This window comes from Photorhabdus kayaii (assembly GCF_025384895.1).
Taxonomy (GTDB): Bacteria; Pseudomonadota; Gammaproteobacteria; order Enterobacterales; family Enterobacteriaceae; genus Photorhabdus; species Photorhabdus kayaii.
In genome coordinates this window covers 57,672-114,078 of sequence record NZ_JAJAFZ010000002.1, presented here as the reverse complement: position 1 = coordinate 114,078, position 56,407 = coordinate 57,672, and the positions used below count along the sequence as shown (strand labels likewise).

The following is a 56,407-nucleotide window of genomic DNA, read 5'->3' as shown; positions in this document are numbered from 1 at the left end:
ACAACAGTACATTGACACTGGGTAGTGACTATCAACTCACGGATAATATTCTGTTAGGCGGGATGATCTCGCGTTATCAGGATAAGCGCTCAGTTAATCATTTCCGCGCTGATGGCCGTGGTTATCTATTCACCACTTATGGCTTATGGCGTTACTACGATAAAGGTTGGATTAGCGGCGATCTTCACTATTTGGACATGAAATATGAGGATATTACGCGCGGTATCGTGCTCAATGAGTGGCTGCGCAAGGAGCATGCTTCGACAACCGGTCATCAGTGGGGAGGACGCATTACCGCGGGTTGGGATATTCCGCTGACATCTACGGTGATGACCAGCCCGATTATCCAGTACGCTTGGGATAAGAGTTATGTTAAAGGTTATCGTGAATCAGGTAATAGCAGTACGGCTATGCATTTCGGTGATCAACGTTACGATTCTCAGGTCGGAACATTAGGCTGGCGTCTGGACACTAATTTTAGTCGTTTTAACCCTTATGCCGAAGTTCGGTTTAACCATCAGTTCGGCGATAGGCATTATCAGATTAGTAGTGCCATTAACTCAACTGAGACATCTTTCGTTAGTAAAAGCCAAAAGCAAGACACTAACTGGCGTGAATACGTTATCGGTATGAATGCTGCTATTACAAAAGATTGGGGCGCTTTTGCGTCAATATCGCGCAATGATGGTGATGTTCAGAATCACACTTATGCTTTCAGCTTAGGTGTTAACGCCAGTTTCTAATTTCTGGTTAAAAGATACACGTTGATAAAACAGTAGCTCTCTGCTTGTCGTAATAGTGTGGCTATTATCGTAGTAATGCCCGACAACGTGATCGGGCATTTTTCGTGATGATTGCCTCATATCTTGGGTTGTTTATATACCCGTCATCTTTCAAGTTGCCTCTTTGTTGGCTGCACTCACTCACCCCGGTCACATAGTTCGCTATGCTCCCGGGGATTCGCTCCCTTGCCGTCGCGATGCATCTTGAAATCCATAGGGTATAAATATCCGGCCGGACAATTTGCCAAACAAAGTTTTCCTCGTTCACTGGGGAATAACCCATTTTTTCATACAGCCACGGTGCCATCGAAGTGACGAGCATAATATGACGAAGCTGTGCTATTTGGGGATGTTCCAGGCAACATGTCATTAGCCAGCGCCCTAATCCCAATCCTCGATAGTCGTCTAAAATAAAAACATCACTAAGATAACCAAAGGTTGTGAAGTCAGTCACGATACGAGCAAATCCTATTTGCTGAGTATTTTTATATAGACCAAAGTTCAAGCTATTTTCGATCGACAACTTAACTGTTTCCTTGTCAATTCCTTCTGCCCAAATGGATTTCGTTAAAAACTGCTGTATGATCATAATATCTAATTTATTTTTATCTGTAGTGACAACATATCCATCCTTTTCCCAACGATGCAATTTTTCCATGCCAGGCTTCCTCTTAAGATAAAATGATAATAATGGGTTATGATATCTCTGTGCTTAAATGTTTTGCCGAGACTTTTATCATGGAAAGAATATAGCGATTTGAATGAATAATGCTATAGGGCCGTATGTTGCTTCTTCAAATTTTCGACTATATAGACAGGCCATTCTGTACAGAACAGACATCCATTTATTCAGAATTGTTTGACATTAGATAGACTTAATTTTGTCTTCCGGTATATACCATCGGAGAGAATTCTTAATGGGGGACGGAGTTACCATAACTAATCCTTTGTTAGCCAGTTTCAATAACAGATAACGTGCTTTGTAGATGGTGAAATCGCATTGTTCCGCTACATCACGCGTACTAGGCCATGATTCTGGTGGGGGAGCCGCTTGCATTTTACGAATAGTACATAATTCGGATATGACATTGAGTATTTGATCCGTCTGGGAAGGTTGAGTCGAATCTTTCCGGTTTTCCATATTAACTCCAGGCTTTATTGAACCCAGTTGGATATCTTGAGTAATTAGGATAATCCAACGGTTAATTTCAACACATGAGGGCAATCTGAATGCTTTATACCCTATGGATTTCAAGATGTATCGCGACGGCAAGGGAGTGAATCCCCGGGAGCATAGATAACTATGTGACCGGGGTGAGTGAGTGCAGCCAACAAAGAGGCAACTTGAAAGATGACGGGTATATTCAGTCATAAAGAATTGCCGGGTATATCCTGTTTTGTCAAGGTTGGTTTTTATACGATGCAGAATGATTATATCGAAAAATTGAAATTTTAGATCTTTTAATTTGAAAAACAAATTGCATAAAGTATTTTATTCTTATATAGATATAATTTGCGACACTATAGATCGCAAATGATCGTATTGAAATGTTATCTAAGTATTTTGTTGTGAAATTATTTGAATTTGTATTTTTTGTTTTTATTAATTGAATTATTCTGTAATACTTGAAAGGTTGATAGGGTCATGGTTCATATATAAATATTTTTTATGATTTATTACTGGCACAAATTTTTCTAATCTTCATAAGATTAAAATAGGATTGATAATAAAATTATTTATTTAAAATATATTGTTGTTCTATGCCGGTATTGATCGTTATTAGATAATCGTAATAATTTGAAATGAAAATGAATAAAATTATAATATCGGCCATGTTAATATTGGGTGTTGTGTCTATTGCATTTATAGCACATAAAGCTGATCAAAGTTATATCACAGTGACCTTTAATGGCGCTATTATTGCTATACCTTATTCTACCGGACAGGCTCTTTTGGGTAAGACTGTAAATCCTGGGAAAATTTCCAACATAATATTGAAAAAGGCGAGAGCTTCAACCCATAAGAGTCTTGAGAACCATTTGGTAAATTGCAGATTACAACCAGTAGTTCATCAGTTATTATCCCGGGCAACATTGAAAATATTGCTGGCTTTACCTTGGGTGGCTAATAAGACGGATAAATCTCCGAAGTTGTGCCAGCGAAAGAAGCTTCATATATTCAGATTAATGATAAATTTTACTTTTTAATAGTTATTTCTTGATTATGAGACAGTTGAGGTTTGATTATTTTCAATAAAATTTTGGTGTTTAAGTTATCCTCACTATATAATTTATTTATTCATGATATCTCTCAATATTAAATTATTTTCATATCAATCTATAATTAATCTTATAAGTTTGCAATTGAATCATTTATTTATAAAAGTAATTAATTTATTGGATATTAGTTGTATATTGCTTGAGTAACAATATTGATATTTTTAATGAATTAATTCTATTGTATAAATAAGTAATATGTTTGTTAGATAAATATCAGTAAATATTAATTGAGAAATATTCTTGCAATAGATCATTTGTAAACAAAATTAAACATTAATAACGTGATTTTATTGTTGATTTATGTTAACAATGATAAATATAAAGCATCTATTTTAATGTTAATTTTTCCTTGTTAATTGTTATCGAAGAATGAATATATACCCAATGGATTTCAAGATGCATCGCGACGGCAAGGGAGTGAATCCCCGGGAGCATAGAGAACTATGTGACCGGGGTGAGCGAGTGCAGCCAACAAAGAGGCAACTTGAAAGATGACGGGTATAGGCTTTTAATCGTTTAATAACGTTGTAAATACCTGCTTTCCTTTAGTATTGATTGTTATCTGTTCTGTTAAAATAGTGATTTTGGTTTTGTATTTTCTAACGAAAAAAGCATGAAAAATAACAAAAACGTGAACAAACATGGCAAAACATCGTTTTTCGGACAACATTTTTTTGAGCTGTATATGGATCATGTGGAGCATTGCTCTGGGATTCTATCTGGCTGGTAATTTTTTTGGCTGTGCAGTGACAGCGATTCTCTCTTTTTTGGCGCTAATATTTTTCTTTATTCACATGAGGTCGAGATTAAAAACTATGTTTGGAAAAAAAGCAGAGGCAGCGGCTGTCGAGCCGCTATCTCAATTTGTTGATGATAAAAAGAACGCCGGTGCAGAAGCTCGTCGTTGCACGATTGTTGCCAAAAGCTCGGTATTTAAGGGCGATATTGATGTAGAAGGTGATATACAAATCTGGGGCAAAGTGATTGGCAATATCCGGGTGAAAGAGGGGGCGATCAGCATCATGCATGCTGGACGGGTCGAAGGTGAACTTAGCGCGCCAGAAATCATTATTGATGGTGACGTTGTGGGGACGTGCTGTGCAGCAACGTTGGATATTCTTGAACATGGCGAGCTGCGTGGAATCAGTCGTTGCAGCAGTATGTCTATCAAGCGCGGAGGCCTGTTTTTTGGGCAATCGGAACAGGTTGAAAACAAAACAGCATCTGAACGTGTTGTACCAATAAAAGATACCAATAATGATAAATCTAAAGATAAGGCCGCGGTAAAAACAAGTGCCTGATAAACCAGGCCCGTGTGACATCTGATTCAGAGACTTTTGGCACGGGCCACTTCCTTTTTAGTTTGAATCATGTTGTTCTATTTCCTCTGATTAAAGTATATGGTTAGGTATCCTATTTGTTAATTAATATTGGGAGGAGAAGAATATGGTTGTGGTGTTGGAAACAGACAGGTTAATTATGCGTTCATGGAGAGAAGAGGACAGATTACCATTTTATCATTTGAATAGTAACGCAGAAGTTATGGAATATTTTCCTGCCACTTTTGCTTTCACCCAATTAAAACTTGAGGAAATAGTTGCATTTACGACAATTTCCAATTTGCGATCTCAAAAAGTTATGAAGCGGCTTGACATGGTGAAAGATGAAAATACTTTCTTGCATCCTTCATTACCGAATGGGCATCCGCTTCATGAACATGTGCTTTACCGGATTCGTCAATAATAGCGCTATTCTCTTTTCTGGTTTTCGTTACTTTGATGTTTTATACTATTGTTGCATAGATTGTATCTTGGAAATTCAAATGAAATATGAATTAGCTGTTATGGCGGCCTTGACTAAACTAGATCATCCTAATACCCGTTCAATTGTAGAAGCGACAGGGATATCTGAACGTAAGGTGCAACAGGTTTTGCAAATATTGCAACAAGACTTAGAGGTAAAGATTAACCGTATTAGAAATGGGAAGATCAGTTATTTTGAAGTTATTTCTTGGGGAATATTTGAAAGTGGTCAGGCGATTAACTGTAAATTGATCGATTTGGATCTGGCTAAATTTAAATATTCCCGTCAGCAAGAAAAAGATATTAGAAACCAAAAGAACAGAAAAACAATAATGACAACTTATAGTGAAAAAAAACATTATTTTGACCGTGTAAAATTAAAAAACTATAGAGATAGTATGCGTCTTGAAGGGATGAATATTGTTATGAATAGTTTGCCTGAAACATCGAAAGAGCAAAAAAATCTTAAAGATAAACTAATTAGAAAATATAGTTTACAATGAGGTAGTTATGGTAGATAAATATGGAACAGGGCAAGATCCCTATACATATCCGGGTATCGATACACTTATTAATAAATTAGCTATTCGTGATCCCGTTATTCTTGAGCAGGCAGAAAGGGAACTTACTGAACTTGCTATATTGAATATTTCATTCCAGGAACCACCTTACGATTTAGTCTTTTGGCGTAAACTCCATAAACAGATATTTTCTGATTTATATGATTGGGCTGGTCAGCTAAGGATAATTGATATATCTAAAGGGGATACCCGTTTCTGTCATGCTAAATGTATTGAGATAGAAGGGAATAGGATATTTGATATGCTAGAGAATGAAAATTATCTTGTAGGATTAAACTATCAGGAACTTATTAAAAAACTTGCTGAATATTATGCGGAATTAAATGTAATTCATCCTTTTAGAGAAGGAAATGGGCGAACACAGCGACTATTATTTGAATATATTGTTATAAACTGTGGATATAAAATCTCTTTTGAGTCTATAAATGCTAAGCAGTGGATTGAAGCTAATATTTCTGCTTATCAATGTCACTATCAGCCATTAATAAGGATTTTTGAAAATTGTGTCTCTTAAATTATATAATTTTGAGATGATATAATGAATTATTTACTGGTATTTTTTATCTAAGATTTCTGGTGATTTCAACTTATGAGCTTGCCGATTAAGCATTCCACTTAATTTTGATTGAATTTATTTAAAGTGATTGACGGTTTAAAAAATATAAAATAAATAAAACCGCACAATGAAAGCGACAAGAACGAAACTATCCTTGTCACTTTGTTATTAAATATATTATTATCAATTGATTTAAAGGCAAATTGTCCAAAAGAAAAGGCTAATAATCATTACTGGCGTACATGTCTTAGCGCATTTACTCAGAGATTTCTCATTGTAATAACATAAATTTGCCGACGCGAAGTTAGGCGAGAAAGCGGTAATGCTCAATACTAAAAAACAAATTGATAGCTTTTTCATGGTTGGCACCTCATCAGGGGATTATGTAGAGTAAAATAATTTATCCTAGCTACTAATTATTGTTCAAGAATAGGTAATAAGTTCTCTTTTCGTATAATTTTTTGTTGTATTGTTGAAAATCTGTTGAAGTTAAGTATGGACTTTAATGATTTTTTAGCTGCTGGTATTTTGAGTAGAAATAATATACGCTTTAGTGTTTGTTTTAACTGACTTATTTAATTTAATTAAGATCATACTATAAAATTATTTTTCTTTACCAATAAGTAGGCTAGGGTTGTTATGCTTGAATATGCGATACTAAAAAAATCAAAGGCGCTAAATTTTTAATTAATGAAAACTTTATAAAGTTTCCAGACATTAAAATACCTATTGATATTACGTATGAAAATAAAAAATATGGTTTTGATATGGGGTTGTTCAACGGAGATAAATATGTCAGATTTGACTCATTGATGATAAAAGAGCATGACGATTTTCTAATATTAGAATGTGTCAATAAAACTGGTGTTATATGGTTTGTTTTTTTATTTAAAAATTATATTCCTGAAGAAATAAAAAACTGTAATTTTAGTGTTATCATTAATAATATGTTTGGTGATAAATGTGAACACCCCTTATGAGCTCAAAGCTCTTGGAGAGAAAATCTCTTAGGAGTCATTATGTCAAAGCAGAAAGCAGCCATTAAAGATATCAAAAAATTTGATACGCAGCAGGTGTATACTGCTGTGGGTGGGGCTATTGACTTGTTGATAAAAGCTGCCCCAAAAATGTTTGAGCATAAGCCAAAAGTTGAGCTTCAGGGAAAGCGTAAGAATCATCACCAAGCTGCTTAAAATTTTTTGAGTAGTCATCAATAAACCTGCCTACAGTGCGGGTTTTTTCATATCTACACCGCTTAATTGCGGTTTTTTTATTTCCATAGGAATCGAAAATGCAAACTCGTTCATTTCTTCTTGATACCGAGTCATGGGATTTAACGTTAGATGATTCTGGAAATATCGCCATTACTGATAATCCCTATTCTGTAGCGCAGGATGTCGCTTGTGCCTGTAGTACATATCTGGGTGAGTGCTGGTATGACACAGCATTGGGTATTCCTTATTACCAGCGAATTTTGGGACATTGGCCGGGAACTCAGCTAATCAACAGCAAAATGCAACAAGAAGCAATGAAGTTACCTTATGTTCAGTCTGCCACTTGTAAAGTTATAAATGGGAAGGAGAGAACTATTGCGGGCATGATGACAATAACGGACACGAACAATCAATCAACGGTGGTAAATTTCGGATGACTAACTCTGTAGTGCTGACAACAAGTGTTCCAGGTGTAACCTTTACAAAGACGGGTCTAATTGTGCCCGACGAGGTTGATATTTTAAATGGGCGGCTAAATGATTTGGCCACAGCAATGGGTGGTGCAATGAGTACGAGCTTAACAACACCGCAAGGTCAAATAGCCATGAGTGATGCGGCTATCATTGCTGACAAGAACGATCAGTTACTTGCTATTGTCAATCAAATTAACCCGGATTATGCAACCGGACGTTTTCAAGATGCTATCGGACGAATTTATTTTTTAGATCGAATTCCAGCATCGGGAACAACGGTAACAGCAACATGCACTGGGTTAGTTAATACAGTTATTCCAATTGGTAGTATTGCTCAAGATAAAAAAGGGTATCTTTATCATTCAATAACAGAGGCTAAGATCCCTGACAGTGGCTCTGTTGATGTTGTTTTCCAAAACTCAACAACAGGGCCGTTAGCATGCCAAATTGATGACTTGAACACGATTTATAGCTCGGCGCCCGGCTGGTCTGGTATCAGTAATGCGAATGCTGGCGTACCTGGCGCAGATGAGGAAACCCGCGCTAATTTTGAGTATCGTCGTAAACAATCTGTTGCTAAAAATGCGACAAACTCATTACATGCCATTTATGCCGCAGTATTAGAAGTAAATGGCGTGGCAGACGCATACGTTATTTCAAATGATACTTCGGTAGTAAAAACGGTCGGGGTATCAAAATACAGAATAGCGCCGAACTCTATTTATAGTGCTGTGTATGGGGGAAAAACTGAGGATGTCGCTAGAGCAATCTGGAAGAAAAAGCCTCCAGGTATTCCTACGAACGGAAATACAACTCACACAATTGTGGATGATGAAAACTATGTTCAGCCTTACCCCGAATATGAAATTAAATATGTGATACCCGCGCCCATTCGTGTCTATGTTGACGTCTCACTTGCGAATAGCGATTACCTTCCTGCTGATATTGAAACACAGGTTAAGTCAGCTATAGCGCAAGCATTTAACGGAGAAGACGGTGGAACGCGAGCAAGAATAGCATCTACATTATTTGCTGGTAGATATTATTCAGGCGTTTATAACATAGATACATCGAGTGTTGATATTTACAATATTACGCTTAGCCGTGACGGTATTACTTATTCAACATCAATTAGTTTTGGTATTGATGAAATCCCAACGCTTGACGTTGATAATATATCTGTGAAATTAGTAGGTTCATAAATGGAAAATGTGGGAGCAACTATTCTTGCTCAGTATGCCGCTAGTCCAAAACTCAACTCACTTATTCGAAGCTTCAATGCCGCTGTTTCCTCTGCTGAATTTATTAATACATTTTACGATCTGATTTGGAACATTGACACAGCAAATACTTACGGACTGGATGTGTGGGGAAAAATAGTGAATGTCAGCAGGCGGCTTACTGTTAATGAAAATGTAAAATATATAGGTTTTGGTGAAGCTTTACTGAATGTTCCGACAACGACAGATCCAAATCCATTTGACCAAGCACCATTTTATTCCGGGGAGTCAAAAACAAAAACTATTGAGCTATCAGATCAGATGTACCGAAAGCTAATTATGATGAAAGCCATGTCAAATATATCTGACTGTACTATACCAAACATCAACAGAATGCTTGTTTATATGTTTAGCGATAGTGGACGTGCATATATCACTGATGATGGAAATATGAAGATGAGTTATGTATTTGAATTTCAGCTATCAACAGCAGAATTAGCAATTGTTCAAACATCGGGAGCACTGCCTTACCCGGTTGGTGTCAGTGTCGCAATCGTTCAAAGGATACCAACAAATGAAATCAACTGAAAAACCTAATCTTATTGCTGTTCCGTTTGCGAGCGCCGGAGACTATAACGAGATTGCAATAAAATCAACTGAAAGCAGCTTGGCAAAAGGCGTAGCTACGTATCTGAGCGGTTTTCCCCCGTTAACGATGACAGCAATATCTGCTGGTGGAATTCCTCCATCTGGCAAGGATATGAACGGGATATTGAATGATATTACTACCGCAATACGTTATTCAATGTCTGGTGGCTTGTATTCGTATAATGCTGACTTTAGTGCTGCCATTGATGGTTATCCTAAAGGAGCCATTGTTGCCAGTTTTGATGGAAGTAAAATTTGGTGGAATGGGGTAGAAGATAACAATACAGATCCGGATAGTACATCAGTTTCCGGTTGGAAAAATCTACTAGCAGATCCTAATGGGTTATTTCTACAGAAAGCTAATAACTTATCTGATATTAATAACAAAGCGACAGCGCGTAATAATTTGGGACTGGGAGAGATTGCAACTCAAGATTTTATTCCTGACGCCACACTCACAGAAAAAGGCATCACCCAACTTACAGACAAGACAGGTAACAGTAATACCCTTGCAGCAACTCAGAAACTTGTTTCTGATGTGAATGATAATGCCAATAATAAGCTCGCTAAAAATCAAAATGGCGCTGACATCTTCAATAAAACTGAATTTGTAAAAAATATCGGTTTATCGGAAACGATGGAGTTGGCTAAAGGGGCGGTGCCGAATAGCCGGAAAATTAACGGGAAGCTGTTGGCCGGGGATATTAGTTTGAATGCTGGGGATGTGGGAAGTTATGCTAAATCTGAGAGCGATAATACTTTCTTGCGCATTTCTAGCGATAAAACCGCAACAATTGGCAGTTTACTGATTGATAGTAAAACGCCATTTCCTGAATTGCGTTTCAAATCGAAAGATGGGTATGTATTGGGGATTAACGGTTCAGAAGGGAAATTGTTGCATATCTATTCTAACGATACCAGGAATCAGCGGCGTTACAATATATTAATACCTGAGAGAAGTGGTACTCTTGCATTACAAAATGCAGCCATAAAATCCGAAAATGGCTGGTGGCAATGTGGAGATACGGGGATTATTATTCAATGGGTTAAGGTTGCATCAGGTCAGCAATCATGGATAAAAGTAAATTATCCAATTTCTTTTAAAAATAAGTTTTTTGGTTATACTGCAAGCATGTCGAGTATAAATACATCAACTGGTCACACATTAGTACGTAATGCAACATTATCGACATTTGAATATCAAGTAGGTACTCCCAACAATAATGAGAACCCAGGCAAAGTTGTACATATATTATTTTGGGGGGTATAAATGGTCTATTTTTCCAGAAAAGAATGTGCTTTTTATAATGAAGCTCATGAAGAGTGTGTTGAAATAACAGTAGAAAAACACAATGAATTGCTTGACGGTCAATCACGCGGCTTTGCTATCGTCAGAGGTAAAGAGGGTTATCCAATTCTTACAAAGCAAGCACCGTCTGTTTATCACAAATGGGATAGTGAAAAGTGGATAATATCAGAAAGTGATAAAATAAAGCTTAGACGGGAACAGCAGCAACAAGCAGAACATAAGAAACAGCAACTTATGTTCACTGTAAGTAAACAGATCGCTCCGTTACAAGATGCTGTAGATTTGGGGATGTCGAGTGATGAGGAAAAATCGCTGTTAGCAGAGTTAAAAAAATATAGAGTATTATTGAACCGTGTTGATGTTAATTCAGCGTCAGATATTAACTGGCCCGAAAAACCCTTAGAATAATGGAATCAGGGCCAATTGAACCGACCCCCAATAGTTAGATAAGTCTAATCAAAAATGGCTTTTTTGCACTACTCTGACTGAATCGCCCTTTAAATGTTGGATAACCATCCAACATTTAAAGGTGTAGTCCATTTATGCTTTAATCTATTAGATAATCATCAACCCACCAGGATAATACTTAATCCAGTCAATAGCAGCATTGGGGTTAAATGGCTCAATACTCAGTCCTTCCAGGCATTGCCAGAGTTCCTGGGTGTTCTGGGTGGTAATAACAATACAGTCCGGCATCACCCGGATTTTTAGTGGCATTCCGAAGGTAAATCCCGCCTCCTGTAACCATTTTCCTTTTAAAGAAATGCCGTTTTTAGCTACCTTGCCAAAACGTTCAGCTTGGGAAATTCGCTGAATTGTTTTATTATCGCGTTTAGCCATAATTAACTACCTCGTATAGTTAGTTGTGGTAAGCAGGGTTATCGGGTGCCAGCCCGGTAGCTCTGCGTCAGTGAAAATAGTCTCTCAATGTCGAATTATGAACTATAGGTCACTTTTATGCAATAAAAATGTGACCTATAGTTTATCTGGGCTTTTCGTTTTCAGGCAGTCCATTGAGGGCGTCATTCCAGTGTTGATCCCGTTCTATATTATTCACTATTTTGCTGATCCATGTTTCTGATTTGCCCCACCGTATAGCCAGTTCGCGGCGCGTCCAGCCTTTTCGTTTCATTTCAGACTTAAACAATTCTGGCGGTATACGTTTCAAAATTACTCCACAAATATAAACTATTTATTGACACATCATAGTATAGCCATTTCGCCGGTAGGGTGACATTAGTAAATAAAATGACCGCAAAAACTGACGGTATCAAGTGCTGGATTTATGAATAATGCCCTATGAGGCAGAGATCTGGTGAGGCATTTTATTTTGCACTATGCATTATAAAATAGAGGTAGTTACTATGCTATAGACATAAAAAAACCAACCTAATTGTGGTTGGTTTTTCCAAAAGCTCCGCGGCTCCTTTGCGTATCCTTTTGTGTCCCTTCGTTGTCCGGTCAGTGTCCAATCAACTTTGCTAACTTACTGTTTTTAAAGCTGTTGTCCTGTCACTGTCCTTACTAAATTGGTGGAGCTGGCGGGAGTTGAACCCGCGTCCGAAATTCCTACAGTTTCCTATAGATATATATAAAACATATAATTATGTTATTTTTCAATATATTACTGTGCAATAAGAAACAATTCAGAACACTGATTTTTGAGCTGAGTGGACACAATGTGGATCTTATTGGTTCTCTAACTCCAATTGTGTAAGAGGATTCTTTGTTATTGCATCTTCTAAATGATCAGGGGAGAAGTGCGCATAAATCATAGTCATTTTGATGTCTGTATGGCCTAGAATTCGTTGCAATACCAATATGTTGCCTCCGTTCATCATAAAATGACTGGCGAATGTGTGCCGTAAGACGTGAGTACATTGACCTTCTGGTAAGTCAATTCCCGCTCGTTTTACCGCCCGTTCAAAAGATTTGCGGCATGGGGTAAATAATTTACCTCGTTTCTTGGGAATCTGATTATATAGTGATTCGGAAATAGGTACGGTTCTGTTACGTTTGCCTTTAGTTTTGATAAATGTAATTCGATGCGGGGTTACTTGATTACCTTCTAATTCTTCCGCTTCGCTCCAGCGTGCACCTGTAGCTAAACAGATTTTGGTAATTAAAAGTAAGTCTTTGCTTTTGGATTCCTTGCAGGCATCCAGTAAATAGATAATTTCATCAGGATATAAAAAGGCCAGTTCATTTTCTTGAATCTTGAATGTTGGCAAACCTGATAATGGGTTAGGATAGCTAATATGCCCAAGTTTTCTTAGAGTACCAAAGACAGACGATAAATTACGGTGTTCAAGGTTTACTGTGATTGGTTTCACTGCCATGATTCTACCTTTTGAATCAGGTAATAAACCCATTAACCGCTGTTCTCTGTATTTACTAAAGTCAGCGGCAGTAAGCTGATTAGCCGTAGGATCACCTAGCCCATTACAGATGGCTGTCAGTTTTGACAGTAATCTGGCGGGGTCTGCTAATGTTCGGCCATAGAGTGAATGCCAGAGTGAAATTAACTCAGATAGTTTTCTGTTATCTTCTTTCTCTGCTATCCAGGGTTTATCTTCCATTTCACCCAAGATATAACGCTCATAAGCAACAGCTTCGCCTTTAGTTGCAAATTTCTTACGAATACGTTTACCCTTCACGCCATTGGGCCGTAGATCACAGAGCCATTCACCAGAATCAATTTTTTTGATAGACATTATAAGGCCGTATAAATAGAAATAACTTTACCTAGGACAGTAATATCATCTATATCGCAGTCGATAGGATATTTACCGCCATCCATACGTATTTTATTGCCGGGGATCAATTCCAATTCCTTGAATTGATATTTTCCTGAGAATTCGATTAACCATTTTCCATCATTGGTATTTTTTTGTTTTCTATCAATGAAATAAATATTTTCGCCATACTTGATTGCTTCAATATCACCATAGTTTTTAGGAAGGATGTCTTTATCAAAGGTGAGGGAACTAGATTGTTGGAGTTTTTCATCAACGAGCTCGAATGTGGTTAATTTCACTGTTTCAGCTATGGTGCTGTTCATGTTTCCTATACCAAATGAAAGCCACTCAATGGAAGCTCCAGTTTCTAAGGCACACCGTAAGACGATATCGTAAGGAAAATTATCTCTTGTTATACGATTCCCTAAAGATCCCTTGCTGATCGACAAATAATTAGCCAATTGGCTATATGATTTAAACTTATATGCCAAACAGATTCTATCTATCGTTTCTCTTGCATTTGCGTACTGTTGCATTTTTTCACCAAAGGCGGACTTTTTTAGTTTACGTACTTATATGGCGATCGTAATATCTCAGCTGTAAGGTACTTCAATGTAGTACTTTGAAGTGCAAGGTAATACAATCACAAAAAGTTTAGAACATGGAACACAAAAGGAGAATATGTACTATGCAGATTGTTAATTCAATACAAGCTCAATCACGTTGGGTTACGTATGATAGATTTTGTGAATTATCAGGCGTTTGCAAGAGAACGGCTAAATATTATGTTGCTACTGGTAGGCTAAAAATTAAGCCTAAGAAAAAATCAAATGAGCGTGTTTTCATTGATTGGTGGGATTGGTGTAAGGATTAGGTTTCCCAATAATCGTTCTCGTTTGGTCTTAACGTTCACATTATGTGAATAAAAAGGTAAATAACAATGTTTGATTATCAAGTTTTCAAACAAGTACACTTTGATCATGCTTGCTGGGTATTCGCCAACGCTCATAGGGGCAACTTAGCTCAAATTTCGGGAGTTATCGGAATGAATCCGCAAATGCTGCGCAACAAGCTGAACCCTGAGCAGCCCCATATGCTGACTTGTGTTGACTTGATGAAGTTAACCGATGCAACGCAAGATGCATCTATTTTGGATGGATTACTGGAGCAATTGCAGTGTCAACCATCGGTGCCGGTGAATGAGATTTGTGATTCCAACATGTCGAGTTATTTGTTAGGTGCAACGGCAGAAGTGGGAAAATTGGCAAGCACTGTTGTTTCAGGAGGTCATTTCAACCATACCCGTGTGGCTGAGTTTAAGAAGGCAGTTAATAATGCGATCAGACTATTAACTTTAGTGGGTATTACCATTTCATCAAGATTGCATTCTAATGCCTGCGTCTAGTTCGGTGGTTGATGTTGTTGTAGGTATTGGAGCATTGTTAGTGTGAGGTCAGCATGAACGCATTAAAGCAACAAGAACACCAATATAAATTGACTGGTGAATCATTTAAACCTCAAAAAGATAGGTTTATCTATCCAATCGTTCTATGTGCTTTTGCTTATTTTATTCTGTTCCTGATTCGATGAGGCTTATATGAACACGGAATATCAATTTGAATCAAGCGAACAACGTGCATTCTCAATATCTTTTGAAACGCGGGTTAATGGATTAAATAAAGTTGCTCAAGTCAGGGCACAATATTTCAAATCTGATAATAAAGAGTTAAGTGTCTTTATTAATGAGATGAGAGATAAACGTAGCGAAAACTATGTGGATAATAAACGCGTGTTAGCTGCCATTTTCTACATAGCACGTATACCAACCGATAAGCATGAGCTGGCATTGAGTGAATTAACTAGTGAAGAAATGACTAATTTGATACGAGCAATAAATCTTATCAAGGCCGCGAGTGCATTATTGCCAAATAACTTATCATTACCGAATTAAATAATAAAAATTACCGATTTAATTTTATTGGCGTCAACACGTCAGGGATTCTTTTTATCTTAAAACAGGAAATAAAGAATGGAATATACAAATATTGAAAAGTTAATCAAGCAGGTTCGGGAGGATGAGCGTAAACATTATGCTGATTGGTATTCATCCCGTTTAGAAAAGTTGTCCGCACATGTTTTGAAAAACAAAATGGAATATGCCGTCAGTGCTGCGCTTTTGAAAAGTGAATCTGAGAACATCGACCGCCAGGCGCAGGAATGGAATTACATTTGAAACTGGTTTTGAATTGCAACAGAAACATTATCGGAATGTGTGATATGGAAAAACTTTATACCATTAGGATAGGAACTTCATTTTTTGATGTCGCTGTCTCATTTAATATCGTCGGTGGCTGGCTGAATGTGAAATATACCGTTGGCGATGTTTTAATTATTCGTGAATATGATTATGACAATAATCGGTTCACGGGTAGAAATCTTCTGTCAAAAATAATCCTAATCCACGATGACCCCGAAAAAACATCCCATGCCTTATTGCGATTTGAAAGAATTAATCCCGTTGATTTTTTTCAGTATGGGAATAATAGCCATGAGTAAAACCATTAAAAATCTCAATGCAGTTCATAATTTAATATGACGTATTACAACGAAATTGATCCCTATGCAGCTCAATGGCTGAGAAATTTAATTGCTGCTGGTCATATAGCGCCAGGTGATGTTGATGAGCGTTCAATAGAGGATATTAAACCTGATGAACTCTGTAATTACACACAATGCCATTTTTTCGCTGGAATTGGAGTCTGGAGTTATGCCCTCCGGCGTGTGGGATGGTCGGACGATAAACCAGTCTGGACAGGTTCCTGCCCGTGTCAGCCTTTCAGTACGGCAGGCAAAGGAACTGGGTTTACTGACGAGCGGCACTTATGGCCTGCATTCTTCCATCTCATTGAGCAATGCAGACCTGACATTGTGTTTGGTGAACAAGTTGCGAGCAAAGACGGCCTCGGTTGGCTCGAACTTGTACAAACTGACCTGGCGGGAGCGAATTACGCCTCAGCAGCGGTTGATATTTGCGCTGCGGGCGTCGGTGCTCCGCACATCAGACAGCGACTTTATTGGGTGGCCAACGCCAACAAGCAAGCGATCATCGGGGGAGTGGTTCAACGGTCATCCGAAAAGATGGCAGAAATCGGATGTTCAACAAACTGACTTATGCAACAGAGCAGGGAATAGCTGGCGAAATGCTGACTGGATCTCTTGTCGGGATGGAAAGCAAAGGCCAGTTGAATCCGGCACATTCCCGCTGGCTAATGGGATTGCCAATCGAGTGGGACGACTCCGCGCCTATGGAAATGCCATCGTTGCGCCGGTCGCAGAAACATTCATTAGTGCATATATAGAATCCGAGAAAGAATGCAAGCTAATACGGTAGAACATAACAACGGCGCACAATCACCAATGCGCCGCCAATACAGCAAATTCCAGCCAGAGATGCCACACAGCGCAGTTCTGGCTGCGTGCGTTTCTTTGCCTTGGGATAAACCTATCCAGTCGATAGTCAGACCGTTCCCGACTTATGCTGAACAGTACCAGAAAGAAGAAGAGCACCGGACGATTGCAAAGGTGATCAAAGAACGTGCTTACGTTCAGCAGTTATTAAAAAAGCAACCTTTTGTTGTCCGTTTGGATGTTCAGTACCGGGTTAATGTTTTAGAAAAAGAGCAAGGGACGCAACGCGCCGAGGCTTTTTTGTCTAAGACATTCGTCGACCACATCTTACCTAGGGTCAATTTGGTGACCGAGCGTTACCAGATTCAGGAAATCGAGGCGGATAATGCGCTTTATATGGCGCGGTTTAACCGCATTCCTGATATGTCACGGGAAGATATCGAGTTACTGGCAAATGATATTTCTCAGTTTGTTTTTCAGAAGCTGGAGACAGCCGCCGAAGAGAGGCCAGAAGAAGGAGCGCTGAAACGGGCGCATGTCTTGTATATGAGGGCGGCAGCGATCACGAAAGCCTATCGTCAAGATGCGCCTTACTGGGCTAAGCTGACTGGTCGCTTCTTTGGTGAGACGGAGGCTATTGCCGCCATTTCTCGCATGACCTCAGATAAATGGTGGTTGGGACGGTTGCGCCGTCTGGCGGCGGAATGGCGTGAGCATTTGCAGATTTCAATCAATCGCGTCAGCAAAAAGACCAGTATCTACGCCAGCAAAACGGCTATTTCTGAGTGGAAAGAGCAGAAGCACCGCACGAAAGAATTTATCAAGTCGATGGAACTGGAAGATGAAGAGGGCAACCGCGTCAGCCTGATTGATAAATATTATGGCAGTGTGGCGAACCCGGCGATCCGTCGTACCGAAATGATGGTGCGTATCCGGGGATTTGAAAATATCTGTAATGAACTGGGCTATGTGGCTGAGTTTTACACACTGACCGCGCCCTCTAAATACCACGCCACAACCCGACACGGACACCGTAACCGTAAGTGGAACGGATGCAGTCCGGCAGATACACAACAATATTTAAGCGGTCTTTGGGCAAAAATCAGAGCCAAACTCCATCGTAATAATTTGCGTATCTTTGGTATCCGGGTGGCTGAACCCCATCACGATGGTACACCTCATTGGCATATGCTGTTTTTTATGCAGCCAGACCAAGCGGATCAGGTGTGCGATATTATCCGTGAGTATGCCTTGCAGGAGGATCGCCACGAACTGCGGACTGAAAAAGCCCTGAAAGCCCGGTTTCATGCCGAGAAGATTGATCCCGAAAAAGGATCAGCAACGGGTTATGTGGCGAAGTACATTTCTAAAAACATTGATGGCTACGCTATGGACGATGAGCTGGATGATGAAAGCGATCGCCCCATGAAAGAAGCTGCTGTGGCTGCGAGCACGTGGGCGGCGCGTTGGCATATCCGTCAGTTTCAGTTTGTGGGTGGTGCACCCGTGACGGTTTACCGTGAATTACGCCGCATGGCAGACCATGATACTGCGATGGGATTAAGCGTTGAATTTGCTATTGTGCATGATGCGGCGGATAACGGCGACTGGGCAAACTATATCAATGCACAGGGTGGCCCGTTTGTGCGTCGTGACGATTTGGTAGCGCGTCTGTGGTATGAAACACAACCGGAAACTAACACCCACGGTGAGGATGTGATCCGCATCAAGGGTGTCTTTTCGCCCTTGGTGGGGATGGATACCCCTATCTTAACCCGGTTCAAGAGCTGGAAGATTGTGCCGAAGTTAGCCGAAGCGTCAGCGGAGGCTGGTTTTAGCGGTGCGCCCGCACCGCCTAGGAGTTCTGTCAATAACTGTACGGAGGCACGAAATACGGTTAGTCAAGGAAGTGATCTGTATTTAGATGAATTCTATTACGGTTGGCATCAAATGAGTGAGAAGGAAAAAATACAGCGAGTTCATGAATCGGCAAAATTACAGAGTTTGGCGATGAGTGATGTGCTGGCACGTTCGTTACTGGAGGGGGGGAGTATGACCATAGATGGACAGCGTTATTGTTTATCTATGTTCGGTCATCTACATAAAGTTAAAAAAACGCATACTGAAACAACAAAAATGATAATGAGTAGGTTAAGTGAAAAATTGGGTATCCAGATTGATACTAATGAAATTATTCGTGACCCAAAAGGCCATTATCTGAACATGTTGAAGAAAATGGAATCAGAAACGATAGAAGTCACATAACACACTATTTCATAACATAATTACTTCACTTGTTAATTATATTTATATATACTGTATAAAAATACAGTATTGTGGGATTAAGAGGATGGTAGATTTTTTTGCTGAGTCAATTTCATTGGAACGAGTTGATTTGCTGTTACGCTTGGCTACTAATAGAGGTTGCAGTAATGATGAGCGTTATCAAGCTCTTATTTGGTGTTCAGAATTGACTACTCAATTAATTAAGCAATTTGATGAAAATGGGGTGAGAGTTAAAAAAGCCACTAGCTAGATAGTGGCTTGGCTCAAAGCTTGAATTAGGCAGCGCTAGTTTGCAATAAATCCAATGCCATTTGACGCTGTTGCGGGTTGAGGTTGTTAATCACGGTCTGCAACAGTTGATCACCTGTTTTTGCACTGGGACTTAGCGTGTGCGAAAACGTCAAATTCATAACAAATGTATAACCACATTCAACACTGGAACACGCGCAGTACAGATCAGCAATTTCACGGTGCTTCCGATTCGTCTTGCGAATAACCGCCTTAGCGCCGCACTCAGGGCAGATAATTTTTAATACGCGCATATTCCTCATTCCCAAAGTATCCATTTTCGGTAATTTTACCTGTTTTTTGCGCATTTTGCACCCAAACTTACGCGATCTTGTTTAAAACGGATATGTAATATTTCGGGGATATCATGGGTATTTATCGCATTCGTGAACATATTTTGAACGGGGATAACTTCATCCTGACGATAGACCTCACGGGCTTTTTCCGGATCACCTAACCCGCCGATATTGGTCGGGATAATGCCAGCCAATCCCGCCGGGAATCGGTGAGCGGTCAGCACATCTTGTGAACTGATACTTTTCACATTGGCAAATTCATCATTGGCTGAGATATCACCCACCGGAATAAATTTGATCCCGTCAGAGTCGCCGTTGGGAATGTTGACAAACAGAGTTTCGAAATTCCCGATCCCTTTACTGAGTTGTAATTTTTGGATAATTTCCTCTTCGGTTTCATCAGAGATATTCGGGTCATTGGTGTAAATGATACCGCCAGTGTGGGCGCCATTGTGGTAATAACGACGGCGGAAAATGGTGGCCTCAGAGTTGAGCAGTGCGGCATGAATACCGCCAATATAATCCGGCAATCCGTAAACTTGCTGTTGCGGGTCATACTGCTTAATGAAAATGACCTCTTCCGGTGAGAAAACCAATGGTTCACCCTCTTGCAAGACCACAAAATATTTATCCTTACGGCGACGTAGGTATAGGGAAGGCAAGACCGCCAGTGCGACCACATCACCCCAGAAGTTACGGACTTTCAGAATGGCGACATCACCGAAAATCAGGAAATTAATCACGGCTGACTTGAATTGTTCATGGGACAGTCCGCCACCGACATAATCCGAGGCAATCATATTGTGACGGGCATAGAGTACACCGCCGTGTTGACCGTTCATGTTGGTCAGTTGTGCCAGGGCTAAACGGTCAATCGGTAGTGTGTAATGGTCATAGTCATTGTCATACCAGATATTTTGATAATCCGTTCTGGTGGTGAGTATCGGTTCAGGTTTGCCCAACGTGATTAAGCTCATTTGCCGTTGACGGCCGTTTGTACGTGGGGAATGTGCGCGGGTTTTCCTTAACTTTTTCTTCATTATGCAGCCTTTGCAAATGTGTATTTAGAGGTGCGTTTCTTGTCGTAATTTAACGGCTCATTCATCAGGGCATGAGCGATTGCCCAGAAGACGTCAGCGTGTCCGGTTTCCCGCGAACGGTCAGCGACAAAGGTCATGCTGCCGCCTTTTTTCGTCGTGGTGTGTCGAATAGCCAGAAATGAGGCCAGAATTTCTTTTTGTTCCACATCCCATTCGATACGCTCCTCACTGACCACATCAATCATTTTCATGACCAGTTGGTTTTTGCTTTGCGGGTTGTAGTGGATAGCGTGGGCTTGCCGGGGGGCGAAGTCCTGCACCATTTCATAGACACCGTGACCAATCCCCGTGGTATCAATACCGATATGGGTAAATTTGTAGCGCTTGAAGAGATCTTCAATCAGTTTCGCCTGATGTTTCCAGTTCATGCCTTGCCAATAGAACGTTGCCAATACCCGAAAAACTTCGGGCGCCATCATGGGCGGGGCAATAATCACAAAGGTTGAAGTATCGCCAGAACGGGCCGGGTCAAAACCGCCCCAGACTTCGCGATCCCCAAAAGGACGCGGTGCATTGGGATCATGGTCTTCCCAGAGATGGATATCCGCGCCGCATTTTTCTAGTTGGTGATATTTGAAAACAGATGCGCCACTATCAACAAACATACACAGATACAACATGTTAAATGTGTCTGGGTTATAACGGTTCCGCAGTTTTTCAATGGATGCCAGGTTGAATCCGCCCTTAATGGCATCTTCCAGCGTAATGACGTAACGCCATTGACCATCCGGGCAATCGCGACCGCCATCACGTAATTCATCAAATGAGGGAAATTCAATGTTCTTACGTTTGGGATCATTGCCGCGCCATTCGTCACCCATCCAAAATGGATAGGCGGGATGGGTTTTGGCGCTGGGGGTTGAAAAATAGGTGGTACGCCATTTGTCATGGGTTGCCATTGCGGAGGCAACTTCATTGAGGCGTTTAAAATCAGGTACCCAAAAATATTCGTCACAATACAAATGACCGGAATAGGATTGTGCCGTGTTTTTATTGGTTGATAAAAAACGCAGTTCGGCACCGTTGCTGAGCCGAATAGGGTTGCCTGTCAGCGTTACACCGAAGAAGTGTTCAGCGATATTAACGATATACGAGCGGAAAACTTCTGCCTGTGGTTTTGAGGCGGATAAGAATATTTGAGGATTGCCCGTTAATACGGCATTTTCGAATGCCTCAAAGGCGAAATACCAGGTTGCACCGATTTGCCGACTTTTGAGAATATTTCTGATCTGTTTTGCCAGATTATTGCGTAAATGTTTTTGATAGCCGAAAAGCGTCTCATCGACAAACTGCTGAAAATCTTCTTTAGTCAGTGTCGAAATATCATTTTTACGATAGCGTTTCTTTTTCTTGGGTTCATCCTCACTGAATGGGATATAATCACCGCCTGATTTTTCTTGCGCCTTAATTTCGGCCAGCTTTTCTTTATGCTTATTTTCCTGTGCCATCAGTTTTATATGATGTGCAATTAATCGGTCGAGTTCGTCTAATTCCAGCGAGGTTTTATTGTTGCGTTCACTGAGCACGGCAATTCGGCGGTTAATGGCCTCGATAACACTTTCATGGTTGAGCATATCTGCCCAATGCCATTTTTCCGCCCAATAGTAAATGATCCGCCGATTCGGCAGATTTAATTCACGGGCAATTTCTGCCGGAGTATATCGCCGTAGGTATAAAGAACGGGCGACATTGATTAGTTCATCGGAGTATTTAGCCATAGCAATCATATTATGCCGGGCTAAATGTATCCTGACGCGCATTCAATTTCGGCCTGAATGGGTTATGGCGTTATATCCGAATTCATCAGAATTAAACCATTCGCAGCATTTTATTGAATCCGCAATACTGTATTTGATTCAAATGGAAGGAATTAAATATGTCTCAGTTAATGACTAACTGGATATGTATTGCCACGGAGGGCGACACGGTTGATGGCCGAGTAATGGAACCTCAATGGATTTTAGAGGCTGCCGAACTCTATAACCCAGAGTTGTACACTGCCCGCATTTGGCCGGAACATGAACGTGGGTTCGGTGCAATGGGCGAAGTGTTAGCCGTCAAAGCAGCGCGAGATGATGGCGGGGTTTTACGCTTATATGCGCAACTGCGACCCAATCATCATTTGTTACAGGCCAATCGAGAGGGACAATTACTGTTTACCTCTGTTGAACTTACGTCTGATGGCAATTTTCGCGGAACCGGCAAAACATATCTGGAAGGACTGGCAGTGACTGACTCACCCGCCAGCGTGGGCACAACGCGTCTGCAATTTAAAAAAAGGAACAAACATCGTCGATTCGGTGCGTATAAGCCACTGGTTATTGATGAGGTTAAACACGTTAAGGATAACGGCATGACAAAGGCCAAAAAAGGATGGAAAAGCTTTTTTAACATTGAAGAGCCAGAAGAAATCGAATCAAAACCATCAAGCGATGATGCGTTGCAGGCGCTGGCCCAGGCTGTAGCAGATTTAGAAGCGCGAATGACCACGCTTGAGGGTAAGCAGGAATCGACCGAGCAGGAAGTTGCAGACGTTCAGGAAGATGTCGAGACAATGAAAGCGGTTGTCGATACCGAAGCATTTGCGCGTTTACGTGACAGTTTGCCCGATATTCTAAAAAAGTTTAACAAATTGGACGGTATTGCTACCCGCTTACCATCGCGTAACCCAAAAGGCGACAAAAACGAGCCTTTTAAATTTCTGTAATTCCATGATGGAAAAAGGCAAAGGGAAGAGCTATGCAATTGAATCATCAGGCACGGACATTTTTGCAGAAATATGCGGCGGGGTTAGCCGAATCCTACGGGGTTGAAGACACATCACGTTACTTTTCGCTGACTGACCCAAAAGAAACCGCCTTGCGCAGCGCATTGTTGGAATCCGTGGAATTTCTCAGCATGATCACCTGTGCGGATGTGGATCACCTTTCCGGCCAGGTGGTGTCAGTCGGCAACCCAGGGTTATTCACCGGGCGTAAAAAAGATGGCCGCTTTATGCGTAAAACGGGGGTTGACGGCAATAAATACAGCTTAGTTGAAACCGATTCCGGTACCGCCTTGCCCTGGGATTTGTTATCTGTCTGGGCGAACTCGGGTTCAGAAAATGAGTTTTTCCAACGTATGCAGGAATTCACTCATGAATCTTTTGCACTGGATATGATCCGGGTTGGTTTTAACGGCCAGCGAGTGGCGGAGACCACCGACCCAGAAGCCAATCCGAATGGTGAAGATGTGAACAGGGGTTGGCATCAAATCGCCAAAGAATGGAATGACGGCAAGCAGGTGATTACTGCACCGGTGAAACTGGATGAGCGCGGTGATTTTACCTCACTGGATGCGATGGCGTCAGATCTGATTAACGCCTGTATTCCGCAGCAATTCAGGCATGATCCACGTTTGGTGGTACTGGTCGGTGCTGATTTAGTGGCGGCTGAACAATATCGATTATATCAGGCAGCAAATAAACCGACTGAAAAAATCGCGGCGCAAATGTTAGGGAGTTCCATTGCTGGACGTCCGGCCATTATCCCGCCATTTATGCCGGGTAAACGTATGTCAGTCACCATGCTGCCTAACTTGCAAATTCTGACACAGCGTAATACACGCCAGCGTAAGGCGGAATTTGTGGATGACCGTAAACAATTTGAAAATAAATACCTGCGCAATGAGGGCTACGCGATTGAAACACCGGAATTGTACGCCGCCTATGATGAAAGTGCCGTCACTATCGGTACCGTGGCTGAACCTGCTGAAAAACTGGATACAGAATAGTGCTGTCGCCTGCTCAACGACACCGGGCCGCGGTTGAACTTCGCCAGAAACTGGCGCGGCAACAAGCGGTTGCGATTGCAGAGGGGGCGAGTATGCACCTGCAAGCCCGCGCCATTGAGCAGGATATTAAGCGGTTACGCCAGTTGGCGTTAACGGCGGAACGGGTAGAGATGAAAAAGCGGGAATTGTTGCCCAACTATCTGCCTACGGCGGAGCGCTACTTAGCCGAGGGGGAAATTTACCGTAACCCAATTTTTGCTTACTGCGTGATCTGGTTATTTGATATTGGGGATTTTGCCAAAGGATTGGATTGGGCCGATATCGCCATTGAGCAAGGGCAGCTCACCCCCGACAATTTTCGCAGTAGCTTTCCGGCCTTTGTTGCCGACACGGTTTTACTCTGGGCACAGGTGGAAGCCGACACCGGGAATAGTGTTGAGCCCTATTTTTCAAGGACATTTCAGAATGTCACGGGTAAATGGAAAGTACACGAAAAAATTAAGGCCAAATACTACAAATTTGCTGCCTTGAACCTACTGAAAGGGGATAACGCCGACATTAAGGTGAGTTCGGTTGATAGGTGGGATGTGCTGGAGCAGGCGGATATCTGGTTATCAAAAGCGCATCAGTGCAACCCGAAAGCAGGCGTAAAAACTTATCGGCAACGGATTGCCGCCCGTTTACGGGCATTGACAACCTAATAGCGATACCACGATAAACAATGACTACCGCAAGCCGGAGCGGGCGCGGTGGAGGCATGGCAAGGATTGCTCATGGCCGTGGAAACCGGGCTGCCCGCTTTTTTATGGATGAGAGAGGCGAGATGTTTAGTGGTAACACCCTCGATTATCGGGATGAACCGTTGATCAATGATGGTTTTTGGCCGGATTTGAATCTGCGCGAATTTCAGGTGAACCGCAATATTCCGGCTGACTTAGATAATGATCTGTTAGCCCATGCACTGCTGGCAAGTGCCGCTGAAATCAATCTTGACTTACAGCGTCTGAAAGTCCGATTGCAGGCAAAAGGCTATCAGAAAGCGGCCAATGTGCCAGGCATTGCTATCAATGGCGTTAATGCGTTAGTGGGTCAGTATAAAAAGGCTGTTTATGCCAGGGCAAAAGCGGATCTGTTGGGAGAATACACAGCTATTGTCAGTCGTGCCCCTCATCCGCCACAAGAAAGTTCTGAACTACGTCCCCGTTTATTAGCGGAAGCGGCTTTTGTTATCCGCAATATGAAGGGATACGGTCGCACAACGGTACGCATGATATGAGCAAATTACATCATTTAACGGCATTTTTGCGGGAAAACCTGCCAGAGCGTCTCTGTAAGATAGAATTTACCAGTGAAATGGATGAAATTCGTTTTATTCCTGCGCAACGGGATTTAGGTCTGGGGCAATACCAGATGTTTATCCAGCAGTATGAGGCGGTGATTGCCTGGGGGCGTTTCCCATACCGAGAGTTTGATCCGCGATATGTCCCATTGTTAATAGATGTGTGGCTGACTGAGCAGGGCAATGAGTTAGGGGATGTCAATCTGGAGCCGGAACGGCCAGCGATGACCGTTGAAGTGGATGAGGAAACCGCTGTAGTTGTAGTGTCGTTGTCACTGTCAGAGCCTGTTGTCATGCGTGAAGATAAAAACGGCATCGTCCCCTTTGAGAGTAAGCGCTGGAGGCTGGCTGATACTGAAATCTGGTTTGCTGAAAAGGGGGTTGTGCATGGTGTGAATGAGTCAGGCGCACCCGTTGGACAAAGCCAATAATGATGCATGGGCAGTTAAACCGAAATCAGCTTAAGGCACTGCAAAACGCACTGAGTGGCCTTGAGCTACCTCCAAAAAAGCGCCAGCGCCTGTTATGGCGGATTGCGAAATATGGGGTGATCCAGGCGGCAAAACGCAATGTGCGCAATCAGCAATCACCGGATGGCGGGAGATGGACGGCCAGAAAAAGCCCGTGGCGCAAGAAGATGCTCAGGAACATGCCGAAGCTCTTGCATATTCGGGAAATGCCGGAAAATAACGCCGTGCGCATTTACCTGCAAGGCGGGCATTACCGGAATGGAAAACGACAGGTTCCTGCGGGTGTTGTGGGGTATGCACAGCAAAACGGGATGCGTATTCAGGTCAGTCGGCGGCAAGTGCAAAAGCGCGTTGATCGTGAGCGCATAGCAACCATTAAGCAGGCGAAAAAACTGCGGGATTTGGGTTATCAAGTTAAGAAGGGTAAACGCTGGCGTAAGCCCTCGATAAAGGACATTACCGCCAATATAAAATTTATTCAGGCAGGGGTATTGATCCGCGAACTGAGCGGTGGGACGGTTAAACGTTCATGGACGATTGAAGTTCCTGCCCGTAAGTTCTTAGGTATCAATGATGAAGAATTCAGTCAAGCGCTGGCTCGCCAGTTGCAAGGCATTGGATACGGTGTGGGTTAAGCGCATTGATAAGGGATTAAATTATGTGGCCACATGTTCAGGTTAACCAAGTTAATCAACTGCAAGGCGAAACAAGGGAAATTGAGCGAGTCTTGCTTTTCGTTGGAACGGGAAAAACCAACGTAGGTAAAACCATTGCGGTTAATACCCAGACGGACTTTGATTCTGTACTGGGAACGGCACAAGCCGCCCTGAAACGTCACGTACTGGCCGCAATGGCAAATGCGGGGCAAAACTGGTCTGGCTATGTTCATGTGTTGCCGGAATCGGCGGATGAATTGGCGTTTGTTGAGGCGGTGACGTCGGCGCAGCGTATAGCCAGTATTGAGGGCTATGCGCTGACGGTCGGTGCAACCAAAGCCATCATTAAAGCTGCGCAAACCTTGCGAGCCAACACGATGGCTAAATTTGGTCGCTGGCAGTGGGCCATTCTGACGGTTGATGGCACACAGGTAAAAGAGACTTGGGCGGATTATGTCACCCGCCTGGCAGAGCTACAAAAGGGCGAAGCTGTGGCATCGGTGCAACTGGTGCCGTGTCTGTGGGGCAATGAGGCGGGTGTATTGGCAGGGCGTTTATGTAACCACACTGTCACCGTGGCGGACAGTCCCGCACGGGTACAAACCGGGGCGTTGATGGAGTTGGGTTCAACCGATTTTCCAAAAGATGGCACAGGTCAGCCGATTGATCTGGCAACCTTGCAGGCATTGGAAAAACTGCGTTTCAGTGTGCCGATGTGGTATCCCGATTATGATGGCATGTATTGGTCAGAGGGTCGCACATTGGACGTAGAAGGCGGAGACTACCAGAGTATCGAAAACTTGCGGGTTGTCGATAAAGTAGCGCGTCGAGTGCGCTTGCAGGCTATTGCTAAAATTGCCGACCGTAGCTTAAACAGCACGCCGGGCAGTGTCGCAACGCATCAGGCATACTTCGCCCGTACCTTGCGTGAAATGTCGCGCAGTACTGAAATTAACGGCGTGACTTTTCCGGGGGAAGTGAAATCCCCGAAAGATGAAGACGTGGTGATTACATGGCGTAATAAAAACACGGTGGAAATTTATATCACTGTTCGTACTTACGAATGTCCGAAAGGGATCTCGGTGAGTCTGTTGCTGGATAGTAGTCTGGAGAAAACCGCATGAGCAAACGTATTTCAGGCCAGTCGGTTGATTTTAATATGGACGGGGATCTGGTTCATGCGGAAAAGGTCAATTTGTCCATTACGGACAACACCGCCGCCGCCCAAACACAGGGCGTACCGGATGGTTATATCTCCGGTGATGTGGCGGCAGAGGGGGAGATTGAACTCAGTACCAAATATCTGGAGATGGTGACCGCTAAAGCGCGCGCGGTGGGTTCATGGCGGGGTATTCAGCCCGTCGATTTGATGTGGTATGCCAAGGCCGGTAACGAAGAAATCAAAGTTGAGGCTTACGGCTGCAAGCTGATTGTCAGCGACATTTTGGACGTTGATCCGAAAGGCGGCAGTGTCATGACGCATAAAGTGAAATTTGTGGTGACCAGTCCCGATTTTGTGCGCATTAATGGCATTCCCTATCTGGAAGCGGAATTGACACAAAGCCTGATAGGGTAAAGAGGCGTGTTCATGGAAGAGCATGAGAAAACCTTTGTGACGCTGGTGCTATTGGGGGCACTGATTGCGTTAGGAAAGATGCTAACAGGCGATGAGCCGATCACCCTGCGGCTTTTCATTGGCCGGATTATCTTAGGGTCGGCTGTGTCAGTGATGGCGGGGGTATTGCTGATTTGGTGGCCGGGCATCAGCCCGATAGCGGTGACTGGGATAGGCAGCGCATTAGGGATTGCCGGCTATCAGTTAATTGAAGTTTGGCTACGCAAGCGCGGCAGCGCTTTGTTAACAGGGAAGTTAAAGAAATGACACTGAGTGAAAAACAGCAATTATTTGCGGTACTGGTCGCACAATTGATCTTATGGGCGGACGAACACGGTTATCGCCTGACTTTAGGCGAGGCTTATCGTACACCAGAACAAGCGAAGTTAAACGCTCAGATAGGGAAAGGCATTGCCAATAGCCTGCATATTCAGCGGCTGGCGATAGATCTGAATTTATTTATCGGGGGCGAGTACCAGACAAACAGTCATGCTTATTTACCGTTAGGAGAATATTGGGAATCTCTTGGCGGCACGTGGGGCGGGCGATTTTCTCGGCCGGACGGCAATCATTTCTCACTGGCGCATAATGGGGCGAAATGATGTTCAATGCCCGGATGCTGTATTTGACTTTCCTGGCATTGGCATTCTGTGCAGGCTGGCGAGTAAACCATTATTACCGTGACAGTCTGGAGTTGAATATCACACGGGCAGCGGATGCCGCAGGGGGAAAAATCAGGCAGGAACTGCAACACATTTCCAGTGTATCCGCCCGACAATTGGAAAATAAGTTAGAAGGGATAGCCCATGCCGCCCCACGAGAGATTCATACTGAAATGGTTCGGCCTGTTTTTACTCATGTGTGCGTTAGCCCTGAATTTGTCAGGATGTACAACGATACAGCCGAAAGTATTGAACGAACACTATCAGGAAAACTTACTGACAAAATGTCAGGACAGATTACCGAAACTGACGGGAACAACCGGAAATAATCTGGCAAATGTTATAATGGATTATTCCAAATTATATGGTCATTGCGCCGCACGGCATAATCAATTAGTGGATGAAATTAATAAAAGAAAGGAATTAACCTATGAGCAAAGAAAATAAAGTCATTACTTTAATTGTCGGTGAAAATGAAATTACATTCGAGCCAAATATTGTTGCTTATAATAGCATGATTAACGATATGGCAATGGATAATAAGGTTGTCCCCATTGTTACCTATTTGCGTCGTATTGTTCAGCCTGCGTCTAAATCAATTTTAGATGAATGGTTAAAAATACCCGGTGCTGCGATGCAAATCGTTGAAAAGGTCAATGCCGAATATGCGCCAAAACTGGAAATTGAAATAAAAAACTAAATACGCGGGTTAAATCCATTGATAACAGCCTATTTGAACAAGCATTAATATTGCGCCGTCATTATTTACCGAATGAGAATGATAATACGGACAATTTAGCCCGTGCAATTTGGCTGGATAATCGTTATTGGGAAAATATGCGGATCGCAACCGCGAATGGTATTGCATTGGCATTAAAGGGTGAACCATGAGGCAATTAGATTTTACATTAAGCCTAATTGATAAACTGACACAACCGCTTGCCAGTGCGAAAGCGGCCGTTTCTGGGTTTGCCAAAGTATCACAAACGGCGTTTGAAAAAATTGCAGTCGGCGGCGCAGGGTTAGCGGGGACATTCTGGTCAATTAAGGGGGGGCTTGATCCGGCTATTCAATGGGATGATGCGATGACAGAGGCATCACTCCAAGGGGTTGATAGTGGCGTGATGGCGAAAGTGGCGGCGGATGCCATGAAATTCAGTTCATTGTATGGCAAGTCATCGATTGAATTTGTGCAATCAACGGCGGAAATCAGTAAGAAGATTAGCGAACTGTCACAAAATGACTTACCGCAGATGACTAACATCACCCATATCACCGCCGCTGCCTTGAAATCCAGCGCGGCAGATACGACTAAATATATGGGGCAGATGTTTTCGAATTTTTCCAGCCATGCTAAAGCCGTGGGGAATATTCAGTTTGCTGAGGAACTGGCGGGAAAAGCCATCATCATGTCGAAAACATTTGGCGCCAGTATGGAGGAAATCGCGGATTTGATGGAAGGGGCCCGCGCAGCAGGAACGCATTTCGGGGTAGGTATTGATGAACAATTGGCGGTATTAGGGGAATTGCACCGTTCATTGGGTACAGAGTCCAGTAGTGTTTATGAATCGTTTTTGACTGATGCCGCTGAGGGTGCGAAAAAACTCGGTATCAGCTTTGTTAATGCGTCTGGTCATATGCTAACCCTGCCGGAAATGTTGGAAAAGCTACAGACCAAATATGGCAGGAACATTGAGGGCAATCTCAAGGCACAAAAGGAAATTGAGGAGGCGTTTGGCGATTCTGCCATTGTCGTAAAACAATTGTATGGCAATGTGGATATGCTGCGTAAGAATATTTCGGCGTTAGGGGCCAATGATGGCCTGAAACGTGCTCGTGAAATAGCCGAGCGGATGGCGAACCCGTGGGCGCGGTTACATGCTATTTGGCAGAATATCCGTATTGCCGTAGGTTCAACAGTGCTCCCGGTTATCTCTTCACGGGTCAATAGGCTTGCTAATGCCGGTCAATTACTGGTGCGCTGGCTGAAACTGTTTTCGAATATCGCCCGCTGGGTCGGTTATATCACTCTCAGTATTCTGAGTTTTGCCGCTGCGGGGGCTGCCGCCAATCTCGTCATGGGCGTATCTAAATTTATCTGGATTGGCCTTAAGGGGATTTGGGCGGCTTGTACGCTCGTTATGAAACTAGGTACGGCGGCGGTGTGGCTCTATAACGCGGCCATTATTGCATGGAACACCACATTGCGCGTGTTACATGGGGTATTGTTGGCTGTCAGGATGGCGGCCTTTTTAGCGGGTATTTCATTCAGCTTTATGACCTGGCCGATCTTACTGATTATTGCCGCTATCGCGTTGCTGGCTGTTGGCATTTATCTGCTTATCAGGCATTGGGATGCCATCAAAGCGGCCATGATGAACACAGCCGTCTTTAAGATGGTGGCGGCGTATGTGAAATGGGTTGGCGGGATATTCAGTGCGGTTTGGGATGGGATCGCCGAGGGTTGGAATAACCTGTGTAACGGGTTTAGCCGTTTTTCACTGGCGGATACCTTTTCGGGCATTGTGGAGAGTATCGGCAATATTTTCGGCGGCTTATGGGATTGGCTGATGAAATCCTTTTCCGACAGCTACCATTGGATTATCGATAAATTAAATGCTATTCCCGGTATCAATATTGAAACCCAGGCCATTGAAAAAATAGTCGCTGAACCAATGGGAAAAGCGACGGCTCCCAATATGGGCATAGGGGAAAATCCCCCAAAATTGATGACGCAATCCAAGGGTATTTTTCAGGGGCAACCTAAAGCCATGATCCAGCCTGTGCAAGCGATTAAACCGCCAGAAAACGAGCGTGCATTAACGGGCGGGAAAAAGCAGGGTATCGGTAAGAATGGCATGATAAAAGGGATAACAACCCATTCACAGACCATCAATGATAACAGTCGCCGAATTGAAAATGTGACGTTGAATATTTCCAACGGGATGACACCGGAGCAATTAACGGAATGGGAACAAGTGGCACATGGATGAGCCGAAATATATTGATTTATTCATTAACGAGCGCAATTTTACACTTAATTCAGGGAATGAACCGCATTTCTGTCATAACCGTGTTTCTATCGGTCAGGATTGTGTACACGCTATTATTGAAAGTGGTCTGGCAACTGAACTTATCGCCGAACGCAGCCCAACATTACGGGCAGACATTCACACACAGATAGGCATACTGGTCGAAGACGATGAGCGGATTATTCCGGGAACCGTCATCATTAATGAAGAATCACCCATTAAGTTATGGATAACCGCCGAAACTTATGATTTTGGCCGTATTAACGTGAGTGTGAGCAGTGGAAACGAAACCGACGATTGATTATGAAAAGGTCTTACGTGATAGCGGGATGCCAACCACGGAAGCCGACATCAGCACGGCATTCGCTAAAGTGGTCGATGAAGCCGGGTTGGTGACCAACACCTCGCGGATGTCCCCGTTTTGGCGGTTGATTAACACCCTAGTGACACGCCCTGTGTTATGGCTGAAAGCGGTGTTAATCCATGTCACCCTAAAAAATATGTATTTGGCGACCGCATCGGGCACATGGCTGGATATGTTTGCGTGGGGCGTCAACCTGAAACGTAAACCCGCATCCGCTGCGCAGGGTGTGCTCCGCTTCTATAAAACCGCAGGTGCATCGATGGTGACCGTGCCCGCCGGAACGGTGATCCAGACTGAACGCATTAATGGCGAAATCTATCGCGTCAGCACCACGGAAAGCGTAGTGATGGCCGACAATGTGTCCAGTGCCTTATTGCCTGTCAGAGCAGAAGCCGCAGGCGGTGCTTTCAACCTTGCCCCCGGTTATTTTCGTATCCTGCCCGTGGCAGTGTCCGGCATTGAGCGAGTACAGAATGAAGAGGGTTGGCTATTGATGCCCGGTTCAGATGCCGAATCCGATGATGATTTGCGTGACCGCTGCCGCAACCAATATAACTGGGTGGGCAACTATCATACTGATGCGGTTTACCGTGGCATGATTGCCGCTGTGGCAGGCTTAAGCATTGACCGCATTTTTTTCCTGCATGATGCGCCTCGTGGCGCCGGAACGGCAAACGCCTATTTGTTGCTGGATTCTGGGGTCATCAGCCAGCCCTTTATTGAGGCAGTGAACGATTACATCACCCATCAGGGTCATCATGGGCATGGGGATGATATGCAGTGTCTGCCGATGCCCGAAACGCACCATGAATTATCGGTCATGCTGTTTGTGGCAAATCTGGCGAACTACAGCCAGGAACAGGTAACAACATTAAAAACGGATGTTGAAAACCTGATCCGCTGCGCCTTTCGGGAAAACAGGGAATATCACGTGAAAAAAACCTGGCCGTATGCCCGATTTTCCTTTTCCAACTTGGGACGAGAAATACACCGTGAATTTGCCGAGATTGAATCGCTGACCTTTTCATTGGGTGACATTCTGAGTGATTTAAGTGTGCCCAGGCTGCAATCACTGATAATTGAGGTGAAGAATGTCTGAATTCAAGGAACGACTCAAGCGGCTGGCCTTGCCGTCATGGATGGATAAGGGAGAACCCGCCAAACTGCTTTGGGCCGCGCGTGAGTTCTGGTCAATGATTTACCGCTGGTTGACATGGCCGTTAGCCCAATTGGATGCGGAAACTTGTTCGGCGGAATTACTGCCGATGTTGGCCTATCAGCGGGACATCCAGCGCTTTAACGGTGAACCGCTGACATTATTTCGTAAACGGGTGAAATACGCGTTTATTAATGCCAGAGAGGCGGGCAGTGTCGCGGGATTTATCGCTATCTTTGAACGTTTAGGTGTCGGCCATGTTGAATTACTGGAACGACAACCGGCGATAGATTGGGATGTGATTATTTTGCGCGTCAGTGACGGACAAGTCGCTGAAAACCCTGATTTGCTGATGAGCATCATTCATCAGTATGGCCGCACTTGCCGCCGCTACCGTTTTGAAGTGATGACGAATAAAAAACTGTTTATGCATGTGGGCAGTTTAGGCGCGGAATATTGCTGTTATTACGCGGCTATGTCCTCGCCGTCCTTGCTATTAAAAGTGGGTTACATGTCGGGTGAGTCCGTTTTTGATAGCGCCAGTTTAAAGGAGATTACTGCACCTAATATGACCTACGGTGCATCATTATAAGGAAATAATATGGCATCAGTGATTACAGTAGACTTTGAGAAATGGAAAGCGCAGCAGGCCGCGGCGGGAAAACCCGTGGTTTTGGATGAGTTTGTTTTTGCTTATGTGCCGGATTTAGATCCCACTCTTGCCATTAATCGCGATGAGAAATTACCCGCAGAAAGTCATATTGTGCATCGTCAGGCTGTTAATAAAACAGGGTTAGCTAGCGAAAATGCGGTAGCCTACAGTGTCACATTGGGAACGGAAGCCGGTCATTTTGATTTTAACTGGATTGGTCTGATAAATAAGGCTTCTGGCATTATTGGCATGATTACCCATGCCCCAACTCAGAAAAAAATTAAGACCGCTAACGGATTACAGGGAAATGTATTCACCCGCTCTTTCTTGCTAGAGTTTGAAGGGGCAGCCAAAGAGACGGCTATTACGACTACGGCGGAAACCTGGCAGATTGATTTTACCGCCCGTTTATCTGGCATCGATGAAATGCAGCGTCTGATGAATACCGACAGTTACGGTGAGGCGGCGTTTTTCGGTGATGGATTTTCCGTGGTTCGTCGTGGTGACCAGTACACGGTCAAAAAGGGGCTGGCTTATATCGGCGGGTTGCGGGGTGAGTTGGCGTTTGACCAAACACTTAACCGCCTGCGCGATACCCGCGTTTATGCGGATTTTAGCTATCAAGGCAATTTGGTCAGCCAGTGGAAAACCGCCGTTCATATCACCGCCGCCAATGATCTTAAAAACTACATCGATGCGGCAGGGTATCTGCATTATGTCTTTGCGGTTGCGGGTGTTGATGGTCACGGAGATGTGATGGATTTGCGCATTAAAGGGTCATTGAATGACCGTGATATTTCCGCTATTCATCAAGAGATTGATAGCGTGAAACGGAAATATGTGACTCAGCAGGCATTGGAAAGCGGTCTACATGGGAAACAGTCGAAAGGGGACTATGCCACTAATTCCGCATTAACCGTTGTCAGCGAAAACGCCAATAGTCGCCTGGCTAAAAACCAGAACGGCGCAGATATTCCCAATAAGAATGAATTTGTCAAAAACATAGGTTTAGTGGAAACCGTCGAACAGGCAATGAATGCTGTACCGAATGACAGGAGAATTAACGGGAAATCGCTATCGTCTGATATCAGTTTGATGGCGGGTGATGTTGGCGCCTATCACCAGACTACCTATATGACTGAGCTACCCGGCAGGCATTATTCAGGGCCATTTTCTTGTGGTCGGGAAAATGGATGGGCCAAAGGGGTGAGTATCGGTGTAGGGGGTGACACGGGGCAAATTTGGATTGATGCCGATGCACAGTTGCACACCAGATTTCTCAACGCTAACGGTGCCGTAGAGCAAAAGATTACGATGGGTATCCCGATTGGCGCCACTATCGAATGGCATGCGGCTGCGCCGATACCCGCCGGATATGAACCCAATGAGGGACGCGCATTCCGTGCGGCAGATTACCCTGAGCTTGCCAAAATTTTTCCCGACCTGAAATTACCCGATGACAGAGGCTTATTTAAGCGTGGTCTGGATAGAGGACGTGGTTTAGATTCGGGTCGTTCGTTAGGGAGTGTTCAAGGGGACGCGATCAGAAATATCACAGGATCATTAGGTAGTCCCACTATTGAGAGCGGGAGCAACGCCTCTGGTGCATTCAGCTACCAGTATAAGGCAGGCGGTCGCGCCGCCGGTGCCGGTGGTGGGGTGATTTCATGGACATTTGACGCGTCGAGAGTGGTCCCGACCGCAAATGAAAACCGACCTGTCAACAAATCAGTGATTTATATTACGAGGGTAAAGTAATGACTAAATATAGTGCAGATATTCAAATGGCCCGGTTTGATGAGGATGGGTTAGCCATTGTTAGCGGATGGGTTGCGGTTTATCGTTGTCATCCTGAAACACGGGAATATATTGGGGCCGATATGGATCACGTGCCACGCGGTTTTTCTGTTGCGGCTAATGCGTATCTGGATGAGCCTGAATTACCTGACACGCATGACGTTGCGATTTGTCGTTGTGTAGATGAAAAATCCTGGCGACATGTGCCTGACTATCGGGGTAAAACGGCGTATGCAACCGATACAGGCCAGCCGATCAATATTACCGCCATCGGTGCGTTGCCAGATAATCTTACCCTGCAATCACCCCAAACCCCCTTTGATAAGTGGGAGAATAAGCAATGGGTCACAGATAAATCAGCCCTAAAATCTCATCAAATTGAACAGGCTGAACAGCAGAAAATCGCTCTACAGCAGCAGGCAGATGCGGCAATTAAACCCTTACAGGATGCCATTGATCTGGATATCGCCACGGATGCCGAAAAATCAGCGCTCGTGGAATGGAAAAAATATCGTGTGCGGGTGAACAGAGTAGACCTTTCAACTGTCCCCGATATCAACTGGCCTGAGCAACCCGCGTGATGAATTGGCAACGGAAAATAATGCGCATATCCCCGAATATGACGGGAATGCATTGCTCGATGCTATCCGTCCATCCGTTCGTATACGGTATCGGGCAGAAAGCGGACAGCGGTCACTACCTGAGTCCGGCAAACGCCATCAATTATCTGGCAAATAAAATCCGGGGAACGGGAAACATCAGCGCCGTGGTACTCATGATCTGCGCGAAGACGCATAATGAATTTATCCAGCATTTAACCCAATTTTCAGCGGTGTTGCCGTTGCCTGTATTTTCTCAGGTCACCCGAATGGCAAAGACAGCGGAACGTCTGGCGATCACCAAAATGCAATTGCCTGGGAAATCGGGCAGCGGTTTGCCTCCGTTGCAACCATTTTCAACATCAACCAGCCGCATGGCCGTGAATGCGCAATTGATTGAGCAGGCTAAAACACAGGTTAGCGCCGGCAGCAGCATTGCGGGATTGAAATCACAATTAACAAACTTCACGACGGTAAGACAGAACGCCTTACAACAAGTGACTGCCGCTCTGAATGGCGTCAGGAACAAATCGACCCGTGTCTGGGTATGCTCAGGGAAAGGGAACGGCGTACTACTTGCCGAAAAACTGTGTCAGGATACCCCCGAACAGGACGCTGTTTACACGTTGGCGACATTATTTGTTGGGGACGATATTCGCGCATTAGAAAGGATGCTACATAATGAGCCAAATTATCACACTGGCCCTTGATGGCGAGGCCATCCCATTAAAAAGTCTGACCGTAACCCCATCGGTGATGTTTCAGGACACAGACCAAAGCGGCCAGTCATCCAGTACCGCCGTAGCGGAGCAAGGCATTAAGCCCAAGGAATTACGTGTTACGGGGATCATCCCCTTTACTGAGCAAAAAACGTTGTCACGCCTGTTTACATTGGCGGAGGCCAAAGATAAGGGAAATCTGAAACGCTACCGTGTCGCTAACCTGACCGCAGGTGCTATCAACTTTCGCATCGGGACATTCACCCATACTATTGATGCCAGTAAGATCGACGGTAAACAGGCATGGCAGGTCACATTTACTTTACGTGAACATTTATCCGTTGCTGAAAAACGTGATGCCCGTGTTGCCGATAATATTCAGGCCAAAAAGCAAACAGGCCAGGGGGCCGCCGCCGCAAAAGAAGCGCCGGAAAAATTAAGCTGGTTTGAAAGCAAAGTATTGAAACCCATCAATGACAAAATAGGACCCGCTAAATAATGACACCGATTAACCGGCTCTATCTTTCCGGTGATGAAATTCATCTGGTTGACGCCAATATTATGCTGGAACTGTCATCCTGTGGCCGTGGTTTTATCACGGCGGAAACGACATCCGATTACACCGGAAAACTGGTACGGCTGGACGTGGGTTACACGGATTTGGTATTACGCTGGTTTACGGGTTATGTGGAACGTTCACAGCCAGCCCAAAACGGTTATCAGCGTCTTTTTGTGCGTGAATTGGTTGGTGTGTTTGACCGATTATGGTCGTGTTCATTTCAGCATCCAACACTGAGCCAGATTGCGGATTGGTTGCAGGAGTACAGCGGACTCACTTTCACATTACCGGATGCTCCTTATACGGAGACACCCATCCCGCATTTTACCCATCATGGTACCGGCTATCAGTTACTGGCTAATCTTGGGCAGGTTTTTTCGATTGAGGATTATCTCTGGCATCAGTTGCCGGATGGTTCGGTTTATGTGGGCAGTGGGGCGCATTCGATGTTTGCGGGAAAACCGGTAGAGATCCCCAATGAATTTAGCCAGCGCCAGTCCGCAGGCAATACGATGACCATTCCTATGATCCCATCGTTGCGCCCAGGCGTGGAGATCAACCAGCACCGGCTGAACAAGGTCAATCTGAACAATGCAAATATGGTCATTACATGGGAAGCCGTCAACAAACTGACCGGTCAGTCGCAGACCAAAACGCCAATGCAGCGCCAGATTGATGCCGCCTACCCCGAATTATCGGCAGGGCTGCATTTACCCAAATTTGCCCGCATTGAGGCACATACTGAAAACACGGTCAGCGGCGATATCTCTAACCCATTCCGGCCACGCTATGCGGTTGATGTGCAATTATTGGCTGATGATGGTCAGGATGCCGCTGTCTCTGTTTACCACGCTGTTCCGCTGCCTTTGCCGATGGCGGGCAGTGAATCCGGTATGTTCCAATATCCGCCTGTCGGAACGATGGTTGAAATCGCCTTTGAGGCAGGCAGGCCGGACAAGCCCTTTATCCGGCAGACATTAAGCCAGGGCAATACCTTGCCCGATATCAAGCCAGGCGAGCAATTGCAGCAGCAGCGGGCGGAAGTCTCGCAGAGAGTGACTCAGGAAGGGCACTGGATTCGTCAGACTGACCAAACTATTCATGAATTGTCTATGCACCGTGAAGTCAGGGCAGACACGGAAACGCGTACCGTAGTCGCACGGGAAACCACGATACAGGCCACGGATAAAACCACGGTTTTGGGCACGTCTACGCTATTGGCGGGCGCTGTCCAGCAAATCGCAGACGGTGACTATAGTATGGCGACCTCATCAAATTTCGTTGCCAGTGTAGGGAAAGAGGCCAATATTGAAGTCGGGCAAAAGCTGATAGAGAAGATTGGTCTGCTTAAGCAGAGCATCGCCGGTGCCAGGCAAGAAATCATCGCGCCCGTGGTTTGGGTGGGCAGCCAGCAAATCAATGTCATGACCTTGATGTTAGAGACGTTGGATGTGGTTAAAGCACTGGCGGAACAGACTGCCGCCCATACGCACCACAACACAGGTACGCCGGAGAACGCCAACGCGATAAGGAACACGGCCTATAAATCGGATAGGCTGAAACAGAAATATTCGCCTGTGATTGGTTGACTTTCAGTCTGGCAGTGTTGTTTGTTTTATAGTCATGTTATAGGTTGATATTTCTGATTCTAAGCATTAGACTTCTTATGTTAGTTGAAGTGGATCGCGCTAAGGCCGAGGCTACCAACCCGGTTAAGAGCACAAAAACAGAGGTCCTGCTTAAAGGTAAAAACAAAAAACCAACCTCACCAGTTGGTTTTTTTGTTTTTACCTATCTATTAATCCATTGAATCATATCCAAATAAACTTATAATCAACGGCTGTTAGTTGAGGCGCGTTTTGGCCTGTGTATCTCTTACGCAAGTTTTCGTAAGTCCTGGCTGAATACAGGTGGTGCTGATTCAGAGCCTTGGTCGGAGCGCGATCCACTTCAACTAACATTGATGAGAACCAGACGGACAGGCAATGTAAAGGCAATGGCTGGGTAAATCGTGCTCCTCAACTGGAGCAAACGGGTGAAAGCATTTATTGACTCTGCTATCATCGTTCTCAAAGCGTTAATCGCGCTTTTAGAGCTGATCCGTGCATTTCTGAAATAGATAACGGAAACGTAGCTAAGGCCATCGGGGTAACCTCCCGGTGGCCTTTAACATTTACCGCTTTTGCTCAAGCAAGCCACTCTTGTTTAAGTGGCCCAATATACTGATCTAACAGCTTAAATTTGGTAATCCCGACCGGACTTGAACCCGTGTTCAAGCGGTTATTGCTCCGGTAGTATGGGAGGATAGCCAACAGATTAGTGTAGTTTACCGCGAGTCATACACATAATAACATTGGGATGTCTTTTTAAATGCGGTATCAATCAACGCTACGGGTTATGATGGTCTGAAATACAATTATCTCGCCCGCAACATGCGGGCTTTTTTATACTTTCATAGAGCTTGAATACAATTCTGATATTAAATGAATGGGCAGTAAGTGTAATAAAAAACTGATAATTCAGCGTGTTATATTAGCTTAGTGATTTAAAAGTTGTCGTTACTTTTTTGGATATAGAAATAACTTATGTGATATCAGAATTGTTTGGTAAATCATTTCGGACGGTTCGTTTGATAGGCTGCTTATTTTCATCAAAATACCGACTGGGCCATATCTCAGCAGGTGTGACACCAATTTCCTGAGCAATCAGTAATTCCCCTTTAGGCCAAGGGCGCGTTAAAGCATTTGCTAATGTTGAAGAACTTAAACCGTGCTCCCTGGACAATGATGCCAGCGTTTTATTCTTCTTGCGTATCGCAGCGATAATATCGGCGGTATGCCAGTCTTTTTTCATATTCCTGCTTACCTCTTTGGTGGTGGCGATTCAAACAGGGTTCGCAGTACCGGAGAACATCCAATCCGGCGAGGCATAGCCTCCCCTGCCTGAACCGCCATAGAAAGAGCGATAACAGGCACACTGGTAAGAAAACAACCTTACCAGTGGGATGTTCGTTCAAGGCTGCGACCCCCTGACCATCGGATTTTGCCGATAGCAGTGCTACTTTAACTGATTGTATTATCTGACTCAAGAATCAAATAAATACCTTAGTGACGGTTTGCCTCGCTGCGCTTATGACGAAATAAATGAATTTATGGCGAAAACGGCACTACACCGCACCCGCCTGCACGTTTTGGATCAAAAAATTTTTTCAGTTTTAAAATCCTACGAATCGAACAGCCAAACCGTGCCAGCACTGGCATTGTGAGAGAAGCAGCAAACTGAAATGATTGAAAAGATTTTCAGGGAATTTCAGTTTTTGGATCAAAAGAGGATCACGGATAAAATCCCAATACAATGATATTAAAGGAAAAATTATATTTTGCGTGGAAAATAAAATCACGGAGGAAAGCCGTGCTTTATCATAAAAATTAGATAAGGCCGGTTTTACTGGATATATAGAACTGAAATTATTTTCTCCTTTTGCATTATGACAAGGAGAAAGTGAAAGTATTAAAGTGAGCTTAATTCATTAATAAGCGCAGGGTTACGTTCAAGCATCTTAAGTAGTTTCAGTGATGAACCAGAAGGAATGCAGCGGTGTCCATTGATGCCCATAAAAATAAAATAGATGGACGTAAAGTGGACATTGGACAAACAAAAAGGGCTACACTTTAGTGTAACCCCTTGATTTATTTGGTGGAGCTGGCGGGAGTTGAACCCGCGTCCGAAATTCCTACATCCTTGGTACTACATGCTTAGTCTAATCTTTACATTCGCTTGCCAGCTGCGGATAGACACGCCACTAACAAACTAGCCTGATTAGATTTAACGCTTCAACCCCAGGCAAGGCATCCACGCGATCTCTTTTGGGTTTGACCTCTCTTGATCCCCGTCCTAAGAGCGGAGGCTAGGGAGAGAGGGCTCTGCGCAGGTTATTAAGCTGCTAGTGCGTATTTTTCGTCGTTTGCGACTATTTTTTTGCGGCTTTTTACGAGGCCAACCGCCCCTCGGCATGCACCTTGGGTTTCGCGAATCCCGTCGAATCCAGAATCAGCCCCAAGTGTCTTAAACGCAAGTATATCAGAATACTAAACCATAATGCCAGAATTTATCGCCCAGCATTCTTCATAATACGCGCTTTGTCTAATTTCCATTCACGTTCTTTGATGTCCGAACGTTTGTCGTGTGCCTTTTTGCCTTTCGCTACGCCAATTTTGACTTTGCACCAAGCATTTTTCCAATAAAGAGATAAGGCAACAACGGTATAACCTTCACGATTGACTCGACCATATAACGAATCAAGTTCGCGTTGATTAAGTAAGAGTTTGCGTGAACGCATTGGATCACAGACGACATGGGAAGAAGCTACATTTAACGGAGTGATGGTGGCACCAAAAAGATAAGCGTCGCCATCTTTGAGCAAAACGTAACTGTCGCTGATGTTAGCTTTACCAGCGCGCAGTGATTTGACTTCCCATCCTTGTAACGAGAGACCCGCTTCAAATTCTTCTTCAATGAAGTATTCGTGACGAGCTCGTCTATTCATGGCAATGGTTGCCGAACCGGGTTTGTGTGCTTTTTTCTTTGTCATAGTGTATGCATTATACTGAATGCTTTGGTGAAAGAAATCTTTTCCCGCGCATATTTGCTGATTAATGCGTGTTTATTGCATTATACGCTGACAGTTTTTTCTTTGATCACGTATAGGTGATATTATTTGCTACAATTAAGCCTTACAGGAAATTATATGCCACAGATTAGTCGCTCTGCGTTAGTACCGTACAGCGTGGAACAAATGTATAAATTGGTCAATGATATCGATTCTTACCCGGATTTTTTGCCGGGGTGTGTCGGCAGTCGGGTGCTGAGTGTTAGCAGTAACGAAATGACTGCATCAGTCGATGTTTCGAAAGCGGGTATAAGTAAGACTTTTGTTACCCGGAATATTCTGGCCGATAACCAAAGCATCAATATGCAACTGGTCGACGGGCCTTTTCGTAAGTTGATGGGAGGCTGGCAGTTCATACCATTGAGTGAAGATGCCTGTAAAGTTGAGTTGCACCTTGATTTTGAATTCACTAATAAGCTGATTGAATTGGCTTTCGGTAAGATTTTTAAGGAGCTGGCTGGAAGTATGGTGCAGGCTTTTACTCTGCGTGCACGCGAGGTTTATCGTGTCTGATATCAATATCGAAGTTGTTTATGCATTGCCTGATCGCCAATATCTGCGTACGGTGAAATTGGCTCAAGGCTCAACTGTTGAGCAGGCAATAGTTGCATCAGGTTTACTGACTTTGCGTAATGATATTGATTTGCAAAAGAATAAAGTCGGAATTTATAGCCGTCCTGTCAAGTTGACGGATATTTTGGAAGAGGGTGATAGGGTGGAAATTTACCGCCCATTATTGGCTGATCCAAAAGAAATGCGTCGTAAGCGTGCTGAGCGGGCTAAAAATAATGCTCAATAATTACTATAGACAGTCAGTTATCTATTTTTTTGACGGACTGTCTATATTTCTTCGGTTATTGAAGATCTTCGGTAAGCGAATTTTCGTTTTTAATGTCAGTCAGTACACCATTACTGTCAAATGTCAGGGTCAGAGTTTGCTGAGTTACTTTTTTGTGCCCAGGTTGCTGACGGAATACATAAAACCACGTTTGAGTCCCAAACGGGTCTTGTAACATGGGTGTTCCTAATGTGTAAGCTACCTGTTGCTGGGTCATTCCCTTGTGGATTTTTGATACACTAGTCGGTGTTAGGTAGTTCCCCTGATTAATGTCAGGGCGATAAACAGCCCGTTCCAACGTAGAGCAACCCGCAGTCAGCATAACGAATGATATAGCAGCGGCAGTCAACATTTTACAGTGCATGGTAATTACATTCCTTTAGGAGTCAGGGGGTTGATAATAATAGACCTTGACGAAATTGAAAACCTTTATACCCGTTATCTTTCAAGTTGCCTCTTTGTTGGCTACGCTCACTCACCCCGTCGCGATGCATCTTGAAATCCATAGGGTATACAAGCTTTAGCTATGACCTTAAATATACGCAAAAGTTGTATCAAATTACGCTGCTAGCAGCTCTTTAGCGTTTGCCAGGGTATTTTTTGTTACTTCACTGCCCGCGAGAAGCCGCGCCAGCTCTTGTAATCTGGCTTTTTTATCCAGCAGTTGCATTTGAGTTTCAGTTTCTTCACCGTCAGTCTGTTTACTGACATAAAAATGTTGGTGACCACAACCGGCTACTTGAGGCAGGTGGGTGACGCACATAACCTGTGTAGATTCGCCTAATTCACGTAACAGACGGCCGACAATTGCAGCTGTTGGGCCGCTGATACCGACATCCACTTCATCGAAAATCAAGGCGGACGTTTCCATTTTCTTAGCCGTTATAACCTGAATTGCCAGCGCAATACGGGAAAGTTCACCACCTGAAGCAACTTTTGCGAGAGATTGGTGTGGCTGACCGGGGTTAGTGGTGACGTTAAATTCAACTTTATCTGAACCATCAGCATTCAGATGTTCAGGTGCAAAAGAGACATCAATGGTAAAGCGACCATGAGGCATGGCGAGTTGATGCATACTGTGAGTAATGAGTTCACTGAGTTCTTTAGCATATTGTTGGCGAACCAGATGCAATCTTTCTGCAACTTCCAATGCCAGCTTATGGTGTTTATTGACCTGCTCGCTAAGGTGGGTGCAGTCATCTTCTTGCTGCGCCAATAGTTGCTGTTCTTCTAATAATTGTTGATGTAGTGAAGGAAGTTCTTCCGGTGCAACGTGGTGTTTGCGGGCCACTCTAATTTGTTGTGAAATTTTTTGTTCCAGCTCAAAAAGACGATTTGGGTCCATATCCAGTTGATCACCGTAATGGCGGAGTTCATCGCTGACTTCATTAATTTGAATGGATGCTTCTTCTAACATGGTGAGTAATTGACTGAATTTATCATCCATAGTAATGAGTTCTGCCAGTTCGTGTTTGGCGTAGTTCAGCAGACTGGTAATATTTTGTTCATCGTTATCACTAAGTAACTGGAGTGCGGTTTGGCTGACAGATAGTAGCTGACCACGGTTTGCTAGCCGTTTATATTCATTATCTTGTTCTTGATATTCACCTGATTGTGGTGCCAGCTCATTGAGCTCTTTTAAGTGATACTCCAGTAACTGTTGACGAGATTGACGTGCAAGCGCCTGTTGTTGGAATCGAGCCAGATCCTGACAACTTTGGTGCCATTGCTGATATGCCTGTTTCATTTCATTTTGCAGATTGAATTGATTAGCGTAAGTATCAAGCAGGCGTTTTTGGTGGCCGTTATTTAATAGTAATTGATGGGCGTGCTGACCGTGAATTTGAATAAGGTGGGTACCCAATTCGCGTAATTGGGAAATCGGTACGGCAGTGCCATTGATAAAGCCTCTGGAACGACCATCTGACGTTATTGTACGGCGTAGTAAGCATTCATTACTGTCATCAAGTTGGTGTGCTTCTAGCCATTGGCGAGCAGAAGGCGTATCAGAAAGAGAAAACCGGGCACAAATATCAGCACGAGAAGCCCCGCTACGCACCATATTGGCCTCACCACGATTACCCAGACATAAACCTAATGCATCAATTGCGATGGATTTACCCGCGCCGGTTTCACCTGTGATGGCTGTCATGCCTGGCTGGAAGTCAATTTCAAGCTCACGAACAATGGCAAAATTGCTAATGGTTAACTGGGTGAGCATCACACTTCTCCTGTGTATAAAAACACCTCTGTATCTTCATACAGTATAAACTGGTTTTTTATACAGTAAAGTAGTGAGACCTAATTTTTTAGAACATTTTTTTAGACCAGCTTAGTTTTGTACTTAATGTGTTGAAGTAATTATAGTCTTGAGGATGAATGAGATTGAGCTTCTGTTTGCTGCGGCTAATAACTACATCCTCTCCATCCTGTATAGGTAGAACTATTTGGCTATCGCAACTGACTTCATAATCGTTGCTATTTTGGGAAAATTTCAGCCTGATGCTGCTTTCACTACTGATAACCAATGGTCGGGAAGACAATGTATGTGGGAACATCGGTACCAGGACGATAGCATCCAGATTTGGTGTCAGAATTGGCCCGCCTGCGGAAAGCGAGTAAGCTGTGGAACCCGTTGGCGTTGCGATAATTAGTCCGTCAGAACGTTGGGAAAAGGCAAAACGTTCATCAATATAGACTTCGAATTCAATCATATGTGCCACTTTCCCCGGATGGAGTACGACTTCGTTGATAGCGGTACTGATACGAGGTTTCTGGCCGTTTCTTCTGACTTGAGCTTCTAGTAGGAAACGGTGTTCGTTCCGATATTCGCCATCCAATACTTCAGAAAGTTGTTGCAAAGCATTATCAGGATCTAAGTCGGTCAGAAAACCTAGATTGCCTCTGTTAATACCAATGACTTTAATGTCATAACGGGAAAGGACCCGGGCAGCGCCCAACATATTGCCGTCACCACCAACAACGACAGCTAAATCAGCTTGTTTGCCAATTTCGGTCAGACCGCCAGTTTGTGCATCTTTTAAACCAATGTCTTTGGCAACCTGACGATCAATAATGACAGAATAACCTTTGGATTTTAACCAATGATAAAGCATCTCATGAGTAGCAAGTGCTTCTGGGTGGCGAGGATGACCAACAATACCTATGCATTTGAATTTTTTATTCATCGTTGTAATTGCCTTCTAGCAAGAGGTTTTATCCTCACAATACGGCGGGTTCCCTTGAATCCCCAGTTTAGATCCCCATAATAGGCTAAGTAGCGAGATTAATGCCAAATACGCGGAGATATTCATGAGTAGTAAAGAACAAAAAATGCCTGACGAGCAAGTCTCGGAAGATATGGAAGTTGTATCTGAACAGCAAAATAGTGCGGATAAAGCAGAAGCATCAGAGACAGAAAGCGTTGTTGATCCGCGTGTCGCAGAGCTGGAAGAACAGCTCAAGCAGGCGCAACAACGTGAACGTGATGCCATTTTGCGTGCTAAGGCTGAAGTTGAAAATATCCGTCGTCGTACTGAGCAAGATGTGGAAAAAGCCCATAAGTTTGCGTTAGAAAGATTTGCCAATGAACTGCTACCAGTGATTGATAATCTTGAGCGCGCTTTGGAGGTGGCAGATCGTACTAATACCGAAATAGCACCTATGGTTGAAGGCATCGAGCTGACGTTGAAGTCTTTCCTTGGGGCTGTGGGTAAATTTGGTATTGAAGTTGTTGGCGACACAAATGTTCCTTTTAATCCTGAAATTCATCAGGCTATGACCATGATGGAATCCGATCAGCATGAACCAAATCATGTCATGATGGTCATGCAGAAAGGGTATACCTTAAATGGCCGTTTGTTACGCCCGGCAATGGTAGCTGTATCAAAGTAATTCTAGCTCAGTAGTCATTTTAGTTCAGTAATAAGTATCAATGCCGCTCCAACAGGGGCGGCATTTTTTTATTGTGGCAACTCAGGTGTCCAGTTGATTGGCTCGATGCCTTGTTTTTCTAGCAATGCATTGGCTTTTGAAAAGTGTTTGCAGCCAAAGAACCCTCTGTGAGCAGATAGTGGAGATGGATGAGGTGCTTTGAGAACATGGTGTTTATTAGCATCAATAAAGTAGCCCTTTTTCTGAGCGTGGGAGCCCCAAAGCAGAAAAACGACACCTGAACGGTGCTCATTGATAGCGGCAATGACTTTATCAGTGAACGTTTCCCACCCCAGATTCGCGTGGGAGTGTGCATTACCACGTTCTACGGTGAGTACGGTATTGAGTAGTAACACCCCTTGTTTAGCCCAACTGACTAGGCAACCGTGATTTGGATGCTGGAAGTCAGGTATATCGGATGCCAGCTCTTTGTACATATTAACCAGAGAAGGTGGCGCAGGAATACCCGGTTGTACAGAAAAAGAGAGGCCATGTGCCTGATTGGGGCCGTGGTAAGGGTCTTGCCCAAGTATCACCACCTTAATATCAGCCAATTCGGTGTAGCGGAATGCATTAAATACATCCTGTTGTGGCGGATAAATAGTTTTACCTGCCTGACGTTCTTTTGCGACATAGGCCAGCGTGTCGAGAAAATAGGGCTGTTTTTTCTCGTTACCGATTACGTCGTGCCATGTGAGGGGTGCGGACATAGTAAATCCTTTTTATATAATTACCAAATGGATGTTAGCTTACCGATTACAAAATCAGAGGAAAACTTTTGATGCACATTAAAACTAAATTCTTGATAACTATTTCAATGTTGTAAAGTATTTTTGAAAGTTTATCCAAAAAATTGCTTTGAGGTTAGCTATAGAAACTTATTTAAAACGTAAGGTAGCAGTATGTTTTATAGTAACTATATGAAATTAACTGTTTTGAATCAATGAGTATCCTCATTTGTGTGGGTATATAGGAATGAGGCATATTGTTTTGACCAAATAACCAAGATAACTCATTGATAATTTGGTTTATTGTGCGAACGTAGAGATAGAAATGATTAAAGGTATTTAACACCGTGAAGGGCCAGATTGTGGTTAAGGATAAGCTGGATCGTTTGAATATTGTATGAAGCCAAAACAGTATTTGTTGTAAGTAGTCAGTTCACTTTGACTCTTTTCTGGCTATTTATTGACAAATAATAGGTAGAAATTTCTCTGTTATCAGCGAGAAGAATCACAGTTGATTAATTTATTTAACAAATTTTAAACATTTATTTAACCCAATGGCGTTCCCTGCCGATAGATTAGTTGTACTGATTAAATCGTCGATTATTTTCAGCTATCCTTAGGGGAATTTTATGAGTTTATCAATTGAAATGAATCTATCAGTCGATTCAAGTTTTCCCGTTTTAAATAATCTTCAACTTGTTACACCGCCTTCTGTTCCAGACCAGAATATTGAAAAAGCGACTACTGAAATTTTTTCCCTCTCGGAAATAACTAAACAAAATAATAGAGTCTATCAATCATTAATTAATGAGCAGAGTATTAACGTTAATTTAAAGTCAATCACAGGAATTAAGTCTGAGCAAATTAGAGGTAAGCAATCTCATGAGATTGATTATATGTTGACTTTAATTTCTGATGATGTCTACATACGCACCACGATGGGAATAGGTGATTATGTTCGTCTTTCTGATGGTGAATTATTAAAGGCAGGAATAGAGCCGGCAAATTTAAGGGATGAAACAACGGGTTTTCAGGCAGGTATTTATCGGAATGACGATCTCTATATAGTGGCTTTTGTGGGCACTAATGATTTGAAGGATATATTAACTAATTTACGGCAAGGTTTTGGATTTGATGAAGCTCAATATCATCAAGCAATTGATTTAGCTCGCACTGCCAGAATAGCATTTGGGGAAAACTTGTTATTTACTGGGCACTCTTTGGGAGGTGGATTAGCCGCGACAGCCGCATTATCAATTGGAAAGCCTGCGGTAATATTTAATTCAGCTGGTGTTTCTGACAATATGATGAAAAATTTGGGTTTTTCACCTCAAGAGGGTAGGGCTATCGCTGAAAATGGATTGGTACGCCATTATGTTGTGGAGCATGATTTACTTGATGCATTACAACAAAAACTGCCGGTATCTCAGCCAATAGGACATAAAATCTTACTGAAATATAATGATGATTCGGAAGAATCAGGCAAAGGTTTTCCTAATAATCTGATACGTGGATTAAAAGCACATTCTCTTGAAAAGGTGCTGGAATTATTAACGATATACAAACCTTGGTTATCTTTAAATGATGAACAGCAAGAAGAATCTCTAGTCATGCTTAATGAACCGGATCTGAGCATTTCCGCATAATTAAAGAGAAGTGTGATGAAAATTAATGAAGTAATTGAGCCTGAATCGGAACTAGATGGTCAGCGGAGTGAAGAAAATATAACTCCGTTACAATGGGCGATATTCAATCAGCGAATGGATGATGTTAATAATTTGCTGAGGGATGGAGCTGATCCTACTCAACCTGGGTTGCAACAAGAAAGTGCTTTACATACGGCTGCAAAAATCAACAATCCTGATTATCTTAAATCTTTATTATCAGTCGCGCATGATGTGAATATTATACATCCCGTAACCTTAGCAACACCTTTACATGTTGCGGTTCAGGTAGGGAGAAAAATGCAGATTGAATTACTGTTGGCCGCCGGTGCTAATCCTAATCAGGCTAATCGGATTGGAGATACTCCGTTACATATTGCAGCCAAAATTAATTCGCCGGAACTGGTGCTGATATTGTTGAAGTCAGGCGCTGATCCTAAATTACAAAACAAGCAGCAATCAACATTCCTGATGTATCTTAATTTTACACCGCTAAAAGCGCGGAGCTGTGAGATGCAAGCGGAATATGATGAAGTCAATTATTGGCTGAAAGCTCAGCAAGTCAGCCGATATTATTTGAAGTAAGATAAAAACGGGCTATTTGGCCCGTTATTTTTCATTTAAAGATCAATAAATTAAATCAGTAATTGTGGGTTGAAGCATTAGGATCAATTCACAAATCACCATGTTTTTATCGTATTTTATGAATATTATATATTAATTTATTTTCCTTAATAAACAATGTCTAAAACCCAGAGTTGCTGGATATATTTCCTTAAATACGTTTTTGTTTCTCACTGTGAGCTTACGTGATAAATGATATCTACATTGTTATAATATTTTACCTGGTTTTATTAAGCGAAATCATTAATCGTGATCATCCGTGTTGTTATATGTAGTGATTATTATGAAAAGTGAAGCAATTTATGGAGACAGTATCTGGCAGCCTAGTCGGGAAAAACAAAAAGACATAAGTATTATGGTAAGTTGCTTGGTATAAAATATTAAATTATTTATTTTTTAGAGGAAATGTTTCTTTATTTATGACTAATAGGGGAAAAATTAAATTAATTTACTGATGTGGCGTGTTTTTATGAAAAATAAATAGTATAACTCGTAATTAACATTAAATAATGTTCACTTATTGAAATTATCTTTTATCTTTATCTCAAAAAAACAGTTCATATTTATTTGAGTTTGACTTTAATTTAAATTAAAGGTGGAAAAATAAACTTGTGATAAGTGTTATATTTATATTGCCTTCACGCATAAATAGCTTTCCATAATACCGATACACCTATGCTTTTTATTTTCTTTTTAAGCAATATTGGTTATGTAGCCTATTTCACTGATTCTACGGACTGCTTGGATGAAAAGGCTGTATGTCTTAGTACACAAGGGCTGGTTGGAGGTGGAGCATAATTATGGGAACTTATTTATATCCTGTTCCTAATCCTGATTTTCCATTCCTTGGTGTGCATTTCACACGAATGTTCAATGGCAAACGGGATGTTGGTCCGAACGCGGTATTAGCAATAGAAATTGGACGAGAGATTGTAAGAAGATATTTTCCGACTTTTTGAATATAGTAGAACGGTAAAAATAATCATCAATCACTCCCAGCCGTCTGTTTTTTTACCTTATACTTTGATTATCACTTTAACAGGGCGATAATCAAAACATAAAGTTGGTAGATTTTGAAAAGTATCACCCGACATTCCTGAATTGGGTGCGGAATGTTGGATTTAAAAAAACATTTTCTCGGAGCCTATTATTTACTCACAGAATAATCTTACTATGCGAAGCTGTATATTATAATTAACGGGCCAATCGGCCCGTTTAAAGATTTACGCATTGCTATTGGTTGGCGCTTCTGGTTTTGGATTACCGGAAGGTTTACGGCGTTTACCGATATTTTTGCTATCTCGATGACGTATTTTAGCTTTTTTCTTCGATTCTTCCGCTTTCTTTTTCTCTTTGCGTTTAGCCAATACTTTTTTCGATGGCTTATTGTGGGCTTTGTCACTTGGTGCTTTGGTTGTTGGGCGAAGTTCATCAACAATCCGCGACGTGAGTGGTTCATCCAGATAGCGACTGATTTTGCCTAATAAAGGATGATCATGCGCTTCCACTAAGGTAATTGCAGTACCTTTGCGACCTGCACGAGCTGTCCGGCCAATACGGTGTAGATAAATATCGGCGGTGCGCGGTAAATCAAAATTGAAAACATGGCTGATATCATCAATATCCAATCCACGGGCAGCAATATCTGTTGCAACCAGAACAGTGATACTGCCATCATTCAGGCGCTTAACCGCTTCCGTCCTTTTAGCCTGTACCATTTCCCCTTCAAGGAATCGGGCTTTAATGCCGGCTTGATGCAATTCATCCACAAGTTCATGTACACGTTCACGTTTGCGAACAAAAATAATGGATTTAGTGACATCGGGTTGTTTTAGTAAATGGCAAAGTAAGGTTGTTTTGTGTGCTAAATTATCTGCACGGTAGTAAAATTGCTGGATTTTTTTGCGTTCACGGCGTGATGGTTCAGCATCAATTTCAACTGGATCTTCCAGTAAACGTTCAGCAAAATCACGGATGGCTTCCCCTTCCAGAGTAGCAGAGAATAGCATGGTCTGTTTGCGCCAACGGGTTTCACCCGCTATGGTTTCAATATCGTTGGCAAAACCCATATCCAGCATACGATCGGCTTCATCAAGGATTAGTGTTTCAACTGCCCGACAATCAAAGTTTTCTTCCTTGATATATTGCAGCAGACGGCCTGTAGTGGCGACGACAATATCTTGATTTTCGCTGAAAATTTCTGCGTGATTCATATAGGCTACGCCGCCAGTAATGGTAGCGATATCCAAATTGGTATGTGCAGCGAATTCTTTTGCCTGATCTGCCACTTGCATGGCTAGCTCACGGGTGGGCGTCAGGATCAGAATGCGTGGTGGTCCAGATTTCTTGCGTGGAAAATCTAATAAATGTTGCATAGCTGGCAGCAGGTAAGCGGCGGTTTTGCCGGTACCGGTAGGCGCTGATCCTAGTACATTACGCCCGTCCATTGCTGCCGGAATAGCCGCAGCCTGAATTGCTGTTGGGCGGGAATAACCTTTATCATTCAGGGCGTCAAGCAGGCGTTCATCAAGCTCAAGTTCAGAAAAGTTTGTTGCAGTCATCATATACCTCTGTTTAGGCCGCCGATTATAAACGGGTTGGGCGTATTGTTCATCTATTAAAGCGGTCAATTAAGGTAGATAGCTTTTACCGAAACATAATAACCTTTATCCTATGGCGAAATTTATTGTGCTAAATAGATATAGGTTATTAATTTGAAACAGAAACGACTTTTACGCCGGGATGGATTTACTTTCAAGCAATTTTTTGTTGGTCATGAGCGGTGTGCAATGAAAGTCGGAACTGATGGCGTTTTATTGGGAGCATGGGCTCCAGTTAGTGACAAAAAAGCGATTTTAGATATTGGCTGTGGCAGTGGGCTCATTGCGTTGATGCTAGCACAGCGTACGGATGAAAATACTAAAATTGATGCAGTGGAATTGGATACAGAGGCTGCATTGCAGGCGCAAGATAATGCAGAACAATCTCCGTGGCAGAAAAAAATAAATGTTTATCAGCAGGATATTGGTGATTTCGCTGAACAGTATTCGCAATGTTATGACTTAATTGTCAGTAACCCCCCCTATTTTGAACCGGCTGTTGCTTGTCGAAATGAGGCAAGGGAACAGGCTCGTTATACGGGGTCGCTGACTCACCAGCGATTATTACAATATGCAGAGACGTTGATTACAGCGGATGGTCTGTTTTGTGTGGTATTGCCATATGCCATTGGTGAGGAATTTGAAACAATGGCATGTCGTTTGGGTTGGTTTTCTCATCATCGGGTCAATATCCGCGACAGGCAAGGCAAGCCGTTGCATCGGATGTTATTGGCATTTTCCCGTCAGGAAAAAATCAGTTTAATCAGCGAATTGACTATTCGTCAGCCAGACGGTGCATACACGCAAGCATTTCAGCAATTGGTGACGGATTTTTATCTCTATTATTGAATTATTTTATGAATTGTGGAAAGAACCACGCCGGAGCGTGGTCATGCAGAAGTTTTGCCAGTAAAAATCAGGGCGTCAAAATCGTTGGTTTTGATTCTGGCAGTAAATCGGGGTAATCCAGTGTGAAATGCAGACCTCGGCTCTCTTTTCTTTCCAGCGCACAACGCACGATTAATTCAGCGACTTGCACCAGATTTCGTAATTCCAGCAGATTGTTAGAAATCTTGAAATTGGAATAATAATCGTGAATCTCCTGTTGCAGCATATTAATACGGCGCAGTGCTCGTTCCAGGCGTTTGGTTGTACGCACAATGCCGACGTAATCCCACATAAATAGACGTAATTCGTGCCAGTTGTGCTGAATGACGACCTGTTCATCTGAATTGTCAACACGGCTCTCATCCCAGAAAGGGAGTTGCGGCACTTCTTCTATTTTTTCGATCTGTTGTTGGATATCCTCTGCCGCAGACCAGCCATACACCAGACACTCCAGCAGAGAATTAGATGCCATACGGTTTGCACCGTGCAGACCCGTATAGCTGACTTCACCGATAGCATATAAGTTGTTGAGGTCAGTATGTCCCTGATGATCGACAACAATACCACCGCAGGTGTAATGCGCGGCAGGAACGATTGGAATCGGCTCTTTTGTTAGATCAAAGCCCAGTGTCAGCAATTTTTTATAAATCATTGGAAAATGCTGGATAATGAAATCCGCTGGTTTATGGCTGATATCCAGAAACATGCAATCAGCACCAAGGCGTTTCATTTCATGGTCAATTGCTCGTGCTACGATATCGCGAGGAGCTAGTTCAGCGCGTTCATCAAAATCGGGCATAAAGCGGCTGCCGTCTGGTCGTTTCAGATATGCGCCTTCACCTCGCAGAGCTTCTGTCAGCAGGAAATTACGTGCCTGTGGATGGAACAGGCAGGTCGGGTGAAACTGGTTAAATTCCAGATTGGCGATACGGCAGCCTGCGCGCCATGCCGTTGCAATGCCATCACCGGATGAGATATCGGGATTTGTCGTATATTGATAGACTTTAGCTGCACCGCCTGTTGCCAGTACAACAACCTTAGCGCGATAAGTTTCCACCTGTTCTTGCTGACGGTTCCAAATATAAGCGCCGACGACTCGATTATCACCATCTAGCTGGGCTTTATTTGAAGTAATTAAATCAACCGCGTTGCAGCGCTCTCTCACCGTGATATTCGGATGAGACATCGCTTTATCAACCAGTGTCATTTCTACTTCTTTGCCGGTTGTATCTGCATGATGCAGAATGCGACGATGGCTGTGACCACCTTCACGGGTCAGATGATATTGTTTTTCTCCATCTTCGCTGGTTTCTGTATCAAACATAACACCTTGATCAACCAACCATTGTACGCAATGACGGGCATTACTGGTGATAAACTCAACAGCACTTTTATCGCAAAGCCCCGCTCCGGCGATAAGGGTATCTTCAACATGAGATGCGATACTGTCCGTTTTATCAAATACAGCGGCGATACCACCCTGTGCGTAATAGGATGCACCTTCACTAAGAATACTCTTGCTTAGCACAGTGACTTTATGTTGTGAGGCTAGCCGTAAAGCTAGAGATAGGCCGGCGACACCGCTGCCAATAATAAGTACATCGCTGTAATGTTGAGAGAATAATGATTGCATAATTGATGATGTATGAATGAAGATGGGTAAAAATCATGTTAGCCTATCAGATATGATCAAAGCTATGATTGCAACAAAATGATGACAAAAATTGAACTTCGCAGAATTTTATTACTCAAAGCCATGCTTGCTCAGGAATAGGACAGTATGGTTGGTTCAGTAAATATCAATGTGGAGCTTTGCTTCGGGAGATTTAACCTCGAATGAGCGAGCAGTTAACGGATCAAATGCTGGTTGAACGAGTGCAGAAAGGTGATCAAAAGGCATTTAACCTACTGGTAATCAGATATCAGCATAAAGTGGCGAGTCTTTTATCCCGCTATATTCCGCAGGGTGATGTTCCTGACGTTGCTCAGGAGGCATTTATTAAAGCCTATCGTGCATTGGCTTCGTTTCGTGGCGATAGTGCTTTTTATACTTGGTTGTATCGTATTGCAGTAAACACTGCGAAGAATTAT

Annotated in this window: 65 protein-coding genes, 1 other RNA gene and 4 pseudogenes (2 of these 70 only partly in view); 52 read left to right on the top strand and 18 right to left on the bottom strand. The window is 43.2% G+C overall.

From position 1 onward, the window contains the following. Positions 1–743, top strand: partial view of an autotransporter outer membrane beta-barrel domain-containing protein gene (locus tag LGZ98_RS01720; protein WP_262977609.1) — the 3' portion only. It extends 1,207 nt beyond the left edge of the window; only the last 743 of its 1,950 coding nucleotides appear in the window; the start codon falls outside the window, past its left edge; the stop codon is at positions 741–743. Between the two features lie 259 nt (positions 744–1,002). On the opposite strand, the pseudogene LGZ98_RS01715 reads toward LGZ98_RS01720, so the two are convergent. After that, a pseudogene (locus tag LGZ98_RS01715) lies at positions 1,003–1,440 on the bottom strand (GNAT family N-acetyltransferase); the annotation flags it as partial. A 207-nt stretch (positions 1,441–1,647) separates the two neighbouring features. Then, positions 1,648–1,923 (bottom strand): FaeA/PapI family transcriptional regulator, encoded by a 276-nt coding sequence (locus LGZ98_RS01710; protein WP_112876683.1) that lies wholly within the window; start codon positions 1,921–1,923, stop codon positions 1,648–1,650. A gap of 668 nt (positions 1,924–2,591) precedes the next feature. On the opposite strand from LGZ98_RS01710, the gene LGZ98_RS01705 reads away from it, so the two are divergent. The 11 genes from LGZ98_RS01705 (at position 2,592) to LGZ98_RS01655 (ending at position 11,273) form a co-directional block, all read left to right on the top strand. Then, the gene (locus tag LGZ98_RS01705) at positions 2,592–2,990 is read left to right on the top strand and encodes a fimbrial protein (RefSeq protein ID WP_262977608.1); all 399 of its coding nucleotides are present in this window, start codon (positions 2,592–2,594) and stop codon (positions 2,988–2,990) included. Positions 2,991–3,703: 713 nt separating this feature from the next. Further along, complete coding sequence (locus tag LGZ98_RS01700; RefSeq protein WP_262977607.1) at positions 3,704–4,363, top strand: bactofilin family protein; 660 nt, start codon at positions 3,704–3,706, stop codon at positions 4,361–4,363. Between the two features lie 145 nt (positions 4,364–4,508). Further along, a complete protein-coding gene (locus LGZ98_RS01695; protein ID WP_262977606.1) occupies positions 4,509–4,805 on the top strand; it encodes a GNAT family N-acetyltransferase in 297 nt (98 codons plus the stop codon). A gap of 79 nt (positions 4,806–4,884) precedes the next feature. Continuing rightward, positions 4,885–5,367 (top strand): YhfG family protein, encoded by a 483-nt coding sequence (locus tag LGZ98_RS01690; protein WP_011147684.1) that lies wholly within the window; start codon positions 4,885–4,887, stop codon positions 5,365–5,367. Positions 5,368–5,374: 7 nt separating this feature from the next. Next, entirely contained in the window at positions 5,375–5,959 is a 585-nt protein-coding gene (locus LGZ98_RS01685; RefSeq protein WP_113025041.1) for a putative adenosine monophosphate-protein transferase Fic, read from the top strand. A 1,061-nt stretch (positions 5,960–7,020) separates the two neighbouring features. Then, complete coding sequence (locus tag LGZ98_RS01680; RefSeq protein ID WP_158536502.1) at positions 7,021–7,194, top strand: hypothetical protein; 174 nt, start codon at positions 7,021–7,023, stop codon at positions 7,192–7,194. A 98-nt stretch (positions 7,195–7,292) separates the two neighbouring features. Next, on the top strand, positions 7,293–7,652 hold the full coding sequence (locus LGZ98_RS01675; protein ID WP_262977605.1) for a contractile injection system sheath initiator: 360 nt from the start codon (positions 7,293–7,295) through the stop codon (positions 7,650–7,652). Beyond that, the gene (locus tag LGZ98_RS01670) at positions 7,649–8,890 is read left to right on the top strand and encodes a baseplate J/gp47 family protein (protein WP_262977604.1); all 1,242 of its coding nucleotides are present in this window, start codon (positions 7,649–7,651) and stop codon (positions 8,888–8,890) included. The genes LGZ98_RS01675 and LGZ98_RS01670 overlap by 4 nt, the downstream gene beginning before the upstream one ends. Then, positions 8,891–9,496 (top strand): DUF2612 domain-containing protein, encoded by a 606-nt coding sequence (locus LGZ98_RS01665; RefSeq protein ID WP_036770749.1) that lies wholly within the window; start codon positions 8,891–8,893, stop codon positions 9,494–9,496. Then, the gene (locus LGZ98_RS24180; protein WP_390904639.1) at positions 9,483–10,826 is read left to right on the top strand and encodes a phage tail protein; all 1,344 of its coding nucleotides are present in this window, start codon (positions 9,483–9,485) and stop codon (positions 10,824–10,826) included. Before LGZ98_RS01665 ends, LGZ98_RS24180 begins: the two co-directional genes overlap by 14 nt. Then, on the top strand, positions 10,827–11,273 hold the full coding sequence (locus LGZ98_RS01655; protein WP_113041410.1) for a tail fiber assembly protein: 447 nt from the start codon (positions 10,827–10,829) through the stop codon (positions 11,271–11,273). It begins immediately after the preceding gene. 147 nt (positions 11,274–11,420) lie between these two features. Here LGZ98_RS01655 and LGZ98_RS01650 read toward each other — a convergent pair whose 3' ends face one another. The 4 genes from LGZ98_RS01650 to LGZ98_RS01635 all read right to left on the bottom strand — a co-directional run bounded on the left by LGZ98_RS01650 (position 11,421) and on the right by LGZ98_RS01635 (position 14,139). After that, on the bottom strand, positions 11,421–11,705 hold the full coding sequence (locus tag LGZ98_RS01650) for a SymE family type I addiction module toxin (protein WP_113041409.1): 285 nt from the start codon (positions 11,703–11,705) through the stop codon (positions 11,421–11,423). A 142-nt stretch (positions 11,706–11,847) separates the two neighbouring features. After that, a complete protein-coding gene (locus tag LGZ98_RS01645) occupies positions 11,848–12,033 on the bottom strand; it encodes a helix-turn-helix domain-containing protein (protein WP_046395821.1) in 186 nt (61 codons plus the stop codon). A 520-nt stretch (positions 12,034–12,553) separates the two neighbouring features. Beyond that, on the bottom strand, positions 12,554–13,579 hold the full coding sequence (locus tag LGZ98_RS01640) for a site-specific integrase (RefSeq protein WP_113041408.1): 1,026 nt from the start codon (positions 13,577–13,579) through the stop codon (positions 12,554–12,556). Then, positions 13,579–14,139, bottom strand: coding sequence for a phage repressor protein CI (locus tag LGZ98_RS01635; protein ID WP_113041407.1), 561 nt, complete (start codon positions 14,137–14,139; stop codon positions 13,579–13,581). The genes LGZ98_RS01640 and LGZ98_RS01635 overlap by 1 nt, the downstream gene beginning before the upstream one ends. Positions 14,140–14,291: 152 nt before the next feature. Here LGZ98_RS01635 and LGZ98_RS01630 point away from each other — a divergent pair, with 152 nt between their 5' ends. From LGZ98_RS01630 to LGZ98_RS01595, 8 genes and pseudogenes are all read left to right on the top strand, one after another. Beyond that, positions 14,292–14,477, top strand: coding sequence for a hypothetical protein (locus LGZ98_RS01630; protein WP_113041406.1), 186 nt, complete (start codon positions 14,292–14,294; stop codon positions 14,475–14,477). Between the two features lie 66 nt (positions 14,478–14,543). Continuing rightward, positions 14,544–15,054: pseudogene (locus LGZ98_RS01625) on the top strand (phage regulatory CII family protein). A 146-nt stretch (positions 15,055–15,200) separates the two neighbouring features. Continuing rightward, positions 15,201–15,554 carry a DUF5347 family protein gene (locus LGZ98_RS01620; RefSeq protein ID WP_113041405.1) on the top strand — a complete coding sequence of 118 codons (354 nt, stop codon included), beginning with the start codon at positions 15,201–15,203 and terminating at the stop codon, positions 15,552–15,554. Between the two features lie 78 nt (positions 15,555–15,632). Next, complete coding sequence (locus tag LGZ98_RS01615) at positions 15,633–15,836, top strand: DUF2732 family protein (protein WP_113041404.1); 204 nt, start codon at positions 15,633–15,635, stop codon at positions 15,834–15,836. A gap of 44 nt (positions 15,837–15,880) precedes the next feature. Then, positions 15,881–16,159: a DUF3850 domain-containing protein gene (locus LGZ98_RS01610; protein ID WP_146748062.1), complete on the top strand. Its 279-nt coding sequence runs from the start codon at positions 15,881–15,883 to the stop codon at positions 16,157–16,159. Between the two features lie 36 nt (positions 16,160–16,195). Further along, positions 16,196–16,994 (top strand): annotated as a pseudogene (locus tag LGZ98_RS01605) (DNA cytosine methyltransferase). A gap of 59 nt (positions 16,995–17,053) precedes the next feature. Further along, positions 17,054–19,276: a replication endonuclease gene (locus LGZ98_RS01600; protein WP_240002818.1), complete on the top strand. Its 2,223-nt coding sequence runs from the start codon at positions 17,054–17,056 to the stop codon at positions 19,274–19,276. An 85-nt stretch (positions 19,277–19,361) separates the two neighbouring features. After that, the gene (locus tag LGZ98_RS01595; RefSeq protein ID WP_113041402.1) at positions 19,362–19,547 is read left to right on the top strand and encodes a hypothetical protein; all 186 of its coding nucleotides are present in this window, start codon (positions 19,362–19,364) and stop codon (positions 19,545–19,547) included. A 25-nt stretch (positions 19,548–19,572) separates the two neighbouring features. On the opposite strand, the gene LGZ98_RS01590 is transcribed toward LGZ98_RS01595, so the two are convergent. The 3 genes from LGZ98_RS01590 to LGZ98_RS01580 are packed head-to-tail and all read right to left on the bottom strand — an operon-like array spanning position 19,573 to position 22,699. Continuing rightward, a complete protein-coding gene (locus tag LGZ98_RS01590; RefSeq protein ID WP_262977603.1) occupies positions 19,573–19,893 on the bottom strand; it encodes an Ogr/Delta-like zinc finger protein in 321 nt (106 codons plus the stop codon). Then, complete coding sequence (locus LGZ98_RS01585) at positions 19,875–20,921, bottom strand: phage portal protein (RefSeq protein WP_262977602.1); 1,047 nt, start codon at positions 20,919–20,921, stop codon at positions 19,875–19,877. The genes LGZ98_RS01590 and LGZ98_RS01585 overlap by 19 nt, the downstream gene beginning before the upstream one ends. After that, positions 20,921–22,699 carry a terminase large subunit domain-containing protein gene (locus LGZ98_RS01580; protein WP_113043700.1) on the bottom strand — a complete coding sequence of 593 codons (1,779 nt, stop codon included), beginning with the start codon at positions 22,697–22,699 and terminating at the stop codon, positions 20,921–20,923. The genes LGZ98_RS01585 and LGZ98_RS01580 overlap by 1 nt, the downstream gene beginning before the upstream one ends. A gap of 158 nt (positions 22,700–22,857) precedes the next feature. Here LGZ98_RS01580 and LGZ98_RS01575 point away from each other — a divergent pair, with 158 nt between their 5' ends. The 24 genes from LGZ98_RS01575 (at position 22,858) to dinQ (ending at position 40,491) form a co-directional block, all read left to right on the top strand. Continuing rightward, the gene (locus tag LGZ98_RS01575) at positions 22,858–23,688 is read left to right on the top strand and encodes a GPO family capsid scaffolding protein (protein WP_113043682.1); all 831 of its coding nucleotides are present in this window, start codon (positions 22,858–22,860) and stop codon (positions 23,686–23,688) included. 32 nt (positions 23,689–23,720) lie between these two features. Beyond that, positions 23,721–24,752: a phage major capsid protein, P2 family gene (locus tag LGZ98_RS01570; protein WP_262977601.1), complete on the top strand. Its 1,032-nt coding sequence runs from the start codon at positions 23,721–23,723 to the stop codon at positions 24,750–24,752. Next, complete coding sequence (gpM, locus tag LGZ98_RS01565) at positions 24,752–25,453, top strand: phage terminase small subunit (RefSeq protein ID WP_262977600.1); 702 nt, start codon at positions 24,752–24,754, stop codon at positions 25,451–25,453. Before LGZ98_RS01570 ends, gpM begins: the two co-directional genes overlap by 1 nt. A gap of 122 nt (positions 25,454–25,575) precedes the next feature. Beyond that, positions 25,576–26,028 carry a head completion/stabilization protein gene (locus LGZ98_RS01560; RefSeq protein WP_046976848.1) on the top strand — a complete coding sequence of 151 codons (453 nt, stop codon included), beginning with the start codon at positions 25,576–25,578 and terminating at the stop codon, positions 26,026–26,028. Continuing rightward, positions 26,025–26,522 (top strand): phage tail protein, encoded by a 498-nt coding sequence (locus LGZ98_RS01555; RefSeq protein WP_046975127.1) that lies wholly within the window; start codon positions 26,025–26,027, stop codon positions 26,520–26,522. Before LGZ98_RS01560 ends, LGZ98_RS01555 begins: the two co-directional genes overlap by 4 nt. After that, a complete protein-coding gene (locus LGZ98_RS01550; RefSeq protein WP_262977622.1) occupies positions 26,519–27,196 on the top strand; it encodes a phage virion morphogenesis family protein in 678 nt (225 codons plus the stop codon). The genes LGZ98_RS01555 and LGZ98_RS01550 overlap by 4 nt, the downstream gene beginning before the upstream one ends. A gap of 20 nt (positions 27,197–27,216) precedes the next feature. Further along, the gene (locus LGZ98_RS01545; RefSeq protein ID WP_262977621.1) at positions 27,217–28,341 is read left to right on the top strand and encodes a DUF2586 domain-containing protein; all 1,125 of its coding nucleotides are present in this window, start codon (positions 27,217–27,219) and stop codon (positions 28,339–28,341) included. Further along, positions 28,338–28,793 (top strand): phage protein, encoded by a 456-nt coding sequence (locus tag LGZ98_RS01540; protein ID WP_046975130.1) that lies wholly within the window; start codon positions 28,338–28,340, stop codon positions 28,791–28,793. The genes LGZ98_RS01545 and LGZ98_RS01540 overlap by 4 nt, the downstream gene beginning before the upstream one ends. 12 nt (positions 28,794–28,805) lie before the next feature. Further along, positions 28,806–29,099, top strand: coding sequence for a phage holin family protein (locus LGZ98_RS01535; protein WP_046975131.1), 294 nt, complete (start codon positions 28,806–28,808; stop codon positions 29,097–29,099). Further along, positions 29,096–29,434, top strand: coding sequence for a M15 family metallopeptidase (locus LGZ98_RS01530; RefSeq protein ID WP_046975132.1), 339 nt, complete (start codon positions 29,096–29,098; stop codon positions 29,432–29,434). Before LGZ98_RS01535 ends, LGZ98_RS01530 begins: the two co-directional genes overlap by 4 nt. Continuing rightward, a complete protein-coding gene (locus tag LGZ98_RS01525) occupies positions 29,431–29,823 on the top strand; it encodes a hypothetical protein (RefSeq protein ID WP_082111228.1) in 393 nt (130 codons plus the stop codon). Before LGZ98_RS01530 ends, LGZ98_RS01525 begins: the two co-directional genes overlap by 4 nt. Beyond that, positions 29,744–29,941: a hypothetical protein gene (locus LGZ98_RS01520; protein ID WP_228901008.1), complete on the top strand. Its 198-nt coding sequence runs from the start codon at positions 29,744–29,746 to the stop codon at positions 29,939–29,941. Before LGZ98_RS01525 ends, LGZ98_RS01520 begins: the two co-directional genes overlap by 80 nt. Then, positions 29,925–30,194 (top strand): putative phage tail assembly chaperone, encoded by a 270-nt coding sequence (locus tag LGZ98_RS01515; protein ID WP_046975134.1) that lies wholly within the window; start codon positions 29,925–29,927, stop codon positions 30,192–30,194. Before LGZ98_RS01520 ends, LGZ98_RS01515 begins: the two co-directional genes overlap by 17 nt. A 50-nt stretch (positions 30,195–30,244) precedes the next feature. Then, positions 30,245–30,385 (top strand): DUF6890 family protein, encoded by a 141-nt coding sequence (locus tag LGZ98_RS01510; RefSeq protein ID WP_158537808.1) that lies wholly within the window; start codon positions 30,245–30,247, stop codon positions 30,383–30,385. Beyond that, on the top strand, positions 30,382–32,487 hold the full coding sequence (locus tag LGZ98_RS01505) for a phage tail tape measure protein (RefSeq protein WP_262977599.1): 2,106 nt from the start codon (positions 30,382–30,384) through the stop codon (positions 32,485–32,487). Before LGZ98_RS01510 ends, LGZ98_RS01505 begins: the two co-directional genes overlap by 4 nt. Further along, positions 32,480–32,827 carry a DUF2590 family protein gene (locus LGZ98_RS01500; protein WP_046975136.1) on the top strand — a complete coding sequence of 116 codons (348 nt, stop codon included), beginning with the start codon at positions 32,480–32,482 and terminating at the stop codon, positions 32,825–32,827. The genes LGZ98_RS01505 and LGZ98_RS01500 overlap by 8 nt, the downstream gene beginning before the upstream one ends. After that, complete coding sequence (locus LGZ98_RS01495) at positions 32,805–33,989, top strand: baseplate J/gp47 family protein (RefSeq protein WP_262977598.1); 1,185 nt, start codon at positions 32,805–32,807, stop codon at positions 33,987–33,989. The genes LGZ98_RS01500 and LGZ98_RS01495 overlap by 23 nt, the downstream gene beginning before the upstream one ends. After that, on the top strand, positions 33,982–34,638 hold the full coding sequence (locus tag LGZ98_RS01490; protein WP_046975137.1) for a phage tail protein: 657 nt from the start codon (positions 33,982–33,984) through the stop codon (positions 34,636–34,638). Before LGZ98_RS01495 ends, LGZ98_RS01490 begins: the two co-directional genes overlap by 8 nt. 9 nt (positions 34,639–34,647) lie before the next feature. After that, positions 34,648–36,456 (top strand): phage tail-collar fiber domain-containing protein, encoded by a 1,809-nt coding sequence (locus LGZ98_RS01485; RefSeq protein ID WP_052760829.1) that lies wholly within the window; start codon positions 34,648–34,650, stop codon positions 36,454–36,456. Then, on the top strand, positions 36,456–37,076 hold the full coding sequence (locus LGZ98_RS01480) for a tail fiber assembly protein (RefSeq protein ID WP_262977597.1): 621 nt from the start codon (positions 36,456–36,458) through the stop codon (positions 37,074–37,076). The genes LGZ98_RS01485 and LGZ98_RS01480 overlap by 1 nt, the downstream gene beginning before the upstream one ends. 20 nt (positions 37,077–37,096) lie before the next feature. After that, positions 37,097–37,804 carry a hypothetical protein gene (locus LGZ98_RS01475; RefSeq protein WP_229015686.1) on the top strand — a complete coding sequence of 236 codons (708 nt, stop codon included), beginning with the start codon at positions 37,097–37,099 and terminating at the stop codon, positions 37,802–37,804. Next, positions 37,776–38,312, top strand: coding sequence for a baseplate complex protein (locus tag LGZ98_RS01470; RefSeq protein WP_046975140.1), 537 nt, complete (start codon positions 37,776–37,778; stop codon positions 38,310–38,312). The genes LGZ98_RS01475 and LGZ98_RS01470 overlap by 29 nt, the downstream gene beginning before the upstream one ends. After that, positions 38,312–39,961: a type VI secretion system Vgr family protein gene (locus LGZ98_RS01465; protein ID WP_046975141.1), complete on the top strand. Its 1,650-nt coding sequence runs from the start codon at positions 38,312–38,314 to the stop codon at positions 39,959–39,961. Before LGZ98_RS01470 ends, LGZ98_RS01465 begins: the two co-directional genes overlap by 1 nt. A 458-nt stretch (positions 39,962–40,419) precedes the next feature. Next, on the top strand, positions 40,420–40,491 hold the full coding sequence (gene dinQ, locus LGZ98_RS24175) for a damage-inducible type I toxin DinQ (protein ID WP_390904640.1): 72 nt from the start codon (positions 40,420–40,422) through the stop codon (positions 40,489–40,491). Between the two features lie 464 nt (positions 40,492–40,955). Here dinQ and LGZ98_RS01460 read toward each other — a convergent pair whose 3' ends face one another. From LGZ98_RS01460 to smpB, 3 genes are all read right to left on the bottom strand, one after another. Further along, a complete protein-coding gene (locus LGZ98_RS01460; protein ID WP_046975142.1) occupies positions 40,956–41,225 on the bottom strand; it encodes a helix-turn-helix domain-containing protein in 270 nt (89 codons plus the stop codon). Positions 41,226–42,066: 841 nt separating this feature from the next. Further along, positions 42,067–42,430, bottom strand: a transfer-messenger RNA (tmRNA) gene (gene ssrA / locus LGZ98_RS01455). 50 nt (positions 42,431–42,480) lie between these two features. After that, entirely contained in the window at positions 42,481–42,963 is a 483-nt protein-coding gene (gene smpB / locus LGZ98_RS01450) for an SsrA-binding protein SmpB (protein ID WP_015833415.1), read from the bottom strand. A 156-nt stretch (positions 42,964–43,119) separates the two neighbouring features. Here smpB and LGZ98_RS01445 point away from each other — a divergent pair, with 156 nt between their 5' ends. Both LGZ98_RS01445 and LGZ98_RS01440 read left to right on the top strand, forming a co-directional pair. After that, complete coding sequence (locus tag LGZ98_RS01445; protein ID WP_112872053.1) at positions 43,120–43,554, top strand: type II toxin-antitoxin system RatA family toxin; 435 nt, start codon at positions 43,120–43,122, stop codon at positions 43,552–43,554. Beyond that, positions 43,547–43,840, top strand: coding sequence for an RnfH family protein (locus tag LGZ98_RS01440; RefSeq protein WP_112872052.1), 294 nt, complete (start codon positions 43,547–43,549; stop codon positions 43,838–43,840). The genes LGZ98_RS01445 and LGZ98_RS01440 overlap by 8 nt, the downstream gene beginning before the upstream one ends. A 55-nt stretch (positions 43,841–43,895) precedes the next feature. Here LGZ98_RS01440 and bamE read toward each other — a convergent pair whose 3' ends face one another. The 3 genes from bamE to nadK form a co-directional block, all read right to left on the bottom strand. Then, positions 43,896–44,243, bottom strand: coding sequence for an outer membrane protein assembly factor BamE (bamE, locus tag LGZ98_RS01435; protein ID WP_228901018.1), 348 nt, complete (start codon positions 44,241–44,243; stop codon positions 43,896–43,898). 195 nt (positions 44,244–44,438) lie between these two features. Further along, a complete protein-coding gene (recN, locus tag LGZ98_RS01430) occupies positions 44,439–46,100 on the bottom strand; it encodes a DNA repair protein RecN (protein ID WP_113044323.1) in 1,662 nt (553 codons plus the stop codon). A gap of 88 nt (positions 46,101–46,188) precedes the next feature. Next, on the bottom strand, positions 46,189–47,067 hold the full coding sequence (gene nadK / locus LGZ98_RS01425) for an NAD(+) kinase (RefSeq protein ID WP_113044324.1): 879 nt from the start codon (positions 47,065–47,067) through the stop codon (positions 46,189–46,191). A 124-nt stretch (positions 47,068–47,191) separates the two neighbouring features. Here nadK and grpE point away from each other — a divergent pair, with 124 nt between their 5' ends. After that, positions 47,192–47,773 (top strand): nucleotide exchange factor GrpE, encoded by a 582-nt coding sequence (gene grpE / locus LGZ98_RS01420; protein ID WP_011147556.1) that lies wholly within the window; start codon positions 47,192–47,194, stop codon positions 47,771–47,773. Positions 47,774–47,841: 68 nt separating this feature from the next. Here grpE and ung read toward each other — a convergent pair whose 3' ends face one another. Continuing rightward, positions 47,842–48,522 (bottom strand): uracil-DNA glycosylase, encoded by a 681-nt coding sequence (gene ung / locus LGZ98_RS01415; RefSeq protein WP_113044325.1) that lies wholly within the window; start codon positions 48,520–48,522, stop codon positions 47,842–47,844. 647 nt (positions 48,523–49,169) lie between these two features. On the opposite strand from ung, the gene LGZ98_RS01410 reads away from it, so the two are divergent. The 3 genes and pseudogenes from LGZ98_RS01410 to LGZ98_RS01400 all read left to right on the top strand — a co-directional run. Beyond that, the gene (locus LGZ98_RS01410) at positions 49,170–50,186 is read left to right on the top strand and encodes a Tle-like phospholipase domain-containing protein (protein ID WP_113044326.1); all 1,017 of its coding nucleotides are present in this window, start codon (positions 49,170–49,172) and stop codon (positions 50,184–50,186) included. Between the two features lie 15 nt (positions 50,187–50,201). Next, positions 50,202–50,789, top strand: a complete 588-nt coding sequence (locus LGZ98_RS01405; protein ID WP_113044327.1) for an ankyrin repeat domain-containing protein — start codon at positions 50,202–50,204, stop codon at positions 50,787–50,789. Between the two features lie 854 nt (positions 50,790–51,643). After that, positions 51,644–51,745: pseudogene (locus LGZ98_RS01400) on the top strand (hypothetical protein); the annotation flags it as partial. 306 nt (positions 51,746–52,051) lie between these two features. Here LGZ98_RS01400 and srmB read toward each other — a convergent pair. Beyond that, positions 52,052–53,389: an ATP-dependent RNA helicase SrmB gene (gene srmB, locus LGZ98_RS01395; RefSeq protein WP_262977596.1), complete on the bottom strand. Its 1,338-nt coding sequence runs from the start codon at positions 53,387–53,389 to the stop codon at positions 52,052–52,054. Between the two features lie 153 nt (positions 53,390–53,542). Between srmB and trmN the strand changes: the two genes are divergently transcribed. After that, positions 53,543–54,277: a tRNA(1)(Val) (adenine(37)-N(6))-methyltransferase TrmN gene (gene trmN, locus LGZ98_RS01390; protein WP_112894485.1), complete on the top strand. Its 735-nt coding sequence runs from the start codon at positions 53,543–53,545 to the stop codon at positions 54,275–54,277. A gap of 67 nt (positions 54,278–54,344) precedes the next feature. On the opposite strand, the gene nadB is transcribed toward trmN, so the two are convergent. Next, entirely contained in the window at positions 54,345–55,949 is a 1,605-nt protein-coding gene (nadB, locus tag LGZ98_RS01385) for an L-aspartate oxidase (RefSeq protein ID WP_113043773.1), read from the bottom strand. A gap of 203 nt (positions 55,950–56,152) precedes the next feature. On the opposite strand from nadB, the gene rpoE reads away from it, so the two are divergent. Beyond that, positions 56,153–56,407, top strand: the start of a protein-coding gene (gene rpoE / locus LGZ98_RS01380) for an RNA polymerase sigma factor RpoE (RefSeq protein WP_112876375.1). 315 nt of this gene lie beyond the right edge of the window; the window shows 255 of its 570 coding nt (coding positions 1–255); its start codon is at positions 56,153–56,155; its stop codon lies off the right edge, out of view.

Bases quoted from the DNA above. Each gene is read 5' to 3' on its own strand.
- LGZ98_RS01695 (WP_262977606.1), top strand. From the start codon at position 4,509: ATGGTTGTGGTGTTGGAAACAGACAGGTTAATTATGCGTTCATGGAGA.
- LGZ98_RS01710 (WP_112876683.1), bottom strand. From the start codon at position 1,923: ATGGAAAACCGGAAAGATTCGACTCAACCTTCCCAGACGGATCAAATA.
- LGZ98_RS01595 (WP_113041402.1), top strand. From the start codon at position 19,362: ATGGTAGATTTTTTTGCTGAGTCAATTTCATTGGAACGAGTTGATTTG.
- LGZ98_RS01585 (WP_262977602.1), bottom strand. From the start codon at position 20,921: ATGAAGAAAAAGTTAAGGAAAACCCGCGCACATTCCCCACGTACAAAC.
- smpB (WP_015833415.1), bottom strand. From the start codon at position 42,963: ATGACAAAGAAAAAAGCACACAAACCCGGTTCGGCAACCATTGCCATG.
- LGZ98_RS01635 (WP_113041407.1), bottom strand. From the start codon at position 14,139: ATGCAACAGTACGCAAATGCAAGAGAAACGATAGATAGAATCTGTTTG.
- LGZ98_RS01650 (WP_113041409.1), bottom strand. From the start codon at position 11,705: ATGGCTAAACGCGATAATAAAACAATTCAGCGAATTTCCCAAGCTGAA.
- ung (WP_113044325.1), bottom strand. From the start codon at position 48,522: ATGTCCGCACCCCTCACATGGCACGACGTAATCGGTAACGAGAAAAAA.
- LGZ98_RS01675 (WP_262977605.1), top strand. From the start codon at position 7,293: ATGCAAACTCGTTCATTTCTTCTTGATACCGAGTCATGGGATTTAACG.
- LGZ98_RS01570 (WP_262977601.1), top strand. From the start codon at position 23,721: ATGCAATTGAATCATCAGGCACGGACATTTTTGCAGAAATATGCGGCG.
- LGZ98_RS01580 (WP_113043700.1), bottom strand. From the start codon at position 22,699: ATGGCTAAATACTCCGATGAACTAATCAATGTCGCCCGTTCTTTATAC.
- LGZ98_RS01655 (WP_113041410.1), top strand. From the start codon at position 10,827: ATGGTCTATTTTTCCAGAAAAGAATGTGCTTTTTATAATGAAGCTCAT.
- grpE (WP_011147556.1), top strand. From the start codon at position 47,192: ATGAGTAGTAAAGAACAAAAAATGCCTGACGAGCAAGTCTCGGAAGAT.
- LGZ98_RS01490 (WP_046975137.1), top strand. From the start codon at position 33,982: ATGTCTGAATTCAAGGAACGACTCAAGCGGCTGGCCTTGCCGTCATGG.
- LGZ98_RS01620 (WP_113041405.1), top strand. From the start codon at position 15,201: ATGAACACGGAATATCAATTTGAATCAAGCGAACAACGTGCATTCTCA.
- LGZ98_RS01465 (WP_046975141.1), top strand. From the start codon at position 38,312: ATGACACCGATTAACCGGCTCTATCTTTCCGGTGATGAAATTCATCTG.
- LGZ98_RS01500 (WP_046975136.1), top strand. From the start codon at position 32,480: ATGGATGAGCCGAAATATATTGATTTATTCATTAACGAGCGCAATTTT.
- srmB (WP_262977596.1), bottom strand. From the start codon at position 53,389: ATGACTGCAACAAACTTTTCTGAACTTGAGCTTGATGAACGCCTGCTT.
- LGZ98_RS01640 (WP_113041408.1), bottom strand. From the start codon at position 13,579: ATGTCTATCAAAAAAATTGATTCTGGTGAATGGCTCTGTGATCTACGG.
- bamE (WP_228901018.1), bottom strand. From the start codon at position 44,243: ATGCACTGTAAAATGTTGACTGCCGCTGCTATATCATTCGTTATGCTG.
- LGZ98_RS01410 (WP_113044326.1), top strand. From the start codon at position 49,170: ATGAGTTTATCAATTGAAATGAATCTATCAGTCGATTCAAGTTTTCCC.
- LGZ98_RS01690 (WP_011147684.1), top strand. From the start codon at position 4,885: ATGAAATATGAATTAGCTGTTATGGCGGCCTTGACTAAACTAGATCAT.
- LGZ98_RS01540 (WP_046975130.1), top strand. From the start codon at position 28,338: ATGAGCAAACGTATTTCAGGCCAGTCGGTTGATTTTAATATGGACGGG.
- LGZ98_RS01535 (WP_046975131.1), top strand. From the start codon at position 28,806: ATGGAAGAGCATGAGAAAACCTTTGTGACGCTGGTGCTATTGGGGGCA.
- LGZ98_RS01665 (WP_036770749.1), top strand. From the start codon at position 8,891: ATGGAAAATGTGGGAGCAACTATTCTTGCTCAGTATGCCGCTAGTCCA.
- LGZ98_RS01590 (WP_262977603.1), bottom strand. From the start codon at position 19,893: ATGCGCAAAAAACAGGTAAAATTACCGAAAATGGATACTTTGGGAATG.
- LGZ98_RS01525 (WP_082111228.1), top strand. From the start codon at position 29,431: ATGATGTTCAATGCCCGGATGCTGTATTTGACTTTCCTGGCATTGGCA.
- recN (WP_113044323.1), bottom strand. From the start codon at position 46,100: ATGCTCACCCAGTTAACCATTAGCAATTTTGCCATTGTTCGTGAGCTT.
- LGZ98_RS01515 (WP_046975134.1), top strand. From the start codon at position 29,925: ATGAGCAAAGAAAATAAAGTCATTACTTTAATTGTCGGTGAAAATGAA.
- LGZ98_RS01560 (WP_046976848.1), top strand. From the start codon at position 25,576: ATGTTTAGTGGTAACACCCTCGATTATCGGGATGAACCGTTGATCAAT.
- LGZ98_RS01475 (WP_229015686.1), top strand. From the start codon at position 37,097: ATGCGCATATCCCCGAATATGACGGGAATGCATTGCTCGATGCTATCC.
- LGZ98_RS01555 (WP_046975127.1), top strand. From the start codon at position 26,025: ATGAGCAAATTACATCATTTAACGGCATTTTTGCGGGAAAACCTGCCA.
- LGZ98_RS01405 (WP_113044327.1), top strand. From the start codon at position 50,202: ATGAAAATTAATGAAGTAATTGAGCCTGAATCGGAACTAGATGGTCAG.
- LGZ98_RS01505 (WP_262977599.1), top strand. From the start codon at position 30,382: ATGAGGCAATTAGATTTTACATTAAGCCTAATTGATAAACTGACACAA.
- LGZ98_RS01530 (WP_046975132.1), top strand. From the start codon at position 29,096: ATGACACTGAGTGAAAAACAGCAATTATTTGCGGTACTGGTCGCACAA.
- nadB (WP_113043773.1), bottom strand. From the start codon at position 55,949: ATGCAATCATTATTCTCTCAACATTACAGCGATGTACTTATTATTGGC.
- LGZ98_RS01575 (WP_113043682.1), top strand. From the start codon at position 22,858: ATGTCTCAGTTAATGACTAACTGGATATGTATTGCCACGGAGGGCGAC.
- LGZ98_RS01630 (WP_113041406.1), top strand. From the start codon at position 14,292: ATGCAGATTGTTAATTCAATACAAGCTCAATCACGTTGGGTTACGTAT.
- LGZ98_RS01615 (WP_113041404.1), top strand. From the start codon at position 15,633: ATGGAATATACAAATATTGAAAAGTTAATCAAGCAGGTTCGGGAGGAT.
- LGZ98_RS01680 (WP_158536502.1), top strand. From the start codon at position 7,021: ATGTCAAAGCAGAAAGCAGCCATTAAAGATATCAAAAAATTTGATACG.
- LGZ98_RS01445 (WP_112872053.1), top strand. From the start codon at position 43,120: ATGCCACAGATTAGTCGCTCTGCGTTAGTACCGTACAGCGTGGAACAA.
- nadK (WP_113044324.1), bottom strand. From the start codon at position 47,067: ATGAATAAAAAATTCAAATGCATAGGTATTGTTGGTCATCCTCGCCAC.
- LGZ98_RS01470 (WP_046975140.1), top strand. From the start codon at position 37,776: ATGAGCCAAATTATCACACTGGCCCTTGATGGCGAGGCCATCCCATTA.
- LGZ98_RS01700 (WP_262977607.1), top strand. From the start codon at position 3,704: ATGGCAAAACATCGTTTTTCGGACAACATTTTTTTGAGCTGTATATGG.
- LGZ98_RS01610 (WP_146748062.1), top strand. From the start codon at position 15,881: ATGGAAAAACTTTATACCATTAGGATAGGAACTTCATTTTTTGATGTC.
- LGZ98_RS01685 (WP_113025041.1), top strand. From the start codon at position 5,375: ATGGTAGATAAATATGGAACAGGGCAAGATCCCTATACATATCCGGGT.
- LGZ98_RS24180 (WP_390904639.1), top strand. From the start codon at position 9,483: ATGAAATCAACTGAAAAACCTAATCTTATTGCTGTTCCGTTTGCGAGC.
- LGZ98_RS01600 (WP_240002818.1), top strand. From the start codon at position 17,054: ATGCCACACAGCGCAGTTCTGGCTGCGTGCGTTTCTTTGCCTTGGGAT.
- LGZ98_RS01705 (WP_262977608.1), top strand. From the start codon at position 2,592: ATGAATAAAATTATAATATCGGCCATGTTAATATTGGGTGTTGTGTCT.
- LGZ98_RS01670 (WP_262977604.1), top strand. From the start codon at position 7,649: ATGACTAACTCTGTAGTGCTGACAACAAGTGTTCCAGGTGTAACCTTT.
- LGZ98_RS01480 (WP_262977597.1), top strand. From the start codon at position 36,456: ATGACTAAATATAGTGCAGATATTCAAATGGCCCGGTTTGATGAGGAT.
- LGZ98_RS01460 (WP_046975142.1), bottom strand. From the start codon at position 41,225: ATGAAAAAAGACTGGCATACCGCCGATATTATCGCTGCGATACGCAAG.
- LGZ98_RS01485 (WP_052760829.1), top strand. From the start codon at position 34,648: ATGGCATCAGTGATTACAGTAGACTTTGAGAAATGGAAAGCGCAGCAG.